Here is a 53,125-nt window from a genome sequence, read left to right as displayed (position 1 = left end):
CTTGGCCTCGGGCCATTCGCCGGCCAGCATGCTGTAGAGCACGGTGTCCCGTACGGTGCCATCGCGGCGCGGCGCATGGTGTCGGATGACGCCGTCCTTCTTGGCGCCCAGGCGCTCGATCGCGCGCTGGCTGGCGAAGTTGTAGTTGTCGGTGCGCCAGCCCACAACGGCAGCGCCCAGTGTCTCGAAAGCGTGGGTCAGCAGCAGCAGCTTGCAGGTGGTGTTGACATGGCTGCGCTGCACGCTGCGCGCATACCAGGTGTAGCCAATCTCGACGCGCTTCAATGCGGGCACGATGTCGTGGTAGCTGCTGGTGCCCAGCAACTGGCCGCTGGCCTCGTCCACCACCGCAAAGGGCATGCGGCTGCCGGCATCGCGCATCGCCAGGGCCTGCTCGATATAGGCACGGGTGTTTTCCGGCTCGGGTACCGAGGTCACGCGGATGTTCCACAGCTCGCCATCCTGCGCGGCGGCGCGCAGGCCCGCCTCATGCGCCAGGGTCAGCGGGGTCAGCAGCACGCCACGGGCGCGCAATTCAACGGGTTCAACGAAGGCCATATGCCTCTTTCTATTCAGCGTTCAGGGTTGGAGGGGCGGCGGCTGCGCCAGCGCCGGGCCAATTGCAAGCCCGCGCCACCGCCCAGGCCGACCAGCACAATCGCGGCAATGCTGCCGGCGCCATAGCCTTCGGAGAACAACTGCCAGCCCAGCAGCGTGGCAATGCCCCAGCCCAGCAGCGCGCCCACCAGAAAACCGGCCGCGTCGCTCAGCCCTTCGATCAGCAGTTGCTGCGGCGTGGCCATGGCAGCGTCAGCGGTTGCGCTGGTTCATGAAGACCAGCTTTTCAAACAGGCTCACATCCTGCTCGTTTTTCAGCAGCGCACCCACCAGCGGCGGGATGGCGATCTTCTGGTCGGCCGTCTGCAGCACTTCGGGCGGAATGTCTTCGGCCACCAGCAGTTTGAGCCAGTCGATCAGCTCGCTGGTAGACGGTTTTTTCTTCAGGCCCGGCAGGTTGCGGATGTCGAAGAACACCTTCATTGCGGCCGACAGCAGCTCTTGCTTGAGCTTGGGGAAGTGCACGGCCACGATCTGCTGCATGGTCTCGGCATCGGGGAAGCGGATGTAGTGGAAAAAGCAGCGGCGCAGGAAGGCATCGGGCAGCTCTTTTTCGTTGTTCGACGTGATGACCACCAGCGGGCGGTGCTTGGCGCGGATCATCTGGCGTGTCTCGTAGCAGTAGAACTCCATCCGATCGATTTCACGCAAGAGATCATTGGGGAATTCGATATCCGCCTTGTCGATCTCGTCGATCAGCAGCGCCACCGGCTGGTCGGCGGTGAAGGCCTGCCACAGCACGCCCTTGATGATGTAGTTGTTGATGTCCTTGACGCGGCTTGCGCTCTCGGGGTCGGCGAGCTGGCTGTCACGCAGACGACTGACCGCATCGTATTCATACAAACCCTGCTGCGCCTTGGTCGTGGACTTGATATGCCACTGCAGCAGCGGCATGCCTAACGCCTGTGCAACCTCCTCCGCCAGCATGGTTTTCCCTGTCCCTGGTTCCCCCTTGACGAGAAGCGGTCTTTGAAGGGTAATTGCCGCATTGACCGCCAGCATGAGGTCATTGGTCGCGACGTAGTTCTGTGTGCCTTGGAATTTCATGGAAGTGGATGCAGAATCGTGATGACGGGGCCGGTACAGCGTTGACTATAAACCCAGATCTCCGCATCACTGCGGTGGCCTGAACCACACGATTGTGCGCACAATGAATAAAAGATGGACCACGATATTTGCCTTGCTTGTCGCGTCAGCGACCGGCGCAATCTGCGCGCAGGAGATCAAGGGCAACGCCAAGGCGGCTGAGGGCAAGGTAGCGATGTGCATTGGCTGCCACGGCATTGTGGGCTACAAGGCCAGCTTCCCCGAGGTCTACCAGGTGCCCAAGATTTCGGGCCAGAGCGAGAAGTACATCGATGCCGCTCTGCACGCCTACAAGAAGGGTGACCGCAAGCACCCGACGATGCGCGCGATTGCCGATTCGCTGAGCGAGCAGGACATTGCCGATCTGGCTGCGTACTATGCGCAGCACACGGTGGGTGAAACCAAGCTGGCGGACAAACCATCGAAGGTGCCCAGCGCCGAGGTGGCGGAACTGCTGAAAAAAGGCACCTGCGTCAGCTGCCATGGCGACAACTTCTCCAAGCCGCTCGATCCTTCGTATGCCAAGCTGGGTGGCCAGCACCCGGACTATCTGTACGCGGCGCTGAAGTCCTATACCGTCGAAAAGAATGCGCGCATCGGACGCAACCACCCGATCATGGTGGGCATGGCCAAGCAACTCACCCATGCCGAGATGAAGGCGCTCGCCAACTACATCGGCAGTCTGGACGGCCCGCTGCAAATCGTGCCGGAATCGCGCTTTCGCAGCCAACAAGCGGCGAACTGAGGCCCGCCGGTCTTTAGCCGATCAGTCCTTGGTGGCCTGGCGCTGCACGGCAGCCACATAGGCATTGCCGTCGGGCGGGCGGCCTGAGCGCTGGCTCTCCCACAGCATCGTTCCCAGGCATTCCATGGCCACATGGTGGGCATCGTGCAACGAGCCCAGGCGCTTGGCCAGCAGCTCCACGGCCTGGCGAATACCGCGCGGCTGGTCAATGCTGCACTGCTCGCTGATCGACAGGTGCATCGACAGGTGCAGGAAGGGATTGGTCTTTTCCGGCGTCAGGTCGTAGTTGCGGGCAATGGCCGCATCCACGTCGCTCAGGTCTTCACGGTACTCCGGGTGCTCATCGATCCACAGGCTGGCCAGGGTCTCGATGGCTTCCATCGGCTGGCCCGCCTGGTGCTTGGCATTGGCGGCGCAGAAAAAGCGCCGGACATCGGCTTGGGAGGGGTTGAACATAGGGCGCACAGCGTAGCATGCGCTGGGCGGCTACGCTGGGCTGTGGTTAAACCGGTGGAAGGGCGGCCGGTGCCTGGCCCTTGTCAACAGGTTCTCAGATCTGGCTGTGCGGGTCTTCGGGCGGCGGCGGGTAGGGGCTGCTCGGTGCATCCTTGGCTTCCTGCACCTGCTCCTGCCGCTCCTGGCGCTCACGGGCCATTTGCTCGACCAGCTGCTCGCGGCCTTGCTTGGCAACGGCCAGCATGGTTTCGCGGTCATGGTGGTGCTCGTACATCTTGTCGGAGAGCTCAATGTTGTGCGCGCGGAACACGGTCACCACATACTGCGCATCTTCTTCGCTGTAGCCCATCAACTCCAGCGCCTTCTCGGCCGTTTGCAGGCTGGAGTCGAACACCTCGCGGTCGACATGGTGCACGCCCATGTCGCGCAGCGCATACCAATGCGCCACATCCTTGGCCCGGGCGACGATCTTGAGGTGCGGAAAATGCTGCTGCACCAGGCGCACGATCTGGTTGGTCTGCAGCTCGTCATCGACCGCGATCACCATCACCTCGGCTTTTTCCGCGCCGGCAATGCGCAGCAGGTCCTGGCGCGTGGCGTCGCCATAGAACACCCGGTAGCCAAAGTTCTGTGCCACCTCCAGCATCTCGACACTGTGGTCCAGGATGACGGCCTTGATGCCCTGGCTCAGCAGCACGCGGGTGACGATCTGGCCGTAGCGGCCGAAACCGGCGATCAGCACCGTCGCTTCCTGCTGCTCGCTGAGCTCGGGTGGCACATCGTCGCCCTTGGTCAGGTTGGCAAAACGGGGCATCAGCCAGCGGTCCATCGCGGCCACGATCAGTGGTGTGGCCACCATCGAGATGGCCACCGAGCCGATCAGCAGCGAGGACTGCTGGGGCGTCAAGATGCGCTGCGCCTGGGCGGCGCTGAACACCACAAAGGCGAACTCACCGCCCTGGGCCAGCAGCAAGGTGAAGAGAGGGCGCTCCTGCACCGGCATGCGCAGCAGCTTGGCGAGCCCATAGATGACCACGGACTTGATCAGCAGGAACAGCAGCACCAGCACCAGCATCGTCAGCGGTGCCTGCAGGATGACGGAGAAGTCGATGCTCATGCCCACGGCAATGAAGAACAGACCGAGCAGCAGCCCCTTGAAAGGCTCGATATCGGCTTCCAGCTCGGCGCGGAATTCGCTGTCAGCCAGCAGCACGCCGGCGAGGAAGGCGCCCAGCGCCATCGACAGGCCGATCTGCAGCATCAAGAACGCAATGCCCACGACCAGCAGCAGCGCGGTGGCGGTCGATATCTCGCGCGACTCGCTTTGGGCAATCCAGCGCAGCACCGGGCGCAGCAGGTAGCGGCCCACCAGAATGACGGCCACGATGATGGCCAGCGTCTTGCCGATTTCCATCAGCACATTGCCGTCGTTCTGCGCAGCCTGGTGGCCCACGGCCAGCAGCGGAATCAGTGCCAGGATCGGGATTGCAGCCACGTCCTGGAACAGCAAAATCGCAAAACTGGTCTTGCCGCTGGTGGTGGACATCAGGTTGCGCTCGGCAATGCTTTGCAGCGCGATCGCCGTGGATGACAGCGCCAGGCCCAGCGCCGCAATCAGCGCCAGATGCCAGTCATAGCCAAAAACCAGGCCAGCGGCAAACAGGCCGGCAGTGCACAGCAGCACCTGGGCCGTGCCGACACCGAAGATGGGGCGGCGCATGCTCCACAAGCGGCTGGGCTGCAGCTCCAGCCCGATCAGGAACAGCATCAGCACCACGCCGAATTCGGAAAAATGCAGGATGTCCTGGACGTTGCTGACCAGCTGCAGGCCGCTGGGGCCAATGATCATGCCGGCGACCAGGTAGCCGATGATGGTGCCCAAGCCCAGCGCCCGGGAGATGGGCACCGCAATGACGGCGGCAGCCAGGTAGAGAAAGGTATAGGTAAGCCAGGCGGGAGCGTGTTCCATGCTTGCGGTTTGTTATCGGTGTTTTGTAGTTGCGGTGCACAGATTACTTTTATTTGCCGGGTCACGGTAATTTATTGCAATGTTTTGCGGTTGGCGCTTGTGGGTATTGCCGCGCTAGCTATCAAAAAATAGAGTGCGGCAATGGCCGCAGCGCCTGCGTGCCTGGCCTGGCCGCGTGATAATCCTCGCTTTGCCCCAAAGGGGCTGTGTTGGTGGCGGACGGCTCCGCTGCCCCAGGATGAACCATGGACTTGCATACTTGGATGGCGTATCTCGTTGCGGCTTGCATCATTGCCGTATCTCCCGGATCGGGCGCCGTGTTGTCTATGAGCCACGGGCTCTCCTACGGGGTGCGCAAGACCAGTGCCACCATCCTGGGCCTGCAACTGGGCCTGCTGCTGATTCTGCTGATTGCCGGTGCCGGCGTCGGCTCGCTGCTGATCGCATCGGAGACGGCCTTCAATGCCGTCAAGATCGTCGGCGCCTGCTACCTGATCTACATCGGCTTTGCACAGTGGCGCGCCAAGGGCGGCATTATCGATACCGAGGCCGAGCAGCCCGCCAGCGGCAGCTGGCAAAAGCGCGCGCTGAGCGGCTTTTTGACCAATGCCACCAATCCCAAGGGCATCATCTTCATGGTGGCGGTGCTGCCCCAGTTCATGACCACGGAGCGCCCGCTGTGGCTGCAGCTGCTGATTCTGGCTGCCACCACGTTGGCGGTCGACACGGTGGTGATGCATGGCTACGCCGGCAGCGCCAGCGTGCTGCGCCGCCTGCTGCGCGACAGCCGCGCAATGCGTATCCAGAACAAGGTGTTTGGCGGCTTGCTGATGCTGGTGGGCATGGGCCTGTTCTTCGTCAAGCGCACGCAAAGCGCGGCTTGAGCCGGAGAGCCCCGCTGGGGTGGCGGGGCTGGTAGGTGTTTACTGCGCCCGCGTGCCGTCCGGCATCGCAAAGCCGTTCTGGCGCCAGGCCTCGAACACGGTCACTGCCACGGCATTCGAGAGGTTGAGGCTGCGCTGGCCGGCCACCATCGGCAGGCGCACCCGCTGGCTGGTGGGAAAGCTTTCGCGCACGGCGATGGGCAAGCCCCGGGTTTCGCAGCCAAACACCAGCCAGTCACCGGGCTGAAAGCGCACATCAAAGGCCGGGCTGCTGCCATGGGTGGTCATCGCAAACATGCGGTCGGCGGCGGGCTGCATGCGCTCGATGAAGGCTTCCCAGTTGGCATGGCGCTGGGTGGCGGCATATTCGTGGTAATCCAGGCCGGCGCGGCGCATCAGACGGTCTTCCATCGAAAAGCCCAGCGGCTCGATCAGGTGCAGGCGGCTGCCGGTATTGGCACACAGACGGATCACATTACCGGTGTTGGGGGGGATTTCGGGTTCGACCAGGACGACGTTGAACATGGCAAATGCGCAAAAACAAGGGCGCCAGTGTAGCGGCCCGGCCAAACAGGGGTGGGCCGCTGCGCTATTGGCCCGGCGCCAGCGTTCTGGCAAAGACCAGGGCCTGCACGGCCGGTGCGCCACGCGTCTGCAGCAATTGCGCCACCGCGCCCAAGGTGGCGCCGGTGGTCATCACATCATCCACCAGCAGGGGGCACGCACCCAGATCCTGCGCCTGCAGCCCCGGCCGCAGGGCAAAGGCATGGCGCAGGTTGCGCAGCCGGGCCGCGCGGTCCAGGCCGGCCTGGGCGGGGGTGTCCAGCAGCCGCTGCAGGTAGTGGGGCTGCACCGCTGCCAGCCGCAACCCAGTGGGGGCTTGCCGGCACAAGGCCTTGGCCAGCAGCAGCGCCTGGTTGTAGCCGCGCTCGCGCATGCGCCCGGCAGACAACGGCACCGGCAGAATGACGCTGGCCTGCTGCAGGCTGGCGAGGACCCCCGGGGTGCGCAGCAGCAGTTGGGCCATCCGGTTTGCCCATGCCAGCTGCTGGTGAAATTTGAGCCGCAGCACCATCCCATCCCAAGGCGGGCTATAGTCCACGGCGGCATGGCAGCACTGCAACAGCGGTGTATCGCGCAGGCAGCCGGCGCAGACGTCGGTGCTGGCGGGCAAGGGCAGCGCGCAGCGGCTGCAGCGGCGCAGGCCTGGCTGCCAGCAGACCTGGGTGCAGGACGCACAGATCCAGTCACTGGGCCAGCTGCGGCACACCAGGCATTGGCTGGGCAGGTGGCCCAGCACCCGGGCCGCCCGCTGCCACAGGCTGGGCCGGTGCTTGTCAGGTGTCGCTGCTGTCATTGCTTTTATACCAATCCATAATCTGCGCGCCAAAGCGCAGGTGTCCCCCATGGCTGAATTTACCGCACCTCCCTCGATCGACCCCAACGCCGCCCATGCCTGGCAGCGGCGCGCGCCTGCGCACAGCCCCTGGCTGCACGAGGAGGTCGGCCGCCGGATGCAGGAGCGCCTGCAGTGGATTGTGCAAAAACCCGAATCCTGGTGCAGTTGGGAGCCAGTTTACGGCGGGCTGGAGGCGCACCAGCAGGTGGCAGAACGCTACCCTGCGGCTGATATCCACATCGTCGAAAGCCGTCCGGCCCATGCCGCGCTGCTGCGCAGCCAGCTGGACAAGCCCTGGTGGGCGCTGAGCCGCTGGCGCCAGGCCAAGTTGCACTGGGGCCTGCCTGCGCCGGGAAGTGTGCAGATGCTCTGGGCCAATATGGCGCTGCACCAGCACCCCAACCCCCAGCAGCTGCTGCAGACCTGGCACCAGAGCCTGGCGGTCAACGGCTTTGTGATGTTTTCCTGCTTCGGGCCGGACACGCTCAAAGAGCTGCGCGCGGCTTATGCGAGCCAGGGCTGGCCTGCTGCCAGCCATGAGTTCACCGACATGCACGACTGGGGCGATATGCTGGTGCAGGCCGGCTTTGCCGAGCCGGTGATGGACATGGAGCGCATCAGCCTGTCGTATTCAGGCGCCGCGCAATTGCGCGCCGAGCTGCGTGAGCTGGGCCGCAACCTGCACCCGGCCCGCTTTGGCGGCCTGCGCGGCCGCCAGTGGCGCGACCAGCTCGACGCCTTGCTGACGGCCAAGCTGGCCGATGCGCAGGAGCAGGGCCGTCTGGTGCTGTCGTTCGAGATCATCTACGGCCATGCCTTCAAGCCCACGCCGCGCATGAAGGTGCAAGGCGAGAGCAGCATCAGCGTGCAGGATATGCAACAGATGCTGCGCCAAGGGCGACCAGGCGGGGCCTGACCGCATCGCTTGCGGCTGCTGACGCGCAGCGCCCAGGCGGTGCCGCCGCCTTAACACATTCCTGCGCTGTCCAGTGGTGGACAGCAGCTGTTGTCAATCTCCTATGATCCCGGGATTGCATGGGTTGCAATCTTGCGCGGTTGCGGCCATGCTCGCTGTAACGACCAAGTGGTACGGGTGCAAGCGGAGATGCGCCCGGCGGTGTCTGCACCACGCGGCTGGATGTTGTCCCCCACATCATTCAGCCTGCCTATATAACGATGAGAAGATGAGAAGTAAGTGACAACTATGAAAAGTGATTCTCATAAGCTGGCTTCTTGGCTGCTGCTGGTGGCATCCGGCCTCACTTCCGCAGCCCATGCGGTGCAAAGTCTTCCCGGCGGCCCGGCCGTAGGGCAGATGAACCTGGCTCCCCCCGTTACCCGTATTGCCCAGGAGCAACACACGCTGCACTGGATGATGCTCTGGATCTGCACCATCATCTTTGTCGGTGTGTTCGCGGTGATGTTCTATGCGATCTGGAAGCACCGCAAATCCAAGGGGGCCGTGCCTGCCACCTTCCATGAATCGGTCACGGTCGAGGTCACCTGGACCGTGCTGCCTTTCATCATCGTGATCCTGATGGCCCTGCCAGCCACCAAGGTGCTGGTCGCGCAAAAGGACACCACCAATGCCGATCTGACGGTCAAGGTCACCGGCTACCAGTGGAAATGGGGCTATGACTACCTGACCGGCGAAGGCGAAGGCCTGAGCTTTATCTCCACCCTGGACAGCGGCCAGCGTGCGATGTCGAACAGCGGCGATGTCTCCAAGGCGCCCAATGACTACCTGCTGCGCGTCGACAAGCCTCTGGTCGTGCCGGTCGACAAGAAGGTGCGCATCATCACCACCGCTGCCGACGTGATCCACTCTTTCATGGTGCCGGCCTTCGGCATCAAACAGGATGCGATTCCGGGCTTTGTGCGTGACACCTGGTTCCGTGCCGAAAAGACCGGCGACTACTATGGCCAGTGCGCCGAGCTCTGCGGCAAGGAGCATGCCTACATGCCCATCCATGTGAAGGTGCTGTCGGCCAGTGATTACAGCGCCTGGGTGGCTGAGCAAAAGAAGCTGCTGGCCGCACAGGCTGATGATCCCAACAAGGTCTGGGAGCTGGCCGCATTGGTGGCCCGGGGCGAAAAGGTCTATGCCGCCAACTGCGCCGCCTGCCACCAGGCCAACGGCAAGGGCGCCGGTCCGATCAAGGCGCTCGATGGCAGCCCGGTGGTACTGGGCCCGACGGCCGACATGATGCACACGGTGCTGGAAGGCCGCGCCAACGGGGCCATGCCGTCCTGGAAGCAACTGAGCGATACCGACCTTGCGGCGGTGGTCACCTTCACCAAGAACCACTGGAGCAACAAGACGGGCACGATGGTGCAACCCGCCCAGTTTGTCGCTGCACGGGGCGGCACCTTCCCTGAAGGCGGAGGCTCGGCCACGCCAGCCGCTGCTGCTGCACCGGGCGCAGCGCCAGCGGAAGGGGCAGCCTCTGCGGCCCCAGCAGATCCTGCAGCAGCACCAGCAGCACCAGCAGCCGCTGAGTCGGCCGGTGCCAATGCTGCAGCAGCCGCAGAAGCGCCCATCTCCCAAGTGCTGTTTGCCAGCGGCAAGAGCGAGCTGGACGGCGCAGCGCAGGAAGCCGTGAAGAAGGCGGCCGCGACCCTGGCCGGCCAGAGCGGCAAGGTAGCGTTGTCCGGTTTTGTCGATGGCACCGGCAATGCCGATCAGAATGCGCTGCTGGCCAAGGAGCGCGCCCAGGCGGTGGCCAAGCTGCTGGTCGCGCAGGGCGTGGCCGAAGCACGCATCGAACTGCGCAAGCCGCAGACCATCACCGCAGGCGAGGGCGCTGACAGCCAGGCGCGCCGTGTCGATATTGTTGCTGCACCCTGAAGCGTGCAAGCCCCAGAAGAGCCATCGGAGTCAAGATTTATGAGCGCTGTTCTCCCCACAGACCCCAGCCATAGCGACCACGGCCACGCCGACCATGCCCATGACGACCACCACCATGGTGCGCCCACGGGATGGCGCCGCTGGGTGTTTGCCACCAACCACAAGGACATCGGCACCCTCTACCTGCTGTTTTCGTTCACGATGCTGATGGTCGGCGGGGTGCTGGCCCTGCTGATCCGTGCCGAACTGTTCCAGCCCGGGCTGCAGCTGGTCAACCCCGAGCTGTTCAACCAGCTGACGACGATGCACGGGCTGATCATGGTGTTCGGCGCGATCATGCCGGCCTTTGTCGGCTTTGCGAACTGGATGCTGCCGCTGCAGATTGGCGCGAGCGACATGGCCTTTGCCCGCATGAACAATTTCAGCTTCTGGCTGATGATCCCGGCCGGCCTGATGCTGGTGGGCTCGTTTTTCATGCCTGGTGGGGCACCCGCTGCGGGCTGGACCTTGTATGCGCCACTGACCCTGCAAATGGGTCCTTCGATGGACACCAGCATTTTTGCGATGCACATCATGGGTGCCTCGTCGATCATGGGCTCGATCAACATCATCGTCACGATCCTGAACATGCGCGCGCCGGGCATGACCTTGATGAAGATGCCGATGTTCGCCTGGACCTGGCTGATCACCGCCTACCTGCTGATCGCCGTGATGCCGGTGCTCGCCGGCGCCATCACGATGACCCTGACCGACCGCCACTTCGGCACCAGCTTCTTCAACCCCGCCGGCGGTGGTGATCCGGTGATGTACCAGCATATCTTCTGGTTCTTCGGCCACCCCGAGGTCTACATCATGATCTTGCCGGCCTTTGGCATCATCAGCCAGATCGTGCCGGCCTTCAGCCGCAAGAAGCTGTTTGGCTATGCCTCGATGGTCTATGCGGTGGCGGCGATTGCGATCCTGTCCTTCATCGTCTGGGCGCACCATATGTTCACCACCGGCATGCCGGTGACCGGCCAGCTGTTCTTCATGTACGCGACGATGCTGATCTCGGTGCCGACGGCGGTGAAGATCTTCAACTGGGTCGCGACGATGTGGCGCGGCTCGATGACCTTCGAGACGCCGATGCTGTTCTCGGTGGGCTTCATCTTCGTGTTCACGATGGGCGGCTTCACCGGCCTGATCCTGTCGATGGCGCCGATCGATATCCAGCTGCAGGACACCTACTATGTGGTGGCGCACTTCCACTATGTGCTGGTGGCGGGCTCGCTGTTCTCGATGTTTGCCGGCTACTACTACTGGGCGCCCAAGTGGACGGGCGTGATGTATTCCGAATCGCGCGGCCGCATCCACTTCTGGGGCTCGCTGATCTTCTTCAACATCACCTTCTTCCCGATGCACTTCCTGGGCCTGGCCGGCATGCCGCGCCGCTATGCCGACTACCCGATGCAGTTCGCCGATTTCAACATGATCGCTTCGATCGGCGCCTTCGGCTTTGGTCTGATGCAGGTGTACTTCTTCGCCTTCGTCGTCTGGCCTGGCATGCGCCACCGTGGCGAGAAGGCCCCGCAAAAGCCCTGGGAAGGTGCCGAAGGTCTGGAGTGGGAGGTGCCATCGCCCGCGCCTTTCCACACCTTTGAGACCCCGCCCAAGCTCGATGCGACCGCCACGAAGGTGATTGGATGATCACACCCGCGCAGCGCAAGGCCAACCGGCGACTGGCATGGATTCTGGCGTCGATCGCCGTGGCGTTCTTCATCGGATTTCTCGTAAAAATGACGGTGCTCTAGCAGCACAGGGAGCAGCAGGTGAGCAGACATGCAGACAACGCGAAGATGGTGGGCAAGCTGGCCGTGGTCGCCTTTGGCATGTTTGCCTTCGGCTACGCGCTGATCCCGCTGTACAAGCGCATCTGCGAGGTCACGGGCATCAACATCCTGGCGCTGACCGAGCGCGATGTGCCGGGCAACGGCACCGCGGGCAAGAACGTCAAGCTCAACAGCCAGGTCGACGAGAGCCGCACCATCACCGTGGAGTTCGATGCGAATGCGCGCGGCCCCTGGAGCTTCAAGCCGGCGGTGCGCTCGATGCAGGTCCACCCCGGCGCGCTGAGCACGGTGATGTACGAGTTCCGCAACGAGCAGGACCACCGCATGTCGGCCCAGGCGATTCCCAGCTATGCGCCCAAGCAGGCTGCGCCGTATTTCAACAAGCTCGAGTGCTTCTGCTTCAACCAATACACGCTGGAGCCCGGTGAGCGCAAGGAATGGCCGGTGGCCTTTGTGATCGACCCCAAGCTGTCCAAGGATGTGACGACGATCACCCTGTCCTATACCTTCTTTGAGGTCGGTGGCCGTATCCCGGCAGCGCCTGCGTCAACGGCGGTGCTGGTGCCTGCGGTGCAGGGCGCCGGGGCGCAGGCAGGGGCCTCCTGATGGCGAGCGTGCCCGGCCCGCAACCGCCGCGCAAAGGCAATCTCTGGCGCACGGTCAAGGCCGTGGCCTGGTCCTTTTTGGGGGTGCGCAAGGGCGCGGAATGGCAAGAGGATGGCGTGCAGATCACGCCGTTGCAGGTGATCGCCGTGGGTTTGGTGGCGATCTTCCTGTTTGTGCTGGGGTTGATGGCCCTGGTGCAGTGGCTGGTTTGATGCCAGTATTGGCATAGCGCAAGAATGAATCAATAAACGATATTTCAGGAGCAGCGATGAGTGCGACTTCCCATGGCACCACACCGTACTACTATGTTCCGGCCGAGTCCCGCCACCCGGTGATGGCGGCCATTGGCCTGGGCTTTGTGATTGCCGGCGCCGGCAACTGGGTCAATAGGCATACCTGGGGCATGTACCTGCTCTTTGCCGGCATTGCCTGGTGGCTGTTTGTGCTGTACCAGTGGTTTGGCGATGCGATCCGCGAAAGCGAGCAGGGCCTCTACAGCCACCGCATCGACCTGTCCTACCGCTGGAGCATGAGCTGGTTCATCTTCTCGGAGGTGATGTTCTTCGGTGCCTTCTTTACGGCGCTGTGGTGGGCGCGGTCCCATTCGCTGCCGGCGCTGGGCAGCCTGGACAATGCCCTTCTCTGGCCCGATTTCAAGGCCGTGTGGCCCCGCGTGGAAATGGGCGCCACCGCCTCGCCCGCGGGCATCGTCGAGCCGTTCCAGACCGTAGGCCCCTTCTGGCTGCCCACCATCAATACCGCACTGCTGCTGACCTCGGGCGTCACCCTGACCATTGCCCACCATGCATTGCAGGCCGACCAGCGCAGCAAGTGCATCCGCTTCATGTGGATGACGGTGGTGCTGGGCATCATCTTCCTCTGCGTGCAGGGCTATGAGTACTTCCACCTCTACACCGAGCTGAACCTCAAGCTCAACTCGGGCACCTACGGCTCCACCTTCTACATGCTGACGGGCTTCCACGGCCTGCATGTGTTCATCGGCATGCTGATGCTGCTGGCCATCACCCTGCGGCTGCAGAAGGGCCATTTCACCGCCAAAAAGCATTTTGGCTTTGAGGGCGCGGCTTGGTACTGGCACTTTGTCGATGTGGTCTGGCTGGGCCTCTACATCCTGGTGTACTGGATGTAGCGTAAGGTTGACCGCTGCCGGGGCCTCAAGCCCCCAGCGGTATGCCATGGGGCTGCAGGTAGCCCAGCTTCCAGGCCAGCAGAATGCCGGCAAACACCAGCACCGACAGCGCAATGCGCAAGGTCAGCGCCCAGGCCATGCGCTTGCTGCCTGCGTCGGACTGGTTGCCGCGCAGCATGAACAGACCGGCCGCAGCCAGGCAGGCCAGGATCACCACAAGGGCGAGTGCGATGAGCAAATGCATAGGGCTGTCCTCAGGGTTGTCTCGGTGTTCTTGGAATGCGCCGCGTAGCGCCCGGATGGCCTCTCTGGCAGCTGGCGCAGCCCACCCATTGTGCGGCAGTGCCAGACAGCGCGCCATCCGCCCGCACCCCAATAAGGTCACCCTGCGGCATCACGTCCAACGCGGTGCTGGCTGCCACCCCCTGCAGCGGGTATAACCAGCGTATGCCCGCGCCTTCTGCCTCTTCCCTCATCCCCGCGACCCGCACCGAGCGCCGGGCGAAGCTGCGTTGGGTGCTGATCACCGCCGCCGCTGCGGCCTCGATGCTGCTGACGGCCTCGCTCGGCTTCTGGCAGTTGCGCCGCGCCGACCAGAAGCTGGCCTACCAGGCCCAGTTGGATGCGCGTGCCGCCCTTCCGGCGCTGGACGGGGCCAGCCTGCTGCAGCCCATGGGCGAGGCCGAGCGCGCCAGCCTGCTGCACCGCCAGGTGGTGCTGCAGGGCGAGTGGCTGCCGCAGTTCACGGTCTTCCTGGACAACCGCCAGATGCAGGCGCGCCCCGGCTTTTATGTGCTGACACCGCTGCGCCTGGCCGGCCCGGTTGCGCCAGGCCAGCCGCAAACGGTGCTGGTGCAGCGCGGATGGGTGCCGCGCAACTTTGAAGACCGGCTGGCGCTGCCCGAGGTGCAAACGCCTGCCGGCACGGTGCAGTTGGAAGGGCGGGTGGCGGGCCAGCCGGCGCGGCTTTTCGAGCTGCAGACGTCCGCCGGGAACCCAGGGGTTTCCCGAATCCGGCAGAATCTCGACACCGATGGTTACGCGCAGGAAACCGGCCTGCCGTTGGCAGCACTCACCGTGGTGCAGACCGGGCTGTCCAGTGAAGGCCTGCTGCGCGACTGGCCCGTAGTAGGCAGCGGCGTGGAAAAGCATTATGGTTATGCATTTCAATGGTTTGGTCTGTGCAGCCTGATTGCGATCCTCTATGTCTGGTTCCAAATTGTCCGACGTGTCCTTCGACGCCGCAGCCACCCAGGCCCCGCCGCCCGCTGATGAAGCGCTGCTGGGCCTGACCGTGCATGGCCTGCCGCCTGCCGGGCAGGCGGAAGCCGCCCTGGAGCAGGCCGAGCGCTCGCGCAGCGGCCGCCTCAAGATGTTGCTGGTGCTGCTGGTCTGTGCGGCGCCGGTGATCGCCTCCTACTTCACCTACTACGTGATCCGACCCGAAGGGCGGCGCAATTTTGGCGAGCTGGTCAGCCAGCAGCCGGCGATTCCGGCCGCGCAGGTGAAGACCTTGGACGGCCGGCCGTTTGACCTGCAAAGCCTGAAGGGCCAGTGGCTGCTGCTGAGCGCTTCGGCTGCGGCCTGCGACGAGGTTTGCCAGAACAACCTCTACCTGCAGCGCCAGCTGCGCGAGAGCCTGGGCCGCGAGAAGGACCGGCTGGACTGGGTCTGGCTGGTGACCGATGACGGCGAGCCGCCGCAGGCCCTGCGTGCCGCGCTGGACCAGGCGACGGTGCTGCGCGTCCCCCAGGCCTTGGTGGCCCAGTGGCTGCAGCCGGCGGCCGGCCAGCAGCTGGGCGAACATTTGTATGTGGTGGACCCGCTGGGCCACTGGATGATGCGTTTCCCCGCCCAGCTCAGCCGCTCCGATGCGGCCAAGGCGCGCAAGGATCTGGAGCGTTTGTTGCGCGCGTCGTCGAGTTGGGACCAGGAAGGGCGGTAGTGGATAGCTAGCATGACTTCGCAGGATTTGTATGATTTCGCGCCGCTGGCGCGTGTGTTGCTGACCGGGGCCATCATTGCGCTGGGCCCCATCGTCTGGATCTGGTGGCGCCACCGGGGCGCCACGCCGCTCAAGCGCCTGCAGGTGCTCGCCGTTCTGACCCTGTTTCTGTCCTTCGACCTGGTGATGTTTGGCGCCTTTACGCGGCTGACCGATTCCGGCCTGGGCTGCCCGGACTGGCCGGGCTGCTACGGCAATGCCAGCCCGATTGGCGCGCATGCCGAGATATCGGCCGCGCAAGCGGCCATGCCGACCGGCCCGGTCACCCATGGCAAGGCCTGGGTGGAGATGATCCACCGCTACCTGGCTACCGCCGTGGGCGGCCTGATCATTGTGCTGACGGCCAGTGCCTGGCTGCAGCGCAAACGCGGTGGATCCCAGCCGATCAGCCCCTGGTGGCCGACCGCCACGCTGGTCTGGGTGCTGATCCAGGGGGCCTTTGGCGCTCTCACCGTGACGATGAAGCTGTTCCCCGCCATCGTCACCCTGCACCTGCTGGGTGGCACCGTGCTGCTGATGCTATTAACCGTGCAGGCAACGCGCCACACGCAATTTGCCGATAATCTAGGGTTAGTCCCAGTGCCGCGCCTGTTGCGGGGCCTGGTGGCGGTCACGGCGCTGCTGGTGTTTGCGCAGGTGACCCTGGGTGGCTGGGTCAGTACCAACTATGCGGTGCTGGCCTGCACCAGCTTTCCCATGTGCAATGGCGCCTGGTGGCCGGCGATGAACTTCGACGGGTTCCAGATCTGGCGCCCGCTAGGCTTTCTGGCCGACGGGTCGCACATCAGCTACGAAGCGCTGGTGGCCATCCACTACATGCACCGGCTGTTTGCCTACCTGGTGATTGCCGCCTTGTTGTGGCTGGGCTGGATGCTGCGCACGGTGCCGCTGCTGCGGCAGCAGCGCCGCTGGCTGATCGGCCTGACGCTGCTGCAATTTGCCACGGGACTGTCGAATGTGGTGCTGGACTGGCCGATGCTGGCGGCCGTTCTGCACACTGGGGGCGCTGCTGCCATCATGGTGGTGCTGACCTGGATCTGGTGTACTGCGGGCGCTGAACCTGCCCGCAGTGCTGCGAGCTGATGACGCTGTATGGAACAAAGACTGAGTGCCCCGATGACCGAACTTGCCGCAACGCCAATGCCGAACCGCTTTGCGCAGTTCTATGCCTTGACCAAACCCAAGGTGGTGCAGCTGATTGTGTTTTGCGCACTGATCGGCATGGTGCTGGCCGTGCCCGGTGTGCCGAGCGGCGCCGAGCTGCTGCGCATGGCCGTCGCTTGCGCGGGCATCTGGCTGGTGGCGGGGGCCGCAGCGGCCTTCAACTGCCTGGTGGAGCAGAGCATCGATGCGCGCATGAAGCGCACGGCCTGGCGCCCCACGGCGCGCGGCGAGCTGTCCAACCTGCAGACCCTGATGTTTTCTGCAGCGCTGTGCATCGCCGGCTCGGCCATTCTGATCGTCTGGATCAATGCCATCACGATGTGGCTGACCTTTGCCACCTTCGTCGGTTACGCCATCATCTACACCGTGATCCTCAAGCCGCTGACGCCGCAGAACATCGTGATCGGCGGCGCATCGGGCGCCATGCCGCCGGTGCTGGGCTGGGCTGCGATGACCGGCGATGTCTCGCCCCAGGCGTTGCTGCTGTTCCTGATCATCTTCCTGTGGACGCCTCCGCACTTCTGGGCGCTGGCGCTGTACCGGGTGGAGGACTACCGCAAGTCCGGCCTGCCGATGCTGCCGGTCACCCATGGGAACTATTACACCCGCGTGCAGGTCTTGCTCTACACCGTGGTCTTGTTTGCCGCCGGCCTGCTGCCCTTCATCATCCAGATGAGCTCCTGGATCTACCTGGTGGCGGCCGTTGTGCTGGGTGCCGGGTTCTTTGGCTATGCCTTTGCACTGTGGCGCAATTACTCCGATGCGCTGGCACGCAAGACTTTCCGTTTTTCACTGGTCTACCTCAGCCTGCTGTTCGTGGCGCTGCTGGTGGACCACTATGTGAGCTGGTAAATCTGCAATGAACAAGCGCAATGCCCTTCGCTGGCTGGCGGGCTCGGCCATGCTGGCCTCGACCGCCGGTTTTCTGACCGCCTGCAAATCCAAGGCCGATTTCAACGCCATCGACCTGACGGGCAGCAAAGAGTATGGCCAGGATTTTTCGATGCCCGACCAGCATGGCCAGCGCCGCAGCATGGCGGACTTCAAGGGCAAGGTCGTGCTGGTGTTCTTTGGCTTTACCCAGTGCCCCGATGTCTGCCCGACCACCTTGGGTGATCTGGCAGCGGTCAAGCAAAAGCTCGGCGCCAAGGGCGACAAGCTGCAGGTGATCTTTGCCTCGGTCGATCCTGCCCGTGATACGCCCGAGATCCTGCAGGCCTACCTGGCCAACTTCGATCCCAGTTTTCTGGCGCTGCGCGGCAGCGACGAGGAAACGGCCAGGATGGCCAAGGACTTCAAGGTCTACTACAAGCGGGTCGAGGGCCAGACCCCGGGCAGCTACACGATGGACCACACCGCGGGCGACTACATCTTCGACCCGGAAGGCCGCCTGCGCCTGTACAGCCGCTACGGCACGCCGGTCGATACCCTGGCCAAAGACATCGAGCAGCTGATCGACGGCGCCTGAGCGCGCAATCGCGCAGGCGAGTGGGGCAGGCAGCCCCTTAGAACAGCTTCTTACATCGACCAGATGCGCGGCCGCTGCGCCGGCAGGCCCCAGAGGCTGCTGCGCCAGTGGCCCCAGACTGTCTTCCACAGCTGCATGGCCGGCTCCACCACCGGCGCCAGGCCGCGCAGCACCAGCATGTGCTCGTTCGGCGCGGTCACGCCTGCCATCACCTCTGCAGGCGCGGCCTCCAGCAGCAGCTGGGTGCTCTCCAGCAGCGCTTCGCGCTGGGCGCGGGCGATCGGCGAGCCGCTGGCGTAGACCAGGCTGCCCATGCAGCGCTGGCCGGCCAGACCGAGCTGGCCGTTGAGCAGCAGCCCATCATCGGCCCGGATGCGGCCACGCTCCAGAAAATGCCCTGGCCAGGCGATGTGCTGGGAGAACACCCCTTGCACAAAGGGTTGGCCCGCCAGCGGCAGGCCCAGCGCGGTGATGTCCCAGCTCAGCAGCTCTGCGCCGGGTGCCAGCTCCATCTGCAGCTCATTGGCTGCATCGCAGGCGTTGTAGGCAATGGCCTCCAGCGGCAGCCATTCCAGCCGGGCGCCGGCCTGCAGCTGCAGGCGGGTGCGCTGCAAGGCCGGCTGGCCATTGCTCTTGTAAAAGCGCGTCGCCCCCGGTGTGGTCACCAGCGCATGCGCGCCTGCCCCTACCTCCACCGAGATATCCAGCACATCACCGCCCACCAGACCACCGGGCGGGTGCACCAGCACGTTGTGGCAAATGCCCGGGCCTTCGGGGTAGAGGCTTTTGAGGATGCGCAGCGGGCCATCGTGGCTGAAATGCACCGAGGTCTTGCCGGCGTGCGGGTGGTACTGCAGCGCCAATTGGGCATGCCAGCTCATGGCTGGCGCTGGTGCGGAGTCGCCGCTGGGCAGCAAAGCCCAGGGGCCGGGATCGGAGGCGAGATGGGTGCGCAGGACATGCCTGGGCTTTTGCAAGCCACGTGCCAGGAACTGCACTGCGCTGGGGTGCGGGCTGCGCTGAATTGGTGCATCTGCGCCAGGCTTGCATGCTTGTGGTGCAGAGGTTTGGCGATGCAGCACGGAAAGCGTGCATGCGCTGCCGCTGCGGCCCTTGGCATGTGCCTTGCTTTGCAGTGTGTATGGAACTGACACCTCGCGAAAAAGACAAGCTGCTGATCTTTACCGCCGCCTTGCTGGCCGAGCGGCGCCTGGCCCGGGGGCTCAAGCTGAACTACCCCGAGGCGGTGGCCCTGATCAGCGCCTTTGTGATGGAAGGTGCGCGCGATGGCCAAACCGTTGCCCAGCTGATGAGCGCCGGCCGCACAGTGTTGACCCGCGCCGATGTGATGGAGGGCATCCCCGAGATGATTGCCGATATCCAGATCGAGGCCACCTTCCCCGATGGCACCAAGCTCGTCACCGTGCACGAGCCCATTGTCTGAACTCCTTCTTTCCCCTGCGCAAGATAGCACCATGAACTTCAAGAAACTCTCTGCCAGTGTGGCGCTTGCCGCTGCTGCCTTGCCCCTGTCTGCACTCGCCCATGTCGGCAGCGATGGCGGCGGCCACCATGGCTTTTTGAGCAGCTTTGGCCATGCCTTTGCCCACCCCTTTACCGGTGCCGACCACATGGCGGCCATGCTGGCCGTGGGTGCCTGGAGTGCGCTGACCGTAACGCCCGCCTGGCGCGCACCGGCTGCCTTTGTGGCCCTGCTGGTGGCCGGCGCACTGGCAGGTTTTGCGGGCCTGTGGGTGCCTGGCGTGGAGCCGATGATTGCCGCATCGGTGCTGGTACTGGGCCTGCTGGTGGCCGTGCAAAAGCAGATGCCCTGGGTGCTGGCCGCTGCGCTGGCCGGGGTGTTTGCGTTTTTCCATGGTGCGGCCCACGGCTTTGAGCTGGCGGCCGATTCTGCACTGGCATCTGCCGGCGCGCTGGCGGGCATGGCGCTGGGCTCGGCCCTGCTGCATGTTGCCGGCATGGTGCTGGGCAAGGTGTTCATGCAGCGCCACCGCTGGCTGGCCAGGCTGGCGGGCGGCGCCACCGCCGTCTTGGGCGCAGCCATGCTGACCCGCCTGGCCTGACGAGGAGCCGCACGATGATCCCAGGTGAACTGCTGCTGGACGCCGGCGAACATACGCTGAACCCGGGGCGCCGCACCACCAGCCTGGTGGTGCACAACGCCAGCGACCGGCCCATCCAGGTCGGCTCGCACTACCACTTTGCCGAGACCAATGCCGGTCTGGTGTTTGACCGCCAGGCGGCCCACGGCATGCGCCTGCATATTGCCAGCGGCATGGCCGTGCGCTTTGAGCCCGGCCAGCAGCGCACGGTGGAGCTGGTGGACATCGGTGGTGACCGGCAGATCTACGGCTTTCGCGGCCTGGTGCAAGGGGCGCTGGAATGATGCGCAGCACGCAGCCTGCGAGCCTGCGTTCTAAGACAGGATGGTTCTGATGGCAACGATGGACAGACGCGCATACGCGGAAACCTATGGGCCTACGGTGGGTGACCGCCTGCGCCTGGCCGATACCGCGCTGGTCGTGCAGGTGGAGCAGGACTTCACCCTGCGCGCAGGCGGCTACGGTGAAGAGGTGAAGTTTGGCGGTGGCAAGACCATCCGGGACGGCATGGCGCAAAGCCAGCGCAGCAGTGCGCAGGGCGCGATGGACACGGTGCTGACCAATGCGCTGATCATCGACCACTGGGGCATCGTCAAGGCGGACATTGGACTCAAGGGCGGCCGCATTGCCGCGATCGGCAAGGCAGGCAACCCGGACACGCAGCCAGGGGTGGACATCATCATCGGGCCGGGCACCGAGATCATCAGCTGCGAAGGCATGGTTGTCACCGCGGGCGGCATCGACACGCACATCCACTTTATCGCACCCCAGCAGATCGAGGAGGCGCTGACCAGCGGGGTGACCACGATGATTGGCGGTGGCACCGGCCCGGCCACCGGCACCTTTGCGACGACCTGCACGCCCGGCGCCTGGAACATGGAGCGCATGCTGCAGGCGGCCGATGCCTTCCCGATGAACCTGGGTTTTCTGGGCAAGGGCAATGCCAGCCTGCCGCTGGCGCTGCATGAGCAGATCAGCGCCGGCGCGATTGGCCTCAAACTGCACGAGGACTGGGGCAGCACGCCCGCCGCGATCGACAACTGCCTGGATGTGGCCGAGCTGACCGACACCCAGGTGGCGATCCATACCGACACGCTCAACGAGAGCGGCTTTGTCGAAGACACGGTGGCCGCCTTCAAGGGCCGCACCATCCACACCTTCCACACCGAAGGCGCAGGCGGCGGCCATGCGCCCGATATCCTGAAAGTGGTGGGCGAGAGCAATGTGCTGCCCAGCTCCACCAACCCGACGCGGCCCTACACGATCAACACCTTGGACGAGCATGTGGACATGCTGATGGTCTGCCACCATCTGGATGCCGGCATTGCCGAGGACCTGGCCTTTGCCGAGAGCCGCATCCGCAAGGAAACCATCGCGGCCGAGGATATCCTGCACGACATCGGCGCGATCAGCATGTTCAGCTCCGACAGCCAGGCCATGGGCCGGGTGGGCGAGGTCATTTTGCGCACCTGGCAGACGGCGCACAAGATGAAGCTGCAGCGCGGCGCGCTGCCGGGCGACAGCGACCGGCATGACAACTTTCGCATCAAGCGCTACATCGCCAAGTACACGATCAACCCGGCTATTGCCCATGGCATCAGCCATGAGGTGGGCAGCCTGGAAGTAGGCAAGTGGGCCGATATCGTGATCTGGAAGCCGGCCTTTTTTGGCGTCAAGCCCAGTTGCATTCTCAAGGGCGGCTTTATTGCCATGGCGGCCATGGGTGACCCCAATGCCTCGATCCCGACGCCGCAGCCGGTGCACTACCGCCCGATGTTTGGCGCCTTTGGCGGGGCGATGGCCAGGACCTCGCTGACCTTCGTCTCGCAAGCCGGCCTGGCCGCCGGCATTGGCCAGCGCTTTGGGCTGGCCAAGAGCTTGTCGGCCGTCAAGGGCATACGCGGCCTGCAAAAGCAGCACATGGTGCACAACGACCTGGCGCCGCACATGGAGGTGGATGCCCAGACCTATGCGGTGCGTGCCGATGGCCAGCTGCTGACCTGCGAGCCGGCCAGCAGCCTGCCGATGGCCCAGCGTTATTTTCTGTTTTGAAGCGGTAGAGACCCATGGCAAGCCCATTGATTTTCAAGCGCGACCCGGTGACCGCCCCGCGCGTGCTGGCGTTTTTGGAAGAGCATCTGAGCGATATGCGCCGTATCTCGCCACCTGAGAGCGTGCATGCGCTGGACCCGGAGCAGCTGCGTGCGCCCGGGATGTACCTCTGGACCGCCTGGACGGCCGGGCAAGAGCCCCAGGCGCTGGTCGCCACCTGCGCGCTCAAGACCCTGGATGCCGGCCATCTGGAGCTCAAATCGATGCGGGTGGGCGCCGAGCAGCGCGGCTCGGGCGCAGCCCAGCAGGTGCTGGACCATGTGCTGGCCCAAGCCCGGGCGATGGGGGCTGCACGCATCAGCCTGGAGACGGGTACCGAGGCCTTTTTTGCGCCGGCGCGCCGCTTCTACGCGCGCAATGGCTTTGCCCACTGCGCACCGTTTGGCAGCTACCAGCCCGATCCGAACAGCTGCTTCATGCGCCTGGAGCTGCCATGACGGCGCAAGCGATGCTGCAGGTCTCCAAATGTCTGCCCGGTGGCCAAGGCCTGGCACCGGCCCTGCGCAAGCGCGCAAGCTTTGTCGAACTGGACTGGGATGTGCGCCAGAAATCGCGCTTCTCGGCCACCGACAGCAGCGGCCGCGCGCTGGCGATCTTTCTGCCACGCGGCCAGGCCGTGCGCGGTGGTGATGTGCTGGTCGCCGAAGACGGCTCGGTGGTCCTCGTGCAGGCCGCGCCGCAAAAAGTGCTGCACATCAGCGCCTGCGCGCAGCATGGCTCGGCGTTTGACCTGATGCGTGCCGCCTACCACCTGGGCAACCGCCATGTGCCGATCGAGCTGCAGCCCGACCACCTCAAGATCGAGCCCGACCATGTGCTGGCCGACATGCTGCGCAGCATGCACATGACCGTCGTAGAGGCGGAGCTGCCCTTTGAGCCCGAAGGTGGCGCCTATGGCGGGCATGTCACCAACGATGGCCACAGCCACCATGGACATGGCCACGGGCACAGCCATGACCACCCCCATGACCACGGGCATGGCCATGCCCATCCGCACCACCACAGATGAGCATGCAGCCCCTCAGCCTCTCGCCCGCCAGTTTTTTGCAGCTGATGTGGCTGGCCTCGCCGGCTTTGCCGATAGGCGGATTCTCGTATTCCGAAGGGCTGGAGGCGGGCGTGAATGCGGCGCTGGTAGGCAACGAGGCGCAGGCCGCAGACTGGATTGACCAGCAGCTGCAGCTGAGCCAGGCACGGGGCGATATGGCGGTGCTGGCCCAGGCGATGCAGGCTTGGCAGCGCGATGAGCGCGCGCGCATTGTTGCCCTCAATGCCTGGGTGCTGCAGACGCGCGAGAGCAGTGAGCTTCGCCTGCAGACCGAGCAGATGGGCCGCTCGCTGGTGGCCTGGCTGCAGAACCGCTATGCCGATGATGCCCAGGCCTTGGCGCTGGTGCACTGGCTGGCGGCCGAGGATGCGAGCTACCCGCTGGCCTTTGCGTTGGCCGCGCATTTGGCGGGCGCAGGCGCGCGCGATGCGCTGCTTGCCTATGCCTTTGGCTGGGCCGAGAACATGGTGCAGGCGGCCATCAAATCGGTACCGCTGGGGCAGAGCGCCGGCCAGCGCATTCTGGCGCGGCTGGCGCAGGCGATACCGGGCGCGGCCGACCATGCGCTGGCGCTGGGCGATGACCAGCGCCAGGCTTTTTCTCCGATGCTGGCCATTCTCTCGGCCCGGCATGAACACCAATACTCACGGCTTTTTCGATCATGAGCACTGCACTGCACCACATTCCCCACCGCAGCAAAAAGCTGCCTCCGCTGCGCGTCGGCATCGGCGGGCCCGTGGGCTCGGGCAAAACCACCATCCTCGAGATGCTGTGCAAGGCCATGCGCGACAAATGGGACCTGATCGCCATCACCAACGACATCTACACCAAGGAGGACCAGCGCCTGCTGACCGTCAGCGGCGCGCTGCCGGCCGAGCGCATCATGGGGGTGGAGACGGGCGGCTGCCCGCACACGGCGATCCGCGAGGATGCGTCGATCAACCTCGAAGCGATTGACCGCATGCTGGGCCAGTTTCCCGATGCCGACATCGTCTTTATCGAATCGGGCGGGGACAACCTGGCTGCGACCTTCAGCCCCGAGCTGTCGGACCTGACGATCTATGTGATCGATGTGGCGGCCGGCGAGAAGATACCGCGCAAGGGCGGTCCCGGCATCACCAAGAGCGATCTGTTTGTGATCAACAAGACCGATCTGGCGCCCTATGTCGGTGCCAATCTGGATGTCATGCGCAGCGACACCGAGCGCATGCGCAGCGGCCCCAAGGGCACCAAGCCCTTTGTGATGACCAACCTGAAGACGCTGGATGGTCTGGACGAGGTGGTCGCTTTTATCGAAAAGCAGGGTCTGCTGCTGGGCTGAGCCCCTGGCTTGGGCGTTTGCAGCTTAGCCCGGGGGCGTGTTCAAGCTGAATGCCGTATCGGGGTGCTCGCGGCCCTGCTGCGCAATCCATTCCAGCCAGTCCTGCGCGGTGATCTGCGTGCGTCCGTGCAGGGCGGGGGGCAGGGCCTCGTACACCAGCACCTCCAGCGGCTGCTGGCCGCCGCTGACCAACTCCACATCCAGGGTCAGCACGCGCTTGGTGTACTCGCCAATATCGACAGGCCAGATGCCTTCGATGCGGTCCATCGCCTGCTCCAGCGCATCGCTCAACGGGTAGACCTCGGCCAGCACCAGGCCGCTGCCCTGCAGTTGCAAACCGGGGTACCAGCCCAGGTCATACAAGGTGCCGGTCAGCAGGGTGCGGCCCACGCAGGCAAGCTGGTCGGCCAGGCGGGTGATGTCGTTGACGCCGCCGGCGCGCAAGGTGCCATAGACGGCGACATGGCCGGCGCCGCAAGGGCTCCAGCGTGCGGGGATAGGGTGTTCGGGGGGCGGCGTCTGCATCGGAAGGTGGTGGGGGACGGTGGCTCAGCTGGGTTGGGGGGAGCGGCCGGCGGCCTGCCGGGTCTTGGCGATTTCGCGGCTGGGCAGCGGGGTCTCACCGGTGGCCATGCGCATCAACAGGCAGTGCAGCATCTCGGTGGACAGGCCATGGAGCACCAGGCGGTGGCCGGCGCGCAGGGTGGACAGCGGCACCAGCGGGTGCTTGTTGTTGAGCATCACCAAATGCTCGGGCGAGGACAGGATCTTGGCTGCATAGATGGCGACGGTCTCATCGAGCTGCAGCGAATTGCTGGCGCGCCAGAAATCGTTGTCGGTCAGCAGCAGCTGGTAGACCGGCGTGTAGATTTCGATGGCGCTTTGCAGATCGAGAATGTTCAACCGCCCCTGCGGCATCGCCGCCAGCTCCAGCGGCGGATCGCAGAGCATGCCAAAGTTGGGCTCGGCCACCGGGCCCATGTGCTGGCCGTGGGTGCGCAAGCTGGTGTTGAGCCGGATGACAAAGTTGAACAGGTTCAGGTCGTGCTTGAGGAACAGCTCGTCCTTGATGTCGTCGATCTCCATCGGTGCCAGTGGCTGTGTGGGCACGGGCGTGGGGGCATTGGCGCCGATAAAGCTCAGGATCTGCGAGCCCAGGTGGAAGTGGCGCATGATGAGCCAGTTCGCCTCGGGCGAGACAAAGCGGTTCATGCTGAAGGCCAGGGTGCGGTGCAGCAGCTTGGAATGCGCCCAGCGCTTGGGCAGCAGCACCTTGAGGATCTGGATCAGGATGATGCTCAGCCGTGCAACCGGCCGGATGAAGGGCAGCAGAAACTGGCGCGAGCGGCTGCTCGAATCCTTGAGCCAGGCTGCCTTGACATGGTCGGGCAGCGGCGCGCTTTCGTCCAGGTAGAGCGCCAGCCAGGGGTTGGGATCGCGCTCGTCGTGGGGAATGTCGCGGAAGTCGGTCATCGTGCGGGCTCCGTGGCCGTGGCATCCAGAATGTGCCGGAACTGCATCAGGTAGAGCGCCGCGGTATGGCGTGCGGTGGCGGCAATCGCCGCAGCAGCAGTGCCGGTCTCGTCCAGCGCCATGGCCATCTGCACGGCCATCAGCCAACGCTCCAGGTGGTCTTCGTCATTGGTGCCGTGGTATTCCAGAAAACGGAAGCAGTCCGGTCCCAGTGCCAGGTGCTGGCGCAGCAGCGGCAGCAGGCTGGGAACGATGCGCTGGCCCGTGCCTTCGATGATGTAGATGGCACCCAGGAGCCCAATCGGGTTGGGGGTGGCCGCCAGGCTGTGCAGGTAGCTGTTGAGCGCCTCGCCGCCGGGGTTGCGGCGCAGCTGCTGGATGTCGGTTTGCGTGCCGCCGGCGTTGAGGTAGTCCTGGTGCAGGATCTTGAAGTCGTTCTGCTCCTCGCTGGCATGCACGCCCATCAGTGCGGCCAGCTCGGCATAGGCGCCTGTGAGCGAGGCCGCGCCTTCGCGCATCCACAGGCTGCCTTCGCGCACCTGGGGCACCCACTGGCTCATCCAGCGCACATAGTCGGCCTGCTGGATCTGGCCGCTGTGGATGCGGTGCACCAGCGGCGTGCGCCAGACCTGGGAGCGGTAGTCATGCCAGATGCTGGCCAGCTCGGTCAGCAGGGGTGCCAGGCCTGCCGGGGCGGCGGCCGGGTCATGGGGTGGGGCGATCAGCGCGCTTTGTGCAGCGGCGGCGGCGGGGGTGGCTCGCTGGGCTGGCATGCTGGCACGGGTTGCTGCCGGGCTGGCGGGCGTGTGGTTCTCCACCTCCAGCAGCATATAGCCAGCGGTAAAGCGGCCGGACTCGGGCACAAAGCAGAGCATCGTGTCGCCGGGTTTCAGGCGCTCGTGCTGGGTCTGCAGGTACTCGGCGATCATCACAAAAATGGAGGCCGCACCGGTGTTGCCGCGCCAGGCCAGGTTGCTCCACCAGCGCTCGCGCGGGATCGACAGCTGGGCCTTGTTCAGCAGCTCATCGACGACGGGGATGAATTTCTCCGACGAGTAGTGGCACAGAAAGTGGTCGATGCCGCGCTCGGGCAGCCAGCCTTGGTGGGCGATGCGCGCGTACTCGTGGATGCAGACATCAAAGAGGTGGGGCAGCAGGCGGATGTCCTGGCGCAGCGACAGCGCGCCCGCGGCCTCGGCGTCGGCCCAGGAGGGGAAATCCAGGTGGCTGCGCTGGCGGTCATGCGTCAGGCCCAGTTGCATGCACACGGGGTAGTCGCCGGCAAAGCTGCGCTGGTGTGTCCAGCGCAGCTTCAGGCGCAGGTCGGGGCGCTGGGGCAGCGCGGCGCCCTGGCCCAGCAGCACGGCGCCGGCGCCATCGCTCAGCATCCAGCGCAAAAAGTGCGCATCAAAATCGGTGTTGTAGTCCTGGCCCGCGTAGCGCGAACGCTTGAAGAGCCGGGACGGCATCTCGCTGGCCACCGCCAGCGCATGGCCATGCGTGCCATGCTCCACCGCCAGCGCCGCGCTTTGCAGCGCGCCGACGCTGGCCGCGCAGACGCCATGCACGCTGAGCAGCTCCATCGGCGGGGCGGCCATCTCGCCCTGGATCATGCTGGCAAAGCCGGGCATCAGCGCATCGCCACCCGATGAACCGCTGGCCAGAAAGCCGATGTCGGCCAGCGGCCTTGCGGCCTGCGCCAGTGCTGCTTCAATAGCGCCCTTGGCCATTTGCGCATTGCTGTAGGTGGTGCTGCCATCGGGCGCAATCGCATAGTGGCGCTGCTGGATGCCGTTTTCCGCGAGGATGCGGCGCTTGATGCGTTCGGACAGCCGGTTGAGCGGAGCCACATAGGCATCCATGCCGTCATTGGCGACGGGGGCACCGGGCATGAAGTGACCGGCGGATTCGATATAGACCTGCGAGTATGCGACTGGCATAGATGACTACTTTTTCTCCATAGGCGGCATCAGCGACCGGCTGCGGGCCGATCGGCGCACCAACCCTCCTACAAAGACCCGCGCCATATACGGCAACAGGCCTGCCTCATTGAGCACCGGGTGGACTCGGTGTCGGTATTCATCGGCATGCAGGCGGGTCAACGCCGACCAGTGTGCATGCGGGCATTCATGGTGGGCGGTGTGCAGGCCAATATTAAAGAGCAACGGGTTGACCATGCCCTCAAAATTGCGTGCGTAGTTCAGCATGCCACTGCCGGTATCGTTTTCCGGCTTGGGGGGCTTGCGGCCATCGGCATGGGCATGTTGCAGGTAGTTGGTGGCCAGCAGCCAGTGCAGGCCATGGAGTTGCGGCACGATGACGAAGAGCAGCGCCTTTTTCCAGTCCAGCGCCAGCAGAGCCGCCCAGCTGCCCAGCCACAGCGCGTACTGGCCCATGCAGTAGCGAAACGCGCCCGGATGCCGTTGGCGCAGGCCACGGAGCCAGCGGATGAACAGCGGGTACAGCACCCAGGCAGCCTGCAGCGGATGGACCAGGTAACCCCAGAGGTGGTTGGTGTCGCCCCCAAAGCGGTAGGTGCGGGCGATGTCCTGCTCGCCATGTTTGTAGCGGTGGTGGTTGCCGACATGGGCGGGCCAGAACACAAAGGTGGGGTGGCCCTGCAGCAGGGTCAGCGCATAGTCGGTGGCACGGTTGGGCCAGCGGCTGTGGGGGCCCGTCCACATGCGCAGATGGGTGTGGTTGTGGTGGATGACGCCGATGCCCAGAGTCAGAAACAGCGCGACCAGGTAGAGCCACCAGACGAGACCATGCTGCCACTGCCAGGCGGCGATCAGCGGCAGCGCCAGCATGTAGAGCAGCGATTGCCAGTCACGCCAATGGCGCAGCCGGGGCAGCTTGCGGGAGGCGGTGGCGGGCTGGGGCAGGCTGTCGTCGCGGGTCATGCGGACCGGTTCAAGCAGCAGGACGGCCTGGGGCCGCGCGTGGCGGCAGCGGGTCGGCTTCGCTGCGCATCAGCCGGTCCATGAAGGCCAGCGCAAAGCCATAGTTGCCGGCCGGCCGGGCATGGTGCAGGTGGTGCCGGCGGCTGGCAGCCAGCGGGTGGCGGGGCCCCACATGTGGGAAGAAGTCGTAATTGGCATGGCCCACTGCGTTGAGAAAGATGCTGAACACCGGCACCGAAGCGAGTGACCAGAAGGCAAAGTCATGCAGCACCATCGGCAGCAGGATCACATTGCCCAGCATCATCGCCTCGATCGGGTGGAAGCTGTAGGTTGACCACGGCGTGACCACGACCGAGCGGTGGTGGTCACCGTGGAAGCGCTTGAACCAGCGCGTATGCAGCAGGCGGTGGTTGATCCAGAAGTGCACATCGTTCCAGATCAGCAGCACCCAGATCTCGATGGCGATCTGCCAGCCGCTGGGGGCGATGGCGAAATGCGCCCAACCCAGCTGCACAAAGCCCCAGGGCACGACCATGCCCAGGCCAAACACCAAGATGGAGTGAAAGGACTGGCGCCATTCGCGCCGCAGCTGGTCGGGCTTGAGCGGCCGGGTATCGAGCACCCGGCCAATGCCACGCTTTTGCAGAAAGCGGGTGAGTGCCGTCATGCCCAGCCCTCCGATCAGGTACAGCGCGCTGAAGAACACGAGGCCCCAGGCCATCACCTGCCAGGCGCTGAGATCGGAGAAGACTTGGGCGGCCGTCATTGCGCGCGGATGTTCTGCTCTTTGATGATGGCGCCCAGCGCCTTCACATCGGCATCAATGCGGTTCTTCAGGCCTTCGGGGGAGCTGCCGACCGCCTGCCAGCCCTGCAGCGCCAGCTTCTGGCGCATGTCGGGGCTGCGCACGATCTCGCCCACGGCAGCGGCCAACTTGTCGACATGGGCCTTGGGCATGGCCTTGGGCGCTGCCACGGCGTTCCAGATTTCCATGTCGTAGTTGGCAATGCCCAGCTCCTTGAGGCTGGGCAGGCCGGGGGCCAGCGGGCTGCGCGCGGCAGAGGTCACGCCAATGCCGCGCAGCTTGCCGGCCTGGATCTGGTTCATCGCCAGCGCCGGGGGCAGCATCGACAGCTGCAGGTCGCCGCCCTGAATGCCATTGAACACCTGGGGGTAGCCAGGGTAGGGGATGTGCTCGGGCTTGATCTTCGCGCGGCTTTTGAGCAGCTCCATGCCCAGGTGGCCAATGGTGCCTACGCCGGGCGAGCCATAGCTCCAGCTGCTGCCCGCCTGGGTGGCGGCGTCGAAGAAGGCCTTGCCCTCGGGCGCCTTGGCCGGCGCCACCAGCACCAGCGGTGCCACGCCAATCAGACCGACAGGCTGCAGATCGGTCAGCGGGTCATAGCGGATCGACGGATTGAGCAGCTTGGCAATCGTCATATTGCCGTTGATCATCACGCTGAAGGTGTAGCCGTCGGTCGCGCGCGCCACATATTCGGCGGCGATATTGCCCCCGGCCCCGACCTTGTTCTCGACGATGATCGGTTGGCCCAGCGCTTTTTCCAGCGGCTCGGCCAGCGCGCGGGCAGTCAGGTCAGGCGACGACCCGGCTGGAAAGCCGACGATCAGATGCAGGGGCTTGCTCGGCCAGTTGTCCGCTGCCAGCGCGCCGGTGCTGGCCCATAGGGCGGCGAGGGTGGCCACCATCAGACGGCGAGGTAATTTAAATGTCATAAGAGTTCCAGTTTCGCATGAACCGTGGCGGCAGGCACTTTATACATTCACCAAGTCGCATGCAAGCATAAAAAAACGCACAGACCGACAGGTCTGCGCGTTAATTATTGTATTTAATACCCTCTGGATATCAATATACCCTTTGGGATATTCTTTGCCTATTTAGGCATACTCCGCCAATGCCTTGCGCATTTTCTTCATGGCTGCCGATTCGATCTGGCGAATCCGCTCGGCGCTGACACCATAAACTGCAGCCAGGTCGTGCAAGGTCATGCCGCCCGAGCCATCGTCGTTCACCTTGAGCCAGCGCTCTTCCACAATGTGGCGGCTGCGCTCGTCCAGGGTGGCCAGGGCCTCCTGGATACCATCGGTAGCCAGGTAATCGCGCTGGCGCGATTCGATCATCGCGGTCGGCTCATGCGATGCATCAGCCAGATAGGCGATGGGGCCGTAGGCTTGCTCGCCGTCATCGGAAGGGCTGGGGTCAAGCAGCACATCACCGCCCGACAGGCGGGTTTCCATCTCTATCACGTCTTCGCGCTTGACATTCAGATGCGCGGCCATCGCATCGATTTCGCTCTCGGAGAGCGTGTCGCGCTGCATGGCACCGTCTTCCATGCCAGCTTCCGCCTTGAAGCCCTGCTTCATCGAGCGCAGATTGAAGAACAGCTTGCGCTGGCTCTTGGTGGTTGCCACCTTGACCATGCGCCAGTTCTTCAAGATGTATTCGTGGATCTCGGCCTTGATCCAGTGCATCGCGTAGCTGACCAGGCGCACGCCCTGATCGGGGTCAAAGCGCTTGACGGCCTTCATCAGACCGACATTGCCTTCCTGGATCAGATCGCCGTGCGGCAAGCCGTAGCCCATGTACTGGCGGGCAATGGATACCACCAGGCGCAGGTGCGAGAGCACCAGGCGGCCTGCGGCCTCGACATCGCCGTTTTCCTTGAGTTTCTTCGCATAGCCCAGCTCTTCCTCGGGGGTCAGCATGGGGATGCGGTTGACCGCAGTGATGTATGCGTCCAGATTGCCCAGGGGTGGTACCAACGACCATGGGTTTGCAGGAGCCAGTGCGGTAGAGGGGATGGCGGCTCCAGAATGAGTTGTCACGCTAGAAGTCCTTTCGTCTATGCGATACATAGTAACACCGGTAGGAGTCCCTAGATGCTGTGGGAGTTCCCATGCTGCGGTGCAGTATGCGGGGGGTTAAGTTTCAGCTAAGCAACGCTGAAAACGGCGCCGGTGAAGGAGGCGTTGCTCCTGTTTTTGAGCATCTTCAAGTTTCTTTACGGCGGCAGCCGCAGTGGGCGGGGTGCTGTCTGACACCCGTATGCGCTTTCAGGACGGTTGGAGTGGCCAGGTTGTGGATAAGTTCCAAGGAATGGCCGAAGAATCGGCGGGCATTGCCGCGCGCCACCACGCTGGATGGCAGCCGTAGAGCGGCTAATATGTGATGAAAGTCATGGAGTTGAAAATGGACAGGTTGGCAATGAACCCCCGCCCCGACGGCAACTACCTGGTGGCCTGGGCCAGTACCACGGTAGACAGCGAAACGGCTGCGCATGCGTTGGCACGGGAAGGGGTCCATGCCCGGCTCGCCGCTTGCGCGCAGGTCGAGAAAATCCATTCGCACTACTGGTGGGACGGTCAGTTGCAGCAGGGCGATGAATGGCGGATCACCTGGAAGACCACGCCCCGCAGCCTGCCGGCGCTGCAACGCTTGCTGGTGCCCTTGCATCCCTATGCACTGCCGCAATGGCTGTGGGGGGATGGCCCTGCCAGCCCCGCCTATGCAGCCTGGGTGGCGGCCGAGGTGGGAACCCCGGTGCAGGCCTGAGGGCCAGAACCGAGGCCTTGCCGTGGCGCCTTAAACGGTGACCACGTCCAACCCCTGCGCGCTCAGCGCTGCCAAGGCCGGCGCATTGGCCGCATGGATATTGGTAACCAGCGTCTGCTGGGCAGGAGGGCGGGTCACAGCGTAGCGGCTGCGCAGCCCTATCTTGCTGTAGTCGGCCAGCACGAGCAGCGAGGAAGACTGCTCGGCCATCGCCGTGGCCAGACTGGCTTCCTGCTCATTGCCGAAGGTCACGCCATCGTGCGCGTTGATGCCCACGGGCGAGATGAGGGTGACATCGGCGCGGTAGCGGCGGATCTCGTTGAGGGTGACCGGTCCATAGGTACAAGGAATTTCCGGGTTGGTATCGCCGCCCAGCAGCACCACGCGCATGCCCTGGGCTGTGTCTGACGGGGCCTGGGTGCCTGCCAGCTTCAGGGCGACGGTGATGGAGTTGGTGACCACGACCAGCCGGCTGATCAGCCGGAGCTCTTCGGCGAGGATGGCGGTGGTGGTGCCCGCATCGATAAACACCATCTGGCCCGGCTGCAGGCGCTTGACCGCCGCCTTCGCAATCGCGCGCTTTTCTGCCACGCGCAACGCCTGGCGCTGCACAAACGGGGGCTCGTCCTGTGTGACGCGGGCAACGCCGCCATGCACGCGCCGCACCAGGCCCATGGACTCGAGCGCCAGCAAGTCCTGGCGCACCGTTTCGCGCGAGACCTGCATGTCCTGAATGAGTCTTTCGGTGCTGAGCCGGTCGATCGAGGCGAGCAGCGATTGGATGCGGACGAAGCGGTCTTCTTGCAGCATGGATGCGTTTCCTTAGGGGGCAGGCTGCTCGGGCAGCCCGCGCTATTGTGCAACACCGGCCCCGGCAGATACGTGCTGGGGCCGGTGGTCCATTCAGCGGTGGCGTCTTGCGGCCACAGCCATTGCGATCAACAGCAGTGATGCCAGCAGCAATGCCAGAGGCTGGTTGGCGGGCACCGGCTGGGCGGCCGGCACCGGGGGCACCACGATGTCGGCGGGCACCGCGACCAGCACCGGATCGACGATGGCGCCGTTGACCACCCCGTCTTCGTCCAGTGGGCCACCGTCGGTCACGGTGTAGCGGACGGCGCCCCCTGCAATGCTGGCGCCGGTGATCTCGCTGACCGTCCGCTGGCCGTTGCTCGCGGTGTGTACCTTCATGACCCGGCTATTGGCGGGCAGGCCGGCGGGCAGCTCCAGGCGGACCTGGGCGCTGAAGCCTGCATGGTCGCATCCCGAGAGCGTGAAGGACAGCAGGCCGCTAGCAGCTTGCAGGCCGGCGGGCAGCAGACCGGCGGGCACGGGGCTGACGCTGGCGTTGGACTGGTCGCAGCGGGTGGCGGCCTGGATGTTCAGGTTCATCGCGGGCAGGTTGCCGCCGGGGCTGGGCAGGCCGGTGTCGATCAGGTCCTGCACGGGAGGCTCGGGCTCAGGCGCGGGGTTGCCCAGCTCGAAAGAGCCGGTCGCGCTCCAGCCGGACCAGTTCAGATGGGTATCGCGCACGCGGACCCGCCAGTACCAGCGTTCATCCTGGCCCAGCTGCAGCACCTGCGCTGGCTGGCCCTGGAAGGGGTCCCAGGCCGAGCCCTTGCTGCCACCGGCCTGCAGCAGCTGCGCATAGCACTGGCGGCCGCCCTGGCGCTCGGCACCACTGTCACCGTCTTCGTCCCACTTGTAGCCGCAGCTCCAGCGGTCACGCAGGCTGTTGCCGCCTGCAATGATGGCGCTCGTCAGCTTGCCGCGCGCGGTGTTGGCCGCCACATTCGGGTAGAGGCGCTGGGGGGTGGCCAGCAGCTGGCCCAGCGGCAGGGTGGTGATGTCGGCATCCTTTTGCGTATTGGTGCGCACGCCGTTCAGGTAGGTCCAGTTTTCGCTGCGGGTGTCATTGCCCCAGACGTCGTAGACCGGCTGGCCGGCGGCAAATTGCGGGTCCTTGGAGACCTGCCACTGCGCTTCGTAGAGCGCTGGCCCGGCCACTGGGCGGTAGGCCAGCTGCAGACGGGCCGGATCGACCTTGCCCAGCTTGGCCTGGACCAGCTCCGGCTTGAGGGACCAGGCCTGGCTGGTGATGGCGATGCTGTCGTCTGGCGTGCTGCTGGTGGTGGAGGCGCCCAGGTCGTAGCGCTTCCAGGTCAGGGCCGGAGTGGCGCTGCCAAAGCTGGCTTCCAGGGTGCCATAGCCAAAGCTGAGTTTGGTGTTGGCGATGACGTCCAGATCGCTGTCATCGCTTTGCTTGGCGCCTTCGAGCGCGCCACTGCCAGAGGCCACGTTCAGCCAGAGATGGCGGCTGTTCATCGAATTGCCGCGCTCATAGAAGTGCACATGGCCGTTCAGGTTGGCCGTGATGGCCCCGGTCGTGCGGCCATAGTCTTCCATCTGCGCAATGAAATCGCAGGTGGCCATTACCTCGCCCTGGCGCCATTTTTCGCTCAGGCAGGGATGGTGGTTGAGCAGCACCACATAGGGCTTCTTGTCCACACGGGTCTGGGCCATCAGGCCGGTGAACCAGTTCAGGTGCTCCTGCATGTAGTCGGCGCGGAAGAGCCCGCGGCCGTTGTCATAGCTGCTCCATCCCCCGGTGTTGTGCATGGCCGAGGCGGGGTTGAAGTCGCTGCCGACAATGCGCATGCCCAGGTAGTCCAGCTGGTACCAGTGCAGCGGGTGCTTCTCCGAGCCATTGGCAGGCATGCGGTTGAAGTACTTGCGGTAGGTCTTGGCCCAGCTCTTTTCAGCGCCGGCGCTGGCTTGTTCTCCACCAAAATATTCGTGGTTGCCTGGCGCGGGAATCAGCGGCACGTAAGCGGTGATGGCGGCCAGCGGTCCGAAGAACTGGTCCTTCCAGTTGCTGCGTGTGCCGCCCGATCCGACCAGGTCACCCGGCACCATGAAGCCGGCCAGGTTCTGCGCGCATTGGGCGGCTACGCCTGCGCAGTCGTTGTTGATGATGCCCTGGGTGATGTTCTTGAGGCGGTTGGCCAGGCCATCCTGGGTGTCCGAGACCACGGCGAACTTGGCGCTGGCGACGCCATCGCCTTCGCGTGGCCAGGTCTTGAACTGGAAAGGGCCTGCCAGCTTGGGTGCTGCGCTGGTACCTGTCACCACCGCGTACTCATAGAGTGTGTTGGACTGCAGACCGGTGATGTCGGCAAAGAAGATGCTGCTGTCGGCAAAGTCGCCGACCGGGTTCTTGGTGGGCAGCAAGGTGTAAGGCCCCGTGCTGCCGGCCAGCCGCCACCAGATGGTGGGGGCGGATTCGCTGGTCTCGAGCATCACGGCCATGTGGTCGGGGCCGGGGTTTTGCAACGTGGGGCCGACGGTCAGTGCCGGTGCCGTGGCCGTGCTGGGCAGCTTGGCAGGATCAAAGGGCTTGGGCGGCTCGCTGCTGGTGCGGGTCAGCACCACATCATCGAGGCCCCAGTACCAATTGTTGTCGGTGTTCAGGTAGCTGAAGCGCAGGCTGACACTCTTGGCACCGGCCGGGACGCTGAAGGCCAGGCTCTCGGCCTGGTTCAGCCGCGAGGCGCTGGTCTCATTCAACAGGGTCTGGACGCTGCTGTCATCAAAGACCGCCTCGACCTTGATGCTCTCCTTCTTCGTCGAGCCCATCTGGAAATGGTTGAGAAAGGCCAGCGTGTAGCTGCCGCCGCCCTGGACCGCAATGCCGGGGCTCTCCATCACGGTGCTGAAGTACTGACCGCTGGTGGGCCGCAGGCCATCCGATTCGGCCACGGCGATCTTGCCGCTGGCCTTGGTCCACTCGGCACGCTCACCGCCCGAGACCTGGGTGGTCCAGTAGCTGGGCGTGACGAACTTCCAGCCCAGCCAGGGCAGTTTGGCCGCGGTCGAGCGGCCGCTGGTGGCCACTGTCTCGGCATTCTCCAGCCGCAGCGTCCAGCCGGCGGGCGCTGCTGTGCCCAGGCCGGCAGGCGCATCGGCGCCCGCTGCATCAAAGTTCTCGCTGAACACCACCGTCTGGGCCAGCGCCAACCCGCTGATGGCCCAGAGCCCGGCGGCACACAGCTGCCGCACGCTTGCTTTTTTCATGAAACCTCCTGCCTTCAAGGCCGATGTGGTGAAAGCATGTCTTCACCAGGAAGTGCAAAAAATAACAAGATTGCATGAAACTACAATGACTCAGCCCAGAAAAAGCCCCGCTGGGCAGAGCGGGGCTGCACGGGGGAGGGCCGGTGTGGCGATCAGGCCAGCAGGGCCTGCGCAAATTCCTTGGCGCTGAATGTCTCCAGGTCCTCGACCTTTTCGCCGACGCCGATGAAGTACACGGGGATGGGGCGCTCCTGCGCAATGGCCGCCAGCACGCCGCCCTTGGCGGTGCCATCGAGCTTGGTGACGATGAGGCCCGTCAGCTGCAGGGCATCGTCAAAGGCCCGCACCTGGTTGAGCGCGTTCTGGCCGGTGTTGCCATCGATGACCAGCAGCACTTCGTGCGGCGCGCTGCCATCGGCCTTGGTGACGACGCGCTTGATCTTCTTGAGCTCTTCCATCAGGTGCAACTGGGTGGGCAGGCGGCCGGCGGTATCCACCAGCACGACATCCTTGCCCCGGGCCTTGCCGGCGGTCACCGCATCAAAGCTGACAGCCGCGGGGTCGCCCCCTTCCTGGCTGATGATCTCGACCGTGTTGCGAGTGGCCCAGACACCGAGCTGCTCGCGCGCCGCAGCGCGGAAGGTGTCGGCCGCCGCCAGCAGCACGCTCTGGCCCGCATCGGCCAGGTGCTTGGTCAGTTTGCCGATCGAGGTGGTCTTGCCGGCGCCATTGACACCGGCCACCATGATGACCGTGGGGCTGTGCTCACCGATGACCAGCGGCTTTTCCAGCGGTGCCAGCAGGTCGGCCAGCGCGCTGGCCAGCAGTTCCTTGACGGCGGCCGGGTCGGTGGTCTTGCTGTCTTTGACGCGCTGCCTGAGGTCGTCCAGCAGGTGCTGGGTCGCCTTGACACCGGTATCGGCCATCAGCAGGGCCTCTTCCAGCTCTTCATACAGCTGTTCGTCGATCTTGGTGCCGGTGAAAACCGTCGCAATGCTGGAGCCGGTTTTGCGCAGCCCGTTCTTCAGGCGGCCCATCCAGCTGTCGCGGCTGCTGGGAACCTCGGGTGCTATAGTGATAGGAGCTATCGGCGCCTGCGGGGCTTGTGCAGATGGGGTTTTTGTTACTGTTTCTGCAGCTGTGGGTGCCGGGGCTGCGGCCTTGCCGCCCATGCCCAGGCCACGCAGCCAGCCCGTCTTGGCGGGCTCCGCCGCCACAGGGGGGACAGGGGCCACCGGCGCACTGGGCACCTGGGGTGCGGGCGCCGGGGTGCCGGCCAGCGGAGCGGGCGCTGGCGCTGGCTCGGCGGCGGAAGGGTTGGGGGCTGCGTCGGCAGCGGGAGATTTTTTCTTGAAAAAACTGAACATTGTGCGCTACGTAGAATCAGCCTATTTTATGAAACGTTCCACCATTTTGCTGGCCTTGATGGCCTCCCTGGGCGCTGGGGCTTCTTCAGCGCTGGCCGCGCCGCCGGTCTCCAGCGCTGCCATTGCCTCCAATTCTGCCGGTGCCCAGCAGTTCACCCTGTCCAACGGCATGGGCCTGATCGTACAGCCAGACAAGCGCGCGCCGACGGCCGTGCACATGGTCTGGGTGCGTGTGGGCTCGATGGACGAGGTCGATGGCCGCTCGGGCCTGGCCCATGCGTTGGAGCACATGATGTTCAAGGGCACGGCCACGGTGGCGCCCGGCGACTTTTCGCGCAAGGTCGCGGCGCTGGGCGGGCAGGACAATGCCTTCACCAACCGCGACTACACCGGCTACTACCAGCAGATCCCGTCCGGCAAGCTCGAAGACGTGATGCGCCTGGAGTCGGACCGCTTTGCCAACAACCAGTGGCCTGACAGCGAGTTCAAGAAAGAGATCGAGGTCATCAAGGAAGAGCGCCGCATGCGCACCGATGACAACCCGCGTGCCAGCCTGATGGAGCAACTCAATGCCGCGACCTGGCAGGCCTCGCCCTACCACCGCCCGGTGATTGGCTGGATGGGCGACCTCGATTCCATGCACCCCGATGATGCCCGTGCTTTCCATAAAGCCTGGTATGTGCCGGAGAACGCCGTCGTCGTCGTCGCCGGCGATGTCGATGTGGACAAGGTGCGTGCGCTGGCCGAAAAATACTATGGCAGCATTCCCAGCCGTGCGCTACCCGAGCGCAAGCCCCGGCCCGAGCCGCTGCAAAAGGGCGAGCGCCGTCTCGACTACAAGGCGCCTGCCGAGCAGGCCTATGTGGTGATGAGCTTCAAGGTGCCTGACCTGCGCAACCTGGTCGAGCCCAAGGACAGCGACAAGGATGCGATGGCGCTGTTGATGCTCGGGTCCGTGCTCAGCGGCTATGACGGCGCGCGCCTGGACCGCCAACTGACCCAGGGCGCCAACCGTGTGGCCGATGCCACCTTCAGCGGTGCCAGCGTGGTCAACCGGGGGCCTTCCACCTTCTTGCTGGGCGGTGTGCCATCGCAGGGCAAGACCGCCAAAGAGGTAGAGACGGCCTTGCGTGCCGAAGTGGCCCGGGTTGCCAGCGAAGGGGTGGGCGAGGGCGAACTGGAGCGGGTGCGCACGCAGTGGCAGGCCTCGACCGTCTATGAACGCGACTCGGTCTTTGGCCAGGCCAATGACCTGGGCTCCAACTGGGTGCTGGGCCTGCCGCTGGATGCCAATGACAAGCTGCTGGCGCTGATGAAAACGGTGACGGCTGCGCAGGTGCAATCGGTGGCAGCGCGCTATTTTGGCGATGACCAGATGACGGTCGCGACCCTGGTGCCCCAGCCGCTGACCGATGCGGACCGGGCCGCCCAGAAGCGCAGCGGCGCGGCGACCAAGGATGGTGCGGTGCACTGACCGGAACCCGGTGGCGGGTGCCGTGCTTGAGGCGCCCGCCACCGATTGTTTTTCTCAGGGCCTGCTGCCCATGGCAGGCGGCCCTGGCTAGCAGAGATACCCATGCGAACCTCTTTTTGCAAAACACTGGTCGGCGGCGCGGCAGCCTTGCTGGCCTCCCATTCGGCCTGGGCCTTGCTGCCCATCGAACACTGGACGCAGGACAGCGGCGCCCAGGTCTGGCTGGTCAACAGCCCCACCATCCCGATGGTGGATGTGCAGCTGAACTTTGATGCCGGCAGCCGGCGCGATCCGGCCAACCAGGCCGGCCTGGCCAGCGCTGCGGCCATGATGGCGTCCAAGGGTGTCAAAGCCCAGGCCGGTGCGCCGGCGCTGGACGAAAACGCTGTCGGCGAGGCCTGGGCCGATCTGGGTGCCAGCTTTGGCGCGGGTGCCAGCAGCGATGCGCTGACCTTTTCGCTGCGGTCGCTGACCGACAGCAGCCTGCTGAACCGTGCTGCCGACCTGGCGGCGCGCCAGATGGCCCAGCCCAGCTATGACGATGCTGTCTGGCAACGCGAGCGCGAGCGCTGGAATGCGGCGATCAAGGAGGGCAATACCCGCCCCGCCGTCGTCGCCGGCCGTGCCTTCAACAAGGCCGTGTTTGGCAGCCATCCTTATGGGCTGCGCGCCACCGAAGACACGCTGGCCCAGATCAGCCCGGCGGTGATGCAGCAGTACCTGGCGCGCTCGGTCGATGCCTGCCGCGCCAAGGTGACCCTGGTGGGGGCGTTGGACAAGGCCCAGGCCGATGCGCTGGTCAAGCGCCTGCTGGCCCAGATGCCGGCCACGCCCAAGGCGCAGTGCACTGCACCGCCCGAGGTGCCCGCAGTGCAGCCGCTGGCCAAGGCCGATGACGTGAAAATCGCGTTTGACTCCGCCCAGGCCCAGGTGCTGTTGGGCCAGCCCGGCATCCGCCGCGCCGATCCGGATTTTCTGGCGGTCATGGTGGGCAACCATATTCTGGGCGGCGGCGGGTTTGCCTCGCGCCTGATGGAGGAGGTGCGCGAGAAGCGAGGCCTCGTGTATGGCGTGTATTCGACGTTCAACCCGGGGCTGGATGCCGGTGCCTTCCAGATCGGTCTGCAGACGCGGCCAGACCAGGCGGCCGAGGCGCTCAAGGTCACACGTGAGGTGCTGAGCCAGTTCATCGCCAAGGGCCCCACCGAGCAGGAGCTGCGCGATGCCAAGGACAACCTGATTGGCGGCTTTGCGCTGCGCGTGGACAGCAATGCCAAGCTGCTGGGCAATGTGACCAATATCGCCTGGAATGGCCTGCCGCTGGACTACCTGGACCACTGGACCGACCGCGTCGAGGCGCTCAGTGCGGACGATGTGCGCAAGGCCATGGCGCGCATGGTGCAGCCCGACAAGCAAGTGACCGTGGTGTTGGGAGCAAAACCATAATGGGACGCAGTGCCATCAAAAGCGAGAGTGCGCTGCGCGCGCTGGTGCAAAAAGCAGCCGCTGCTGCAGAGACCGCTGCCGACGCGGCGCCCGCCCGCAAGCGCGGCAACGCCGGGAATGCCTCCCGCGTCGCAGCATCTGCGGCCGGAGAGATCCGTATCATCGGCGGCCAATGGCGCCGCACCAAGCTGGCGGTGCTGACCCGCCCCGATCTGCGGCCCACGCCGGACCGTGTGCGCGAAACGCTGTTCAACTGGCTGGGCCAAGACCTGGCCGGCTGGCGCTGCCTGGATGCCTTTGCCGGCACCGGCGCGCTCGGGCTGGAAGCCGCATCGCGTAACGCCAGCCAGGTGCGCATGGTCGAGTCCGATGTGCAACTGGCCGCGCAGATCAAGCAGCTGGCGCAAAAGCTGGGTGCCACACAGGTGGAAGTGAGCCGGGGCGACGCACTGGCAGCGCTGCAGGCCTACCAGGCGCACTGGGATCTGGTCTTTATCGACCCCCCGTTCTCCGGCCAGCTGTTTGTGCCGGCGCTCAAGGCGGCGCATGCAGCGGTGACCGCCCAGGGCTACATCTACCTGGAGGCGCCGGAGGCCTGGAGCGAGGAGGCCTTGGCCGCGCTCGGGCTGGTGTGCCATCGCTACCTGAAGGCAGGCGCCGTGCATGCGCACCTGTTGAAGAAAGCCGAGGCGCAGCAGGGCTAGAGCGGGAATGCCTGCGCGGTAGCAGGGCCGTGGCGGAATGGTTTATGCTGCACTGCAATGTGCCAGGGCTGCTGGCACGACGATGATGCTTTGCAGGAGACATACATGACATTGGCCATCTACCCAGGCACGTTCGACCCGATGACCCTGGGCCACGAGGATGTGGTGCGCAGGGCCTACCAGCTGTTTGGCAACGTGATCGTGGCCGTGGCCGAGGGCCACCACAAGAAGACCATGTTCACGCTCAAGGAGCGGATGGACATGGCGCGCGAGGCGGTCAAGCATTACCCCAGCGTACGGGTCGAAAGCTATTCAGGCCTGCTGCGCGATTTTGTTGTGGCCCAAGGCGGCAATGCGATCGTGCGCGGCTTGCGTGCAGTCACCGATTTCGACTACGAGTTCCAGCTGGCCGGCATGAACCGCTCGCTGATGCCCGATGTGGAAGCCGTGTTCCTGACCCCCAGCACCCGCTACCAGTTCATCAGCAGCACCTTTGTGCGCGAAATCGCGATGCTCAGCGGCGAGGTTGACAAGTTCGTCTCTCCTTATGTCGCGCAGGAGCTGCAGCGCAAGGTGACGCAGCGCCGGGCAGAAGAGGCCTGATCCGGCAGCGCTGGTCAGCCCTCGGAGGACTGGGCCAGTGCATGCACCGGCGCACTGTGCAGCGGGTGCGGGCGCCGCACAATCTCATGCACGTACCGCAATTTTTCCAGAGCGCCTGCGGACAGCGCGAACGGATATGCATCCTGCTGGCCCAGGCTGCGGTTGAGGCTGTTGAGCAGCAGGGTGACCGGCACCCACTGCGCCACCATGTCTTCAAAACTGGGCGCTGGCTGGACAAACGGATCTCCCATCGACACCGAAGGGCTGCCCTCGGCCATCGTCATCCGCGTCTGGTAGCTCGCTGCGGTCTCCAGCACATCGACCATATGCAGATAATGTGCCCAGGATTCTGCCCAGTCTTCCCAGGGGTGGGCGCTGGCATAGGCACTCACGTGCTGGCCGCTCCACTGCATATAGCTGGGTGGGTTCGCATAGTAGTGCTGCAAAGACTGCGGATAGCTTTGGCGCTCGTCGCCAAACAGCTGGCGGAAGCTGTCCAGCTCTCCGCCATCGCGCACCAGCTTGTCCCAGAAGAAATGGCCCGATTCATGGCGCAGGTGCCCCAGCAAGGTGCGGTAGGGTTCGTGCAGCGCCACACGGCGGCGCACGCGTTCGTCGTCGTCGGCCTCGGCAATGTTGATGGTGATCAGACCGTTCGCATGGCCGGTGACCACAGGCTGGTCCGGCACATCGGCGAGGAACTGGTAATGGGGGGTCCAGCTGGGTTCATCGGGATGCAGGCCAAGCCGCGCCAATGTGTAGTAGAGCCGGCGTTTGGCGCTTTCTAGCTTTTGCCAGCGCAAGGTGTTGCCGCTGACGGAGAGATCAGGCAGCACCAGGGTTTGCCGGCAGGAGCTGCACAGGCTATGGGGCGCATCGGCCGGAATCGCAAAATTGCAGGCCTGGTACTGGTCCCGGTTGGCACACATGCGGTAGCGCTGGCTGCTGCTGCCCGCTCTTGAGGTGATTCGTTGCCACAAAGGGCCCGGCACGGGCGTGGGCGTATCGGAGTCGAGTGCAGCCATGGCCCCCACATCGTCGCAGTCAGGCAGATAGGCCAACGCTGCGCCGCAGTTGACACAGTGCACGCTCTCGAAAAAAACCAGTTGACCGCATTGGTCGCAATGGAACAGGCGCATCGGTCAAGCTTAACGCATCGCTGCGCGATTGACCATGACCACCCAGTCAGACGATCGCTCGTGCACAGGCGAAAAAAAACCAGCAGGCCTGGGCCAGCTGGTTTTTGCAGTCGGGTCGCGAAGCTTACTGCTTGACGATCAGGCTGTTGCGCACTTCGGTCACGCCCTTCACGCCGCGAGCGATCTGGCCCGCGCGGTCCTTTTCCAGTTGGGACTTGGCGAAACCGGACAGTTGCACGATGCCGCCGTCCATGGTCTTCACATTGATCGAGCTGGCGGAGGTTTCCTTGTCTTCGGCCAGCTTGGCTTTGACAGCGGTGGTCACAGCGGAGCCGTCGATGTATTCACCCACGGTTTCCTGCTTGCGAGCCACGGAGCAGCCGGTGGCCATCACCAGGGTTGCACCAGCAAAAGCAGCGATAGCGATAGTACGGGAGAGTTTCATTTTTTGTTTCCTCGCAAAGTGTTGTTAGGGTGCTTGAAAATCGATCGGCATTTGCACCGCACTTATCCGTTATATGCCGACAGATACTTGAAATCAGTCGCGACGGCGGGTCGCCATGATGACCAGCGTGGCCAGTGCAGCACCGGCTGCCATCGCGATGGCCATCGACTTGCCCGGCTGGTCCGAAACATATTCGTTGGCACGCTCTTGTGCACGGTAGAACTGCTCACGGGCACGGTGCGACGAGTCAGCCGCCAGGCCAATGCCGCGCTCCGCCCAGTCTTGGGCGCGAGAGGCAATATGGTCGATCGAGTGGCTCTTTTCATGACCGTATTCATCGACAGCACGCTCGGCCTTGTTGGCAGCGGACTTGACCGCACGACGGGTGTTGTCGACTGCCTTTTCAGCGCCGTCCAGCACGTCATTGGCGGTGTCTTTTACTTTGTCCACAGCGTCTTTGGCAATTTTTTCGGTATCCATGAAATAGCCTCTTTCTATGATGTTCAATGAAGATGTTGCAGTGTACGTTGACCTGCGCGTACCGATTAAATGTATCTGGTGGTGAGCACAGGTTCAAGGGTTGTCAAAGCGCTACTTTTTCAACAATCCCATCAGGAACGACGCCACGGCTAACACGATAAAGATCACAAACAGAATCTTCGCAATGCCCACCGCGCTGGCCGCGATACCACCGAAGCCGAACACAGCGGCGATCAGGGCGATGACCAGAAAGACAACAGCGTAATGCAGCATATTTTTCTCCTCATGTTGTTTGCTGTGCAAGAAGGTGCGAGCAATGACTGCATTCTGGCTGCTGCCCGCAGGCCGTCTTGCCAGCAGGTGCGAAGAACAGGTGTAGGACGGTTCCCGCTGTCGCGTGCCCGCTGCGGCAACGCGGCAGCTGCGCAGCCGCATGCAGCAAGGGCCGCCTGTCGGCGGCCCCTGCGTGGACTGTGCTTTAGTGGAGGCGGCTTCTGGCGCCGCGGGGAAGGGGGCAAAAGGGCTGCCCACCCCATCAGTTCTGCGGCAGGTTGGCCGAGATGGTGGTTCCCTGCTGGGGCGCGGAGGCGATGTGCAGCCGTCCGCCGCTGGCTTCGATGCGGTGGCGCATGCCGGCCAGACCGTGCGAGTTGGGATGGGCCTGGCTGGGGTCGAAGCCCACACCGTCATCGCGCACTTGCACGAACACATGCTTGGGGTGGCTCTGCAGGCTGATGAGCACGTTGCGCGCCTGCGCGTATTTGGCAATGTTGGTGAGGGATTCCTGGATCAGGCGGTAGATGCTCAGTTGCATCGCTTCGGGCACATTGATCGGCTCGAGGCTCAGCTCGACGGCGACGTTGCTGCTTTCGGAGAACTCCTTGGCCAGAATCTCCAGCGACGCGGTCAAGCCCAGGTTGGACAGCGATGACGGGCGCAGGTTTTCGATGATGCGGCGCTTCAAGGCAATGCCGCTGTTGAGTGTCTCGATCAGGTGCTTGATACGTTCCTGCACATCGGGCGCTGCCATGTCGATCTTGGACTTGAGCCGCGCCACGTCGAGCTTGGCCGTGGTCAGCAACGCGCCCAGCTCGTCGTGCAGTTCGCGGGCCAGGTGGGCGCGCTCGTCTTCACGCACCTGCTGCAGGTGGGTGGCGAGCTCGCCCAACGTGGCCGTGCGCTGGCGCACCTGTTTCTCCAGCTGATCGCGCTCGTCTTCGAGCATGCGTTGCTCGCGCAGCATCAGACCGGTGAGGCGGTTCGATTGGCGCAGGTACAGGTAGAACGCCAGCAGGCCCACGACACTGACCATCGCGATTCCCAGCCGCGCCAGGGTCAGCGATTTCAGGATCTCGGCCTCGTTGTGCATGCGCCGCTCATTGCTGTGGATCACCAGCTCATTGCTGAGCTTGCGCATGCTGTCCATCGTGGCCTGGGCTTCGGGGCTTTTGACCAGAAAGCGCCAGGCCTCTTCAAGCCCCTGACGGCGCAGCGAAATGCTGGTATCCATCTGGCTGAGGCGCTTGGCGACTTCCCGTCCCAGCATCGATGAGGTCTGCAGGTCTTCGGGGAACACGCTGTAGATGGCGCGCAGTTCATCGACGGCATTGTTGACGTTCGTGCAGGCCTGCTGGTAGGCCATGAGGTTGCTCTCTTCACCGCTGAGCAGGTAACCGCGTGCATGGGTTTCCGCATCCACCACCTGCTGCATCAGCTTGTCCAAGGTGGTGCGGGTCTGGTAGGTGACCGTGAGGTTCTGCAGCGAGTCATGGGACCGGTAATAACCAGCCTCGTTGATGCCGATCAGCACGGCAGCAGCCAAAAAGGCGGCTGGCAGACTGATCGCCCATTTGCGCAAGCGTGACCAACGCATGGAGCTTCCTTTTTTGATGGTTTTTGGTTTATGCGAGTGATAATAGAGCAAACTTCGGGCAGCGCTTGCGACTGGCAAGTGCTGCGGTTTGCGCTGCATGAGGGGAAATATGATTAAAGTTGGTATCGTCGATGATCACGCCATTGTGCGCTCGGGCCTCAAGCAATTTCTGGCCGAACATGTCGATCTGCGTGTCGTCGGAGAGGCGGCCAATGGACGGGAAGCCATCGACCTGGTGCGCAAGGAAGAGATCGATGTTCTGATCATGGATCTGTCGATGCCCGGGCAAAGCGGTATCGATGCGCTGGCGATGTTGCGCGCCAAGGCGCCCGACATGGGCATTCTGATCCTGAGCGGCTACCCTGAAGCCCACTATGCGATCAACCTGATCCGGCAAGGGGCCAGTGGCTACCTGAACAAGGAATGCGACCCGTCCGAGATTGTCGAGGCGCTGCGCACGATCTCGCTGGGCAAACGCTATCTGACGCCGGCCGTCGCCGACCTGCTGGCCCAGCAATTGCACCGCAAGGAGGATGCGCCTCCGCATGAGCAGCTGTCCGAGCGCGAGTTTCAGGTGTTCTTGAAGCTGGCCAAGGGTGAGACGGCGGGCAATATTGCCGACCAGTTGTCGCTCAGCGTCAAGACGGTGAGCACCTACCGCACGCGTTTGATGGAGAAGATGGGACTGGCGTCGAACAGCGACCTGACCTACTACGCATTGAAGAACGGTCTGATCGACTGAATGCGCCCACTTTCGCAAGACCAGCGGCCTGCCCAGGCCGCTTTTTTGTGATGGCCAGCAGGGCAACATCAGGCGCTCACTGCAGCTGGGATGTGCGCTCAACGCAGTAGTCGATCAGCGCGTCAATATCTTCCGATTTGTCGAACACCCGGTTGGCGCCCAGCTGCGCGCAGCGCTCACGCATGCTCGGCGTCGCATAGTTGCTGAGAATCACCAGGTGCTGGTGTGGCGCCCGCTCCTGGAGCTTTTCGAGCACACCCAGGCCGCTGCCTTCCAGCAGAAAAATGTCGATCACGGCCAGATCCCAGTCGGTGGCCGGGTTAGTCAGCCAGGTCGTGGCGTCGGTTTCGGTGCTGGCATGCCCCACGGTCTCCACCTGTGCCAGATCCTCTAGTGTGGCTATCAGGTTGTCGCGGATGGTCTTGTTGTCTTCTACCAGATATGTTTTCAAACGGCGATGCATATACGGCTACACGGGTGTGTCTTACCGTAACGATGATAGCAACAAGCCGTGGTGAAACCATCGGTCTGAAAGGATGGCGTAAGTAGGACAAGACCTCGTAGGTTTAATATTTATCTATAATAATATATAAAAAACAAATAACAAAGCGGGATATCAATGGTCGGCCTGGCCGCAGACCGGGCACTGGGGGTTGCGGGCGACCTGCATGCTGCTCCATTCCATGTCCTTGAGCTCGAGCATCATCAGCCGCCCGTTCAGGCTGCGCCCCACGCCAGCCACGAGCTTGAGCGCCTCGGCGGCCTGCATCGTGCCGATGATGCCCACCAGCGGCGCAAACACCCCCATCGTGGAGCAGCTGGCTTCCTCGAACTGCTCGTCCGGGGAGAACAGGCAGGCGTAGCAGGCGGCGCCTTCGTGGCGCCTGTCAAATACGCTGATCTGGCCGTCAAAGCGGATCGCCGCCCCGCTCACCAGCGGTTTGCCCTTTGCCACGCAGGCCGCATTGATGGCCTGGCGCGTGCGGTAGTTGTCCGTGCAGTCCAGCACCACGGTCGCACTGGCGACCAGGGCCTGCAGCCGCTCTTCACCGACACGCTCCTGCAGCGCCGTGACCTGGACATGCGGATTGATCGCCTGCAGCGTGGCGGCGCAGGAGCTGACTTTGGACTGTCCCACGCGCTCGGTGGTATGGGCAATCTGGCGCTGCAAATTGGTCAGATCGACGGTGTCGTCATCGACCAGGGTGATGCGTCCCACACCGGCTGAGGCCAGGTACATGGCCGCCGGGCTGCCCAGGCCGCCTGCGCCGATCACCACCGCGTGCGCGGCCAGAATGGCCTCCTGGCCTTCAATGCCGATCTCGTCCAGAAAAATATGGCGAGAGTAGCGCAAGAGTTGCTCATCGTTCATGGGGCTATTGTCTGAAAAAAACAAAGGCCGCAGCAGGAACTCTGCTGGCGGCCTTTTGATGCAGCTTAAAAACGGGCTTTACTTCTTGGGCTCCGTTGCCGGCAGCTTCGTGTCGTCGGTCGACGATTCGGGCTTGTCGGTAGCGCTGGTCTTCTCCTCGTCCTTTTTCTCGGCGGGGCGCTCGGTCTTGGTCTGGCTGACCTTCACCGGCTCACCCTTGAGCTGGTGCAGTGCCTGCTGCAGCTGGAAGTCCTTGTCCGAGCCGAACTCGGGCGGGCGGCGCTCGGAGGCGGGCTTCTTGCTCTCTTCGTCCAGGCGCTTCAACGCCGCTTCACGGGCTTTCTCGCGGGCTTCGTCCTTGACTTCAGGACCCTGGCCGCTGGACAGGTGCTTTTCCAGATCTGCTTCGCGGGTGCGCAGCGCGGCAAACAGGTCGCCTTCTGCCGACTCGTCGACCATGATGTCCGGCACGATGCCCTTGGCCTGGATCGACTTGCCACTCGGGGTGTAGTAGCGCGCCGTCGTCAGCTTGATGCCAGTGTCCGGGCCCAGGGGACGCACGGTCTGCACCGAGCCCTTGCCAAAGGTCTGCGCGCCCATGATCGTGGCGCGCTTGTGGTCCTGCAGCGCGCCCGAGACGATCTCGGAGGCCGATGCCGAGCCTTCATTGACCAGCACCACCAGCGGAATGTTCTTGATCGCCGCAGGCAGCGACTTGATCGGATCGCTGCCACGGCGCGCATAGAACTCGGGCGAGGCGCGTAAGATCGCCTTGCTCTCGGCCAGCTGGCCGTCGGTGGTCACCACGGTCACATTCGGCTGCAGGAAGGCTGCCGAGATCGCCACTGCGGCGTCCAGCAAGCCACCGGGGTCATTGCGCAGGTCCAGCACCAGGCCCTTGAGGTTCGGGTCCTGCTTGTACAGGTCTTCGACCTTGCGTACAAAGTCATCGACGGTGCGTTCCTGGAACTGGGAGACGCGCACCCAGCCGTAGCCCGGCTCGATCATCTTGGCCTTGACGGACTGGGTCTTGATCTCGGTGCGGGTGATCGTCACCGGGAAGCTGCGGCTCTCGTCCTTGCGCAGAATCGTCAGCACCACCTTGGTGTTGGGCTCGCCACGCATGCGTTTGACCGCATCGTTGAGCGACAGTCCCTTGACTGCCGTGTCGTCGATCTTGGTGATCAGGTCGTTGGTCTTGAGGCCGGCCAGGTCAGCAGGCGAGCCTTCGATCGGGGAGACGATGCGGATCAGACCGTCTTCCTGGGTGATCTCGATGCCGACACCGACGAACTTGCCGCTGGTGCCTTCCTGAAATTCACGGAACGACTTCTTGTCGAAGTACTGCGAGTGGGGATCGAGCCCGGACACCATGCCGGAGATGGCATCGGTGATGAGCTTTTTGTCATCGGCCGGCTCGACATAGTCGGTCTTGATCAGGCCGAAAACGGCCGACAGCTGCTGGATCTCTTCCAGTGGCATCGGCGACATCACGCCCCTTGCGACCGTCTGCAAGGAGACGGTCGTGAGCGCGCCAGCCACCACGCCCAGTGAAACCCAGCCGGCAATCTTCAATTTTTGGCCCATATGCTCACAACTTTCTATAGCGTGCCAATATACACCCAAGCGCCTGCGCCGGTGCGGCGCAGCAGCGCTTTTCGGGTGTTAAGACAAGTATTTACTTTCGCTAGCCGCCTACTGGCACCGGCAAGCGGCTGGCGCTGACACTGCCAGTAGCGGTACGCCTTCGGGCGGTTCAACGCTGCCCAAGAGCCTGTAGGGATCTGGCGCAGCGGCCTTGCCATGGGGCAGGCCGCTGTCATCGCCAGTGCGCTAGCCGCTTGACTCGGATTACCGCTTGCAGCGCAGAGTTCCCCGCAGCCCGGCGGGCCCGCAGGTGGGCGGCGGGCCGCCCGGCGTTCAGGCCTTGCCTTGGGAGGCGACCGCAGCGGCGGCCTTGGCAGCGGCTTCGGCGTCACCCAGGTAGTAATGGCGCAGCGGCTTCAGGTTGGCGTCCAGCTCATAGACCAGCGGAATGCCGTTGGGGATGTTCAGGTTCACGATGTCGCTGTCGGAGACGCCATCGAGGTACTTGACCAGCGCACGGATGGAGTTGCCGTGGGCGGCAATCACCACCCGCTCGCCCCGCTGGATGGCCGGTGCAATCGCTTCGTTCCAGAAAGGCACGACGCGCTCGACGGTGTCCTTGAGGCATTCAGTCAGTGGCACCTGGTCGGCAGCGCCGGCATAGCGGCGGTCGGCCTTTTCGCTGCGCGGATCGGCGGATTCCAGTGCAGGCGGGGGCGTGTCATAGCTGCGGCGCCAGACCAGCACTTGCTCGTCGCCAAACTTCTTCGCGGTTTCCGCCTTGTTCAAGCCCTGCAGCGCGCCGTAGTGGCGCTCATTGAGCTGCCAGCACTTTTGCACCGGCAGCCAGGTGCGGTCCATCTCGTCGAGGGTGTGCCACAAGGTGCGGATCGCGCGTTTGAGCACGCTGGTGTAGGCCACATCGAAGTCATAGCCTTCTGCCTTGAGCAGCTGGCCGGCTTGCTTGGCTTGCGCCACGCCGGTGTCGGTCAGGTCCACATCGGTCCAGCCGGTGAAGCGGTTTTCCAGGTTCCAGGTCGATTCACCATGGCGAATCAGGACAAGCTTGTACATGCAATCCTCGTGCAATAGTCAAAAAAGCGGTACGTGTCGCGGGCCGGTGGCGCTACAGGGCCTGGGGATCCCGCTGCATTCACAATGGCGCCGATTGTAGAGGCAGGCCTAAATCCCACGGCGCCTGCACAGCTTGGCGGCCCCGCATGGCCAGAAGCCGCATTCAGCGCGGCCAGAAACCTGCGCAGGCCTTCGGCGGTGACATTCCAGGGCATCAAAGGCTTTTATCGCGCAGCGGCATGGCCGCGCTTTTAGAATGCGAGGCTGTTTGAGCATTTTTGACAAGGGACTTGTGTGAACTTTCTGATCGACAACTGGTATCTGATCGTGCTGGTACTGGGCTCGGGCGCGATGCTGATGATGCCCGCCATGAAGAACATGGGCGGCGGCACGCTCAGCCCTGCCAATGCGGTGACGCTGATCAACCGTGAGAAGGCCGTCGTGGTCGACGTGTCGGATGCGCAGGAATTCAGCGCCGGCCACATCAGCAATGCCAAGAATGTACCGCTGGACCAGCTTGAAGCCCAGCTGCCCGCCGTCGTCAAGAACAAGGCCTTGCCGCTGATCCTGGTTTGCGCACAGGGCCAGCGCTCGCAGCGGGCCGTGGCCGTGGCCAAGAAGCTGGGTTACACCAATGTGCAGGCGCTGGCCGGTGGCATGAAAGGCTGGCGCGCCGCCAGCATGCCGCTGAAGAAGGCTTGATTTCGCTTATTTTGGCCCCATCTACGGCCTTTAGACACCATTGACGGGTCAGCGTCCTCCCGGGCGCAGGGCTCCAGGACATTCTCATGCAAGCTGTAAAGATGTACACCACCGCCTACTGCCCTTATTGCACGCGTGCCAAGCAGGTGCTGCAAGCCAAGGGGGTCGCGCAGATTGAAGAGATCCGCATCGACAGCGATCCAGCGCAGCGTGCGGTGATGATGGAGACCACCGGCCGGCGCACCGTGCCGCAAATCTTCATTGGCGACACCCACGTGGGCGGCTGTGACGACCTGATAGCACTGGACCAGCGTGGTGGTCTCGTGCCACTGCTGCAATCCTGAGACCTTTCACTGCCTCGTGCATGCCCCTCCAAGCCGGAGCGGGCGCTTGCCGGCACTGTCAATTTGCCATTGCATAATGGCAGGCTGCATGCGAGGGGCGCACACAACGGGCGGCATCGCAGCTGCACTCCATTCCTTTTTCTAGCGAAAGACAGACAACCATGGCGGATCAAGAAAATCCCGTGTTCCAAATTCAACGCGTGTACCTGAAGGACGCGTCGCTGGAGCAGCCCAACTCGCCAGCCATTCTGCTGGAGCAGACCCAGCCCAGCGTGGACATCCAGCTGGGTGTGGAAGCCACCCCTGTGGCCGATGGCATTTTCGAAGTGGCCGTGACCGCCACCGTGCAGACCAAGATCGAAGACAAGACCGTGTTCCTGGTGGAAGCCAAGCAAGCCGGTATCTTCGAGATCCGTGGCATTCCTGACGACCAGATGGGTGCTGTGATCGGTGTGGCCTGCCCGCAGATCGTCTACCCTTACCTGCGCGGCAACGTCGCAGACATCGTGACCCGCGCCGGCTTCCCGCCTGTGCATCTGGCGGAAATCAACTTCCAGGCCATGTACGAGCAGCAACAAGCCCAGGCCAATGGCGCTGGCGCAGGTGCCGCACTGGCCCAGTAATTGCCGCTGTGTTGACAACGCAAGGCCTTGCAGTCTAGGTTGCAAGGCCTTTGTTGTATCTGCCGGGGAGCCGGCCGCAGGCAGCGCCAGCATTTGAGTTGATGTAAGAGGGGGGTGGCTATGAAGATCTTGGTGATGGGGGCGGGTGCCTGGGGAACGGCGTTGGCCATGCATGCGGCCGCACGCCACAGCGTGCAGTTGTGGGCCCGCGACACTCAGCAGGCCCGCCAGCTGCAAACCAGCCGCGAGAACCAGCGCTATTTGCCAGGCATCCGCTTGCCCGATGCGTTGGAGGTGA

60 protein-coding genes (2 of these 60 running past the window's edge) are annotated in these 53,125 nt (G+C 64.0%); 32 read left to right on the top strand and 28 right to left on the bottom strand.

Features of this window, described 5'->3' with window-relative positions; translation table 11 throughout:
• The 3 genes in view from ACCQ08_RS13175 to ACCQ08_RS13165 are tightly spaced (at most 14 nt apart) and all read right to left on the bottom strand, a layout consistent with a single transcriptional unit that may run on beyond the window.
• Window positions 1–558: the 5' portion of a GNAT family N-acetyltransferase gene (locus ACCQ08_RS13175; RefSeq protein ID WP_239809289.1), read on the bottom strand. 36 nt of this gene lie to the left of the window's left edge; only the first 558 of its 594 coding nucleotides appear in the window; the start codon lies at window positions 556–558; the stop codon falls past the left edge of the window.
• A gap of 14 nt (window positions 559–572) precedes the next feature.
• Window positions 573–803 (bottom strand): hypothetical protein, encoded by a 231-nt coding sequence (locus tag ACCQ08_RS13170; RefSeq protein WP_239809288.1) that lies wholly within the window; start codon window positions 801–803, stop codon window positions 573–575.
• A 7-nt stretch (window positions 804–810) separates the two neighbouring features.
• Window positions 811–1,665 carry a MoxR family ATPase gene (locus ACCQ08_RS13165; protein ID WP_239809287.1) on the bottom strand — a complete coding sequence of 285 codons (855 nt, stop codon included), beginning with the start codon at window positions 1,663–1,665 and terminating at the stop codon, window positions 811–813.
• A 103-nt stretch (window positions 1,666–1,768) separates the two neighbouring features.
• On the opposite strand from ACCQ08_RS13165, the gene ACCQ08_RS13160 reads away from it, so the two are divergent.
• Window positions 1,769–2,449 carry a cytochrome c gene (locus ACCQ08_RS13160; protein ID WP_373450030.1) on the top strand — a complete coding sequence of 227 codons (681 nt, stop codon included), beginning with the start codon at window positions 1,769–1,771 and terminating at the stop codon, window positions 2,447–2,449.
• Window positions 2,450–2,470: 21 nt separating this feature from the next.
• Here ACCQ08_RS13160 and ACCQ08_RS13155 read toward each other — a convergent pair whose 3' ends face one another.
• Window positions 2,471–2,905: a DUF1841 family protein gene (locus tag ACCQ08_RS13155; RefSeq protein WP_239809285.1), complete on the bottom strand. Its 435-nt coding sequence runs from the start codon at window positions 2,903–2,905 to the stop codon at window positions 2,471–2,473.
• A 94-nt stretch (window positions 2,906–2,999) separates the two neighbouring features.
• A complete protein-coding gene (gene kefC, locus ACCQ08_RS13150) occupies window positions 3,000–4,874 on the bottom strand; it encodes a glutathione-regulated potassium-efflux system protein KefC (protein WP_239809284.1) in 1,875 nt (624 codons plus the stop codon).
• 245 nt (window positions 4,875–5,119) lie between these two features.
• Between kefC and ACCQ08_RS13145 the strand changes: the two genes are divergently transcribed.
• A complete protein-coding gene (locus ACCQ08_RS13145; protein WP_373450029.1) occupies window positions 5,120–5,758 on the top strand; it encodes a LysE family transporter in 639 nt (212 codons plus the stop codon).
• A 39-nt stretch (window positions 5,759–5,797) separates the two neighbouring features.
• Here the strand turns inward: ACCQ08_RS13145 and trmL are convergent, their stop codons facing one another.
• Both trmL and ACCQ08_RS13135 read right to left on the bottom strand, forming a co-directional pair.
• On the bottom strand, window positions 5,798–6,283 hold the full coding sequence (gene trmL, locus ACCQ08_RS13140) for a tRNA (uridine(34)/cytosine(34)/5-carboxymethylaminomethyluridine(34)-2'-O)-methyltransferase TrmL (protein WP_373450028.1): 486 nt from the start codon (window positions 6,281–6,283) through the stop codon (window positions 5,798–5,800).
• Window positions 6,284–6,347: 64 nt separating this feature from the next.
• Window positions 6,348–7,115, bottom strand: coding sequence for a ComF family protein (locus ACCQ08_RS13135; RefSeq protein WP_373450027.1), 768 nt, complete (start codon window positions 7,113–7,115; stop codon window positions 6,348–6,350).
• A gap of 49 nt (window positions 7,116–7,164) precedes the next feature.
• Between ACCQ08_RS13135 and ACCQ08_RS13130 the strand changes: the two genes are divergently transcribed.
• From ACCQ08_RS13130 to ACCQ08_RS13100, 7 genes are all read left to right on the top strand, one after another.
• Complete coding sequence (locus ACCQ08_RS13130; RefSeq protein ID WP_373450026.1) at window positions 7,165–8,073, top strand: biotin synthase; 909 nt, start codon at window positions 7,165–7,167, stop codon at window positions 8,071–8,073.
• Between the two features lie 288 nt (window positions 8,074–8,361).
• Complete coding sequence (coxB, locus tag ACCQ08_RS13125; RefSeq protein ID WP_373450025.1) at window positions 8,362–10,005, top strand: cytochrome c oxidase subunit II; 1,644 nt, start codon at window positions 8,362–8,364, stop codon at window positions 10,003–10,005.
• Between the two features lie 39 nt (window positions 10,006–10,044).
• A complete protein-coding gene (gene ctaD / locus ACCQ08_RS13120; RefSeq protein WP_116924682.1) occupies window positions 10,045–11,691 on the top strand; it encodes a cytochrome c oxidase subunit I in 1,647 nt (548 codons plus the stop codon).
• On the top strand, window positions 11,688–11,795 hold the full coding sequence (locus ACCQ08_RS13115; protein ID WP_230775372.1) for a cytochrome oxidase small assembly protein: 108 nt from the start codon (window positions 11,688–11,690) through the stop codon (window positions 11,793–11,795). The genes ctaD and ACCQ08_RS13115 overlap by 4 nt, the downstream gene beginning before the upstream one ends.
• 18 nt (window positions 11,796–11,813) lie before the next feature.
• Complete coding sequence (locus ACCQ08_RS13110; RefSeq protein ID WP_239809278.1) at window positions 11,814–12,440, top strand: cytochrome c oxidase assembly protein; 627 nt, start codon at window positions 11,814–11,816, stop codon at window positions 12,438–12,440.
• Window positions 12,440–12,652 (top strand): DUF2970 domain-containing protein, encoded by a 213-nt coding sequence (locus ACCQ08_RS13105; RefSeq protein ID WP_239809277.1) that lies wholly within the window; start codon window positions 12,440–12,442, stop codon window positions 12,650–12,652. The genes ACCQ08_RS13110 and ACCQ08_RS13105 overlap by 1 nt, the downstream gene beginning before the upstream one ends.
• A 56-nt stretch (window positions 12,653–12,708) precedes the next feature.
• Window positions 12,709–13,590 (top strand): cytochrome c oxidase subunit 3, encoded by an 882-nt coding sequence (locus ACCQ08_RS13100; RefSeq protein WP_373450024.1) that lies wholly within the window; start codon window positions 12,709–12,711, stop codon window positions 13,588–13,590.
• Between the two features lie 25 nt (window positions 13,591–13,615).
• Here the strand turns inward: ACCQ08_RS13100 and ACCQ08_RS13095 are convergent, their stop codons facing one another.
• On the bottom strand, window positions 13,616–13,834 hold the full coding sequence (locus tag ACCQ08_RS13095) for a DUF2909 domain-containing protein (RefSeq protein ID WP_239809275.1): 219 nt from the start codon (window positions 13,832–13,834) through the stop codon (window positions 13,616–13,618).
• 203 nt (window positions 13,835–14,037) lie between these two features.
• On the opposite strand from ACCQ08_RS13095, the gene ACCQ08_RS13090 reads away from it, so the two are divergent.
• Genes ACCQ08_RS13090 through ACCQ08_RS13070 form a run of 5 tightly spaced genes read left to right on the top strand, consistent with a single transcriptional unit; the run spans window position 14,038 to window position 18,227 of the window.
• Window positions 14,038–14,862 carry an SURF1 family protein gene (locus ACCQ08_RS13090; RefSeq protein ID WP_373450023.1) on the top strand — a complete coding sequence of 275 codons (825 nt, stop codon included), beginning with the start codon at window positions 14,038–14,040 and terminating at the stop codon, window positions 14,860–14,862.
• Window positions 14,795–15,535 carry a hypothetical protein gene (locus ACCQ08_RS13085; RefSeq protein WP_239809273.1) on the top strand — a complete coding sequence of 247 codons (741 nt, stop codon included), beginning with the start codon at window positions 14,795–14,797 and terminating at the stop codon, window positions 15,533–15,535. The genes ACCQ08_RS13090 and ACCQ08_RS13085 overlap by 68 nt, the downstream gene beginning before the upstream one ends.
• 12 nt (window positions 15,536–15,547) lie before the next feature.
• Entirely contained in the window at window positions 15,548–16,678 is a 1,131-nt protein-coding gene (locus ACCQ08_RS13080; RefSeq protein ID WP_312412790.1) for a COX15/CtaA family protein, read from the top strand.
• Between the two features lie 33 nt (window positions 16,679–16,711).
• Complete coding sequence (cyoE, locus tag ACCQ08_RS13075) at window positions 16,712–17,611, top strand: heme o synthase (RefSeq protein WP_373450022.1); 900 nt, start codon at window positions 16,712–16,714, stop codon at window positions 17,609–17,611.
• A gap of 7 nt (window positions 17,612–17,618) precedes the next feature.
• Window positions 17,619–18,227, top strand: coding sequence for an SCO family protein (locus ACCQ08_RS13070; RefSeq protein ID WP_312412795.1), 609 nt, complete (start codon window positions 17,619–17,621; stop codon window positions 18,225–18,227).
• A gap of 50 nt (window positions 18,228–18,277) precedes the next feature.
• Here ACCQ08_RS13070 and ACCQ08_RS13065 read toward each other — a convergent pair whose 3' ends face one another.
• Window positions 18,278–19,108 (bottom strand): urease accessory protein UreD, encoded by an 831-nt coding sequence (locus ACCQ08_RS13065; RefSeq protein ID WP_373450021.1) that lies wholly within the window; start codon window positions 19,106–19,108, stop codon window positions 18,278–18,280.
• A 260-nt stretch (window positions 19,109–19,368) separates the two neighbouring features.
• Here ACCQ08_RS13065 and ACCQ08_RS13060 point away from each other — a divergent pair, with 260 nt between their 5' ends.
• From ACCQ08_RS13060 to ureG, 8 genes are read left to right on the top strand one after another with little or no spacing between them, the layout of a single operon-like run.
• Window positions 19,369–19,671 carry an urease subunit gamma gene (locus ACCQ08_RS13060; RefSeq protein ID WP_239809268.1) on the top strand — a complete coding sequence of 101 codons (303 nt, stop codon included), beginning with the start codon at window positions 19,369–19,371 and terminating at the stop codon, window positions 19,669–19,671.
• A 31-nt stretch (window positions 19,672–19,702) separates the two neighbouring features.
• Window positions 19,703–20,311 (top strand): HupE/UreJ family protein, encoded by a 609-nt coding sequence (locus ACCQ08_RS13055; RefSeq protein ID WP_239809267.1) that lies wholly within the window; start codon window positions 19,703–19,705, stop codon window positions 20,309–20,311.
• A 14-nt stretch (window positions 20,312–20,325) separates the two neighbouring features.
• Complete coding sequence (locus tag ACCQ08_RS13050; RefSeq protein ID WP_230775352.1) at window positions 20,326–20,634, top strand: urease subunit beta; 309 nt, start codon at window positions 20,326–20,328, stop codon at window positions 20,632–20,634.
• A 49-nt stretch (window positions 20,635–20,683) separates the two neighbouring features.
• Window positions 20,684–22,402 carry an urease subunit alpha gene (gene ureC / locus ACCQ08_RS13045; RefSeq protein WP_373450020.1) on the top strand — a complete coding sequence of 573 codons (1,719 nt, stop codon included), beginning with the start codon at window positions 20,684–20,686 and terminating at the stop codon, window positions 22,400–22,402.
• Between the two features lie 14 nt (window positions 22,403–22,416).
• Window positions 22,417–22,899 (top strand): GNAT family N-acetyltransferase, encoded by a 483-nt coding sequence (locus ACCQ08_RS13040; protein ID WP_373450019.1) that lies wholly within the window; start codon window positions 22,417–22,419, stop codon window positions 22,897–22,899.
• 11 nt (window positions 22,900–22,910) lie between these two features.
• Window positions 22,911–23,471, top strand: a complete 561-nt coding sequence (ureE, locus tag ACCQ08_RS13035) for an urease accessory protein UreE (RefSeq protein ID WP_373450045.1) — start codon at window positions 22,911–22,913, stop codon at window positions 23,469–23,471.
• Window positions 23,468–24,175, top strand: coding sequence for an urease accessory protein UreF (locus ACCQ08_RS13030; protein WP_373450018.1), 708 nt, complete (start codon window positions 23,468–23,470; stop codon window positions 24,173–24,175). The genes ureE and ACCQ08_RS13030 overlap by 4 nt, the downstream gene beginning before the upstream one ends.
• Window positions 24,172–24,831, top strand: a complete 660-nt coding sequence (ureG, locus tag ACCQ08_RS13025; protein WP_133855334.1) for an urease accessory protein UreG — start codon at window positions 24,172–24,174, stop codon at window positions 24,829–24,831. Before ACCQ08_RS13030 ends, ureG begins: the two co-directional genes overlap by 4 nt.
• A gap of 24 nt (window positions 24,832–24,855) precedes the next feature.
• Here ureG and ACCQ08_RS13020 read toward each other — a convergent pair whose 3' ends face one another.
• From ACCQ08_RS13020 to rpoH, 7 genes are all read right to left on the bottom strand, one after another.
• Window positions 24,856–25,356, bottom strand: a complete 501-nt coding sequence (locus ACCQ08_RS13020; protein WP_312412825.1) for a gamma-glutamylcyclotransferase family protein — start codon at window positions 25,354–25,356, stop codon at window positions 24,856–24,858.
• Window positions 25,357–25,380: 24 nt separating this feature from the next.
• The gene (locus tag ACCQ08_RS13015; protein ID WP_373450017.1) at window positions 25,381–26,304 is read right to left on the bottom strand and encodes a hypothetical protein; all 924 of its coding nucleotides are present in this window, start codon (window positions 26,302–26,304) and stop codon (window positions 25,381–25,383) included.
• A complete protein-coding gene (locus ACCQ08_RS13010; RefSeq protein WP_373450016.1) occupies window positions 26,301–28,244 on the bottom strand; it encodes an iron-containing redox enzyme family protein in 1,944 nt (647 codons plus the stop codon). Before ACCQ08_RS13010 ends, ACCQ08_RS13015 begins: the two co-directional genes overlap by 4 nt.
• 6 nt (window positions 28,245–28,250) lie before the next feature.
• A complete protein-coding gene (locus tag ACCQ08_RS13005; protein ID WP_312412834.1) occupies window positions 28,251–29,207 on the bottom strand; it encodes a fatty acid desaturase in 957 nt (318 codons plus the stop codon).
• Between the two features lie 10 nt (window positions 29,208–29,217).
• Window positions 29,218–29,973, bottom strand: a complete 756-nt coding sequence (locus ACCQ08_RS13000; RefSeq protein ID WP_373450015.1) for a sterol desaturase family protein — start codon at window positions 29,971–29,973, stop codon at window positions 29,218–29,220.
• The gene (locus tag ACCQ08_RS12995; RefSeq protein WP_373450014.1) at window positions 29,970–30,941 is read right to left on the bottom strand and encodes a Bug family tripartite tricarboxylate transporter substrate binding protein; all 972 of its coding nucleotides are present in this window, start codon (window positions 30,939–30,941) and stop codon (window positions 29,970–29,972) included. Before ACCQ08_RS12995 ends, ACCQ08_RS13000 begins: the two co-directional genes overlap by 4 nt.
• Window positions 30,942–31,103: 162 nt before the next feature.
• Entirely contained in the window at window positions 31,104–32,081 is a 978-nt protein-coding gene (gene rpoH, locus ACCQ08_RS12990; RefSeq protein WP_373450013.1) for an RNA polymerase sigma factor RpoH, read from the bottom strand.
• 349 nt (window positions 32,082–32,430) lie between these two features.
• Between rpoH and cutA the strand changes: the two genes are divergently transcribed.
• Window positions 32,431–32,778 (top strand): divalent-cation tolerance protein CutA, encoded by a 348-nt coding sequence (cutA, locus tag ACCQ08_RS12985; protein WP_239809256.1) that lies wholly within the window; start codon window positions 32,431–32,433, stop codon window positions 32,776–32,778.
• A gap of 30 nt (window positions 32,779–32,808) precedes the next feature.
• Here the strand turns inward: cutA and ACCQ08_RS12980 are convergent, their stop codons facing one another.
• The 3 genes from ACCQ08_RS12980 to ftsY form a co-directional block, all read right to left on the bottom strand.
• Complete coding sequence (locus ACCQ08_RS12980; protein ID WP_312412843.1) at window positions 32,809–33,588, bottom strand: DeoR/GlpR family DNA-binding transcription regulator; 780 nt, start codon at window positions 33,586–33,588, stop codon at window positions 32,809–32,811.
• 93 nt (window positions 33,589–33,681) lie between these two features.
• The gene (locus ACCQ08_RS12975) at window positions 33,682–36,852 is read right to left on the bottom strand and encodes a choice-of-anchor U domain-containing protein (RefSeq protein ID WP_373450012.1); all 3,171 of its coding nucleotides are present in this window, start codon (window positions 36,850–36,852) and stop codon (window positions 33,682–33,684) included.
• A 152-nt stretch (window positions 36,853–37,004) separates the two neighbouring features.
• The gene (gene ftsY, locus ACCQ08_RS12970) at window positions 37,005–38,219 is read right to left on the bottom strand and encodes a signal recognition particle-docking protein FtsY (RefSeq protein ID WP_373450011.1); all 1,215 of its coding nucleotides are present in this window, start codon (window positions 38,217–38,219) and stop codon (window positions 37,005–37,007) included.
• A gap of 28 nt (window positions 38,220–38,247) precedes the next feature.
• On the opposite strand from ftsY, the gene ACCQ08_RS12965 reads away from it, so the two are divergent.
• The 4 genes from ACCQ08_RS12965 (at window position 38,248) to coaD (ending at window position 42,446) form a co-directional block, all read left to right on the top strand.
• Window positions 38,248–39,693, top strand: a complete 1,446-nt coding sequence (locus tag ACCQ08_RS12965) for a M16 family metallopeptidase (protein ID WP_373450010.1) — start codon at window positions 38,248–38,250, stop codon at window positions 39,691–39,693.
• Window positions 39,694–39,795: 102 nt separating this feature from the next.
• Window positions 39,796–41,139 carry a pitrilysin family protein gene (locus ACCQ08_RS12960; protein WP_312412852.1) on the top strand — a complete coding sequence of 448 codons (1,344 nt, stop codon included), beginning with the start codon at window positions 39,796–39,798 and terminating at the stop codon, window positions 41,137–41,139.
• Window positions 41,139–41,843 carry a 16S rRNA (guanine(966)-N(2))-methyltransferase RsmD gene (rsmD, locus tag ACCQ08_RS12955; protein ID WP_239809250.1) on the top strand — a complete coding sequence of 235 codons (705 nt, stop codon included), beginning with the start codon at window positions 41,139–41,141 and terminating at the stop codon, window positions 41,841–41,843. The genes ACCQ08_RS12960 and rsmD overlap by 1 nt, the downstream gene beginning before the upstream one ends.
• Before the next feature lie 105 nt (window positions 41,844–41,948).
• The gene (coaD, locus tag ACCQ08_RS12950; protein WP_239809249.1) at window positions 41,949–42,446 is read left to right on the top strand and encodes a pantetheine-phosphate adenylyltransferase; all 498 of its coding nucleotides are present in this window, start codon (window positions 41,949–41,951) and stop codon (window positions 42,444–42,446) included.
• Between the two features lie 14 nt (window positions 42,447–42,460).
• Here the strand turns inward: coaD and ACCQ08_RS12945 are convergent, their stop codons facing one another.
• The 5 genes from ACCQ08_RS12945 to ACCQ08_RS12925 form a co-directional block, all read right to left on the bottom strand.
• On the bottom strand, window positions 42,461–43,585 hold the full coding sequence (locus ACCQ08_RS12945; protein ID WP_373450009.1) for a putative zinc-binding metallopeptidase: 1,125 nt from the start codon (window positions 43,583–43,585) through the stop codon (window positions 42,461–42,463).
• Between the two features lie 124 nt (window positions 43,586–43,709).
• Entirely contained in the window at window positions 43,710–44,030 is a 321-nt protein-coding gene (locus tag ACCQ08_RS12940; RefSeq protein WP_239809247.1) for a BON domain-containing protein, read from the bottom strand.
• 93 nt (window positions 44,031–44,123) lie between these two features.
• On the bottom strand, window positions 44,124–44,510 hold the full coding sequence (locus ACCQ08_RS12935; protein ID WP_239809246.1) for a hypothetical protein: 387 nt from the start codon (window positions 44,508–44,510) through the stop codon (window positions 44,124–44,126).
• Between the two features lie 111 nt (window positions 44,511–44,621).
• A complete protein-coding gene (locus ACCQ08_RS12930; RefSeq protein ID WP_021026244.1) occupies window positions 44,622–44,783 on the bottom strand; it encodes a DUF1328 domain-containing protein in 162 nt (53 codons plus the stop codon).
• Window positions 44,784–45,045: 262 nt separating this feature from the next.
• Window positions 45,046–46,383 (bottom strand): CHASE3 domain-containing protein, encoded by a 1,338-nt coding sequence (locus tag ACCQ08_RS12925; protein ID WP_239809245.1) that lies wholly within the window; start codon window positions 46,381–46,383, stop codon window positions 45,046–45,048.
• A gap of 109 nt (window positions 46,384–46,492) precedes the next feature.
• On the opposite strand from ACCQ08_RS12925, the gene ACCQ08_RS12920 reads away from it, so the two are divergent.
• A complete protein-coding gene (locus ACCQ08_RS12920) occupies window positions 46,493–47,125 on the top strand; it encodes a response regulator transcription factor (protein ID WP_021026242.1) in 633 nt (210 codons plus the stop codon).
• A 76-nt stretch (window positions 47,126–47,201) separates the two neighbouring features.
• Here the strand turns inward: ACCQ08_RS12920 and ACCQ08_RS12915 are convergent, their stop codons facing one another.
• From ACCQ08_RS12915 to gpmA, 4 genes are all read right to left on the bottom strand, one after another.
• Entirely contained in the window at window positions 47,202–47,588 is a 387-nt protein-coding gene (locus ACCQ08_RS12915; protein ID WP_239809244.1) for a response regulator, read from the bottom strand.
• A 153-nt stretch (window positions 47,589–47,741) separates the two neighbouring features.
• Complete coding sequence (locus tag ACCQ08_RS12910) at window positions 47,742–48,497, bottom strand: HesA/MoeB/ThiF family protein (RefSeq protein WP_312833885.1); 756 nt, start codon at window positions 48,495–48,497, stop codon at window positions 47,742–47,744.
• A 78-nt stretch (window positions 48,498–48,575) separates the two neighbouring features.
• On the bottom strand, window positions 48,576–50,084 hold the full coding sequence (locus tag ACCQ08_RS12905) for a S41 family peptidase (RefSeq protein WP_373450008.1): 1,509 nt from the start codon (window positions 50,082–50,084) through the stop codon (window positions 48,576–48,578).
• A 333-nt stretch (window positions 50,085–50,417) separates the two neighbouring features.
• Entirely contained in the window at window positions 50,418–51,158 is a 741-nt protein-coding gene (gpmA, locus tag ACCQ08_RS12900; protein ID WP_239809241.1) for a 2,3-diphosphoglycerate-dependent phosphoglycerate mutase, read from the bottom strand.
• A 294-nt stretch (window positions 51,159–51,452) separates the two neighbouring features.
• Here gpmA and ACCQ08_RS12895 point away from each other — a divergent pair, with 294 nt between their 5' ends.
• The 4 genes from ACCQ08_RS12895 to ACCQ08_RS12880 form a co-directional block, all read left to right on the top strand.
• A complete protein-coding gene (locus ACCQ08_RS12895) occupies window positions 51,453–51,860 on the top strand; it encodes a rhodanese-like domain-containing protein (protein WP_373450007.1) in 408 nt (135 codons plus the stop codon).
• A gap of 86 nt (window positions 51,861–51,946) precedes the next feature.
• On the top strand, window positions 51,947–52,204 hold the full coding sequence (gene grxC, locus ACCQ08_RS12890; RefSeq protein ID WP_312412904.1) for a glutaredoxin 3: 258 nt from the start codon (window positions 51,947–51,949) through the stop codon (window positions 52,202–52,204).
• A gap of 161 nt (window positions 52,205–52,365) precedes the next feature.
• Window positions 52,366–52,827 carry a protein-export chaperone SecB gene (gene secB / locus ACCQ08_RS12885; protein WP_116924716.1) on the top strand — a complete coding sequence of 154 codons (462 nt, stop codon included), beginning with the start codon at window positions 52,366–52,368 and terminating at the stop codon, window positions 52,825–52,827.
• 120 nt (window positions 52,828–52,947) lie between these two features.
• Window positions 52,948–53,125, top strand: the start of a protein-coding gene (locus ACCQ08_RS12880) for an NAD(P)H-dependent glycerol-3-phosphate dehydrogenase (protein WP_312412921.1). 824 nt of this gene lie beyond the right edge of the window; the window shows 178 of its 1,002 coding nt (coding positions 1–178); it begins with the start codon at window positions 52,948–52,950; its stop codon lies beyond the right edge, outside the window.

Origin of the sequence: Comamonas sp. SY3 (genome assembly GCF_041730275.1) — a bacterium.
Classification (GTDB): Bacteria; Pseudomonadota; Gammaproteobacteria; order Burkholderiales; family Burkholderiaceae_C; genus Comamonas; species Comamonas sediminis.
The sequence above is the reverse complement of the archived record's forward strand: the minus strand, read 5'-3'. Positions and strand labels throughout refer to the sequence as shown.

What these genes read in the sequence shown, in the direction of transcription:
- ACCQ08_RS13170 (WP_239809288.1), bottom strand. Translation starts at nt 803, where the DNA reads ATGGCCACGCCGCAGCAACTGCTGATCGAAGGGCTGAGCGACGCGGCC.
- ACCQ08_RS13165 (WP_239809287.1), bottom strand. Translation starts at nt 1,665, where the DNA reads ATGAAATTCCAAGGCACACAGAACTACGTCGCGACCAATGACCTCATG.
- ACCQ08_RS13160 (WP_373450030.1), top strand. Translation starts at nt 1,769, where the DNA reads ATGAATAAAAGATGGACCACGATATTTGCCTTGCTTGTCGCGTCAGCG.
- ACCQ08_RS13155 (WP_239809285.1), bottom strand. Translation starts at nt 2,905, where the DNA reads ATGTTCAACCCCTCCCAAGCCGATGTCCGGCGCTTTTTCTGCGCCGCC.
- kefC (WP_239809284.1), bottom strand. Translation starts at nt 4,874, where the DNA reads ATGGAACACGCTCCCGCCTGGCTTACCTATACCTTTCTCTACCTGGCT.
- ACCQ08_RS13145 (WP_373450029.1), top strand. Translation starts at nt 5,120, where the DNA reads ATGGACTTGCATACTTGGATGGCGTATCTCGTTGCGGCTTGCATCATT.
- trmL (WP_373450028.1), bottom strand. Translation starts at nt 6,283, where the DNA reads ATGTTCAACGTCGTCCTGGTCGAACCCGAAATCCCCCCCAACACCGGT.
- ACCQ08_RS13135 (WP_373450027.1), bottom strand. Translation starts at nt 7,115, where the DNA reads ATGACAGCAGCGACACCTGACAAGCACCGGCCCAGCCTGTGGCAGCGG.
- ACCQ08_RS13130 (WP_373450026.1), top strand. Translation starts at nt 7,165, where the DNA reads ATGGCTGAATTTACCGCACCTCCCTCGATCGACCCCAACGCCGCCCAT.
- coxB (WP_373450025.1), top strand. Translation starts at nt 8,362, where the DNA reads ATGAAAAGTGATTCTCATAAGCTGGCTTCTTGGCTGCTGCTGGTGGCA.
- ctaD (WP_116924682.1), top strand. Translation starts at nt 10,045, where the DNA reads ATGAGCGCTGTTCTCCCCACAGACCCCAGCCATAGCGACCACGGCCAC.
- ACCQ08_RS13115 (WP_230775372.1), top strand. Translation starts at nt 11,688, where the DNA reads ATGATCACACCCGCGCAGCGCAAGGCCAACCGGCGACTGGCATGGATT.
- ACCQ08_RS13105 (WP_239809277.1), top strand. Translation starts at nt 12,440, where the DNA reads ATGGCGAGCGTGCCCGGCCCGCAACCGCCGCGCAAAGGCAATCTCTGG.
- ACCQ08_RS13100 (WP_373450024.1), top strand. Translation starts at nt 12,709, where the DNA reads ATGAGTGCGACTTCCCATGGCACCACACCGTACTACTATGTTCCGGCC.
- ACCQ08_RS13095 (WP_239809275.1), bottom strand. Translation starts at nt 13,834, where the DNA reads ATGCATTTGCTCATCGCACTCGCCCTTGTGGTGATCCTGGCCTGCCTG.
- ACCQ08_RS13090 (WP_373450023.1), top strand. Translation starts at nt 14,038, where the DNA reads ATGCCCGCGCCTTCTGCCTCTTCCCTCATCCCCGCGACCCGCACCGAG.
- ACCQ08_RS13085 (WP_239809273.1), top strand. Translation starts at nt 14,795, where the DNA reads ATGTCTGGTTCCAAATTGTCCGACGTGTCCTTCGACGCCGCAGCCACC.
- ACCQ08_RS13080 (WP_312412790.1), top strand. Translation starts at nt 15,548, where the DNA reads ATGACTTCGCAGGATTTGTATGATTTCGCGCCGCTGGCGCGTGTGTTG.
- cyoE (WP_373450022.1), top strand. Translation starts at nt 16,712, where the DNA reads ATGACCGAACTTGCCGCAACGCCAATGCCGAACCGCTTTGCGCAGTTC.
- ACCQ08_RS13070 (WP_312412795.1), top strand. Translation starts at nt 17,619, where the DNA reads ATGAACAAGCGCAATGCCCTTCGCTGGCTGGCGGGCTCGGCCATGCTG.
- ACCQ08_RS13065 (WP_373450021.1), bottom strand. Translation starts at nt 19,108, where the DNA reads ATGAGCTGGCATGCCCAATTGGCGCTGCAGTACCACCCGCACGCCGGC.
- ACCQ08_RS13060 (WP_239809268.1), top strand. Translation starts at nt 19,369, where the DNA reads ATGGAACTGACACCTCGCGAAAAAGACAAGCTGCTGATCTTTACCGCC.
- ACCQ08_RS13055 (WP_239809267.1), top strand. Translation starts at nt 19,703, where the DNA reads ATGAACTTCAAGAAACTCTCTGCCAGTGTGGCGCTTGCCGCTGCTGCC.
- ACCQ08_RS13050 (WP_230775352.1), top strand. Translation starts at nt 20,326, where the DNA reads ATGATCCCAGGTGAACTGCTGCTGGACGCCGGCGAACATACGCTGAAC.
- ureC (WP_373450020.1), top strand. Translation starts at nt 20,684, where the DNA reads ATGGCAACGATGGACAGACGCGCATACGCGGAAACCTATGGGCCTACG.
- ACCQ08_RS13040 (WP_373450019.1), top strand. Translation starts at nt 22,417, where the DNA reads ATGGCAAGCCCATTGATTTTCAAGCGCGACCCGGTGACCGCCCCGCGC.
- ureE (WP_373450045.1), top strand. Translation starts at nt 22,911, where the DNA reads ATGCTGCAGGTCTCCAAATGTCTGCCCGGTGGCCAAGGCCTGGCACCG.
- ACCQ08_RS13030 (WP_373450018.1), top strand. Translation starts at nt 23,468, where the DNA reads ATGAGCATGCAGCCCCTCAGCCTCTCGCCCGCCAGTTTTTTGCAGCTG.
- ureG (WP_133855334.1), top strand. Translation starts at nt 24,172, where the DNA reads ATGAGCACTGCACTGCACCACATTCCCCACCGCAGCAAAAAGCTGCCT.
- ACCQ08_RS13020 (WP_312412825.1), bottom strand. Translation starts at nt 25,356, where the DNA reads ATGCAGACGCCGCCCCCCGAACACCCTATCCCCGCACGCTGGAGCCCT.
- ACCQ08_RS13015 (WP_373450017.1), bottom strand. Translation starts at nt 26,304, where the DNA reads ATGACCGACTTCCGCGACATTCCCCACGACGAGCGCGATCCCAACCCC.
- ACCQ08_RS13010 (WP_373450016.1), bottom strand. Translation starts at nt 28,244, where the DNA reads ATGCCAGTCGCATACTCGCAGGTCTATATCGAATCCGCCGGTCACTTC.
- ACCQ08_RS13005 (WP_312412834.1), bottom strand. Translation starts at nt 29,207, where the DNA reads ATGACCCGCGACGACAGCCTGCCCCAGCCCGCCACCGCCTCCCGCAAG.
- ACCQ08_RS13000 (WP_373450015.1), bottom strand. Translation starts at nt 29,973, where the DNA reads ATGACGGCCGCCCAAGTCTTCTCCGATCTCAGCGCCTGGCAGGTGATG.
- ACCQ08_RS12995 (WP_373450014.1), bottom strand. Translation starts at nt 30,941, where the DNA reads ATGACATTTAAATTACCTCGCCGTCTGATGGTGGCCACCCTCGCCGCC.
- rpoH (WP_373450013.1), bottom strand. Translation starts at nt 32,081, where the DNA reads ATGTATCGCATAGACGAAAGGACTTCTAGCGTGACAACTCATTCTGGA.
- cutA (WP_239809256.1), top strand. Translation starts at nt 32,431, where the DNA reads ATGAACCCCCGCCCCGACGGCAACTACCTGGTGGCCTGGGCCAGTACC.
- ACCQ08_RS12980 (WP_312412843.1), bottom strand. Translation starts at nt 33,588, where the DNA reads ATGCTGCAAGAAGACCGCTTCGTCCGCATCCAATCGCTGCTCGCCTCG.
- ACCQ08_RS12975 (WP_373450012.1), bottom strand. Translation starts at nt 36,852, where the DNA reads ATGAAAAAAGCAAGCGTGCGGCAGCTGTGTGCCGCCGGGCTCTGGGCC.
- ftsY (WP_373450011.1), bottom strand. Translation starts at nt 38,219, where the DNA reads ATGTTCAGTTTTTTCAAGAAAAAATCTCCCGCTGCCGACGCAGCCCCC.
- ACCQ08_RS12965 (WP_373450010.1), top strand. Translation starts at nt 38,248, where the DNA reads ATGAAACGTTCCACCATTTTGCTGGCCTTGATGGCCTCCCTGGGCGCT.
- ACCQ08_RS12960 (WP_312412852.1), top strand. Translation starts at nt 39,796, where the DNA reads ATGCGAACCTCTTTTTGCAAAACACTGGTCGGCGGCGCGGCAGCCTTG.
- rsmD (WP_239809250.1), top strand. Translation starts at nt 41,139, where the DNA reads ATGGGACGCAGTGCCATCAAAAGCGAGAGTGCGCTGCGCGCGCTGGTG.
- coaD (WP_239809249.1), top strand. Translation starts at nt 41,949, where the DNA reads ATGACATTGGCCATCTACCCAGGCACGTTCGACCCGATGACCCTGGGC.
- ACCQ08_RS12945 (WP_373450009.1), bottom strand. Translation starts at nt 43,585, where the DNA reads ATGCGCCTGTTCCATTGCGACCAATGCGGTCAACTGGTTTTTTTCGAG.
- ACCQ08_RS12940 (WP_239809247.1), bottom strand. Translation starts at nt 44,030, where the DNA reads ATGAAACTCTCCCGTACTATCGCTATCGCTGCTTTTGCTGGTGCAACC.
- ACCQ08_RS12935 (WP_239809246.1), bottom strand. Translation starts at nt 44,510, where the DNA reads ATGGATACCGAAAAAATTGCCAAAGACGCTGTGGACAAAGTAAAAGAC.
- ACCQ08_RS12930 (WP_021026244.1), bottom strand. Translation starts at nt 44,783, where the DNA reads ATGCTGCATTACGCTGTTGTCTTTCTGGTCATCGCCCTGATCGCCGCT.
- ACCQ08_RS12925 (WP_239809245.1), bottom strand. Translation starts at nt 46,383, where the DNA reads ATGCGTTGGTCACGCTTGCGCAAATGGGCGATCAGTCTGCCAGCCGCC.
- ACCQ08_RS12920 (WP_021026242.1), top strand. Translation starts at nt 46,493, where the DNA reads ATGATTAAAGTTGGTATCGTCGATGATCACGCCATTGTGCGCTCGGGC.
- ACCQ08_RS12915 (WP_239809244.1), bottom strand. Translation starts at nt 47,588, where the DNA reads ATGCATCGCCGTTTGAAAACATATCTGGTAGAAGACAACAAGACCATC.
- ACCQ08_RS12910 (WP_312833885.1), bottom strand. Translation starts at nt 48,497, where the DNA reads ATGAACGATGAGCAACTCTTGCGCTACTCTCGCCATATTTTTCTGGAC.
- ACCQ08_RS12905 (WP_373450008.1), bottom strand. Translation starts at nt 50,084, where the DNA reads ATGGGCCAAAAATTGAAGATTGCCGGCTGGGTTTCACTGGGCGTGGTG.
- gpmA (WP_239809241.1), bottom strand. Translation starts at nt 51,158, where the DNA reads ATGTACAAGCTTGTCCTGATTCGCCATGGTGAATCGACCTGGAACCTG.
- grxC (WP_312412904.1), top strand. Translation starts at nt 51,947, where the DNA reads ATGCAAGCTGTAAAGATGTACACCACCGCCTACTGCCCTTATTGCACG.
- secB (WP_116924716.1), top strand. Translation starts at nt 52,366, where the DNA reads ATGGCGGATCAAGAAAATCCCGTGTTCCAAATTCAACGCGTGTACCTG.